Below are 57,671 nucleotides of genomic sequence, written 5' to 3' on the forward strand. Positions count from 1 at the left end.
GTCCCAAGCCTTGAACCATCAACCCCTCCTCATCCCAAACAGCGAGAGCGTTACCACGCTTCTTGTTGCTGCATCTGCGTTGTTCGCGTGGCGACTTGGCGCCGCTTTCCAGACGTAGAACATAGCATTGACGTGTTCAACAAGTGGAACTAAGTTTCAACATATCTCGCGAGACGTTAGCGCTATCGCTTACGACTTGGCAGCAGACGGGCCTACCGTCGCGCCGCGGGGCGACAGGCCGATCAACGGGTCGGCAGCAAAGGGAGGATGTTTGATGGGGACTCGGGCTCTAGTTCGCGCGCACCTGCTGGCCGGCTCAGCGGTACTGATGGCCGGAGCGTTGCCCGGCGGCCCGGCGTTCGCTCAGGCGGTGCCCGTCCAGGCCACGGAGCAGACGGCGCCTACCCCCATCGGCTCCAACGGCACTGCCCAGACCAGCACCGTCGCCGATCCCAACGGCCAGGCGGGCAGCCAAGTCAATGGGGAGGGTGAATCCGGCGCCGATGTCGTCGTCACCGGATCCCGCATCGCCCGCACCGGCTTCGACGCGCCGACCCCCGTCAACGTCGTCGACGCGCAGGAGGTGAAGCTCTCGGGCAACGTCAACATCGAACGCACCCTCCAGCAAATCCCGCAGACGGTCGCCTCCCAGCTGGGCGGCGCCACGTCGAACACCGTTCCCGGTGGCTACGCCGACGTCAATCTTCGCGGCTTCGGCTCGACCCGAAACCTGGTGCTGGTGAACGGCCGGCGCTTCGCGATCTTCGGGCCGGAACAAGTCGTCGATCTCAACACCATCCCCTCGACGTTGATCGCCCGGACCGAGATCGTCACCGGCGGTTCGTCCGCGGTCTATGGCTCGGACGCGATCACGGGCGTGGTGAACTTCATCATGCGCACCGATTTCGAGGGCGTGGAGGCGCGCGCGCAGCTCAACCTGGCGGGGCCGACGAGCACGCCCACCTATAATTATGATCTCACGGTTGGTGGCAACTTCGCCGAAGGGCGCGGAAACGCCGTGGTCTCGATGAACTATCTCGACCGCGGCTCCATCACTCGCGGGCAGCGGGGTAGCTTCGCCTATCTGTCGCTCGCCGATGGGTGCGTCGTGCCCGGATCGGGGAGCGCGAGCGGCCCGGGCACACCGTTCACGCCTGCCGGAGGACTTGGCTGCGTCGCCGGCGGCGGTGAGCTCGGCTTCGTCGCGAGCGGATCGGGCGACATCCCCGACGGCCGCTTCTCCGGCATTCCGGCCTTTGGTGGCACCAACGCCGCGCTGAACGCCGCCTATGCCGCAGCCGGCCTGAGCGGCCTCGGCGGCCGCGGCTTCACCTTCAACGACGAAGGCTCCTCGGCCCGGCCGGCGCTTACCCCGCAGGACGACTTCAACCTCGGCCCGGACAACTACCTCATCCAGCCGCAGAAGCGCTGGATGATCAACAGCTTCGCGCACTATGACTTCACGGACTCGATCACCGGCTACATGGAGCTCCACTATTCGCACAACGAGGTGGATGCCCGGCTCGCGCCGACCAACGTCGGCTCGCCGACGCTGTTCAACGTCGACAATCCCTATCTCACGCCCGCGTTGCAGGAGGTCTTCCGGCAGCTCGACCTCGCCGAGACCGGACCCACGACCGTCACCAGCGGCACCGCCACCCGGATCAACAACCCGGGCGATGGCCTTGCGCTCGTCACTGCTGGCCGCCGTTACGTCGAGGTCGGCGCGCGGGCCGCGACCGAGCGGCGCAACGTCTATCGCGGCGCCTGGGGCCTGCGCGGCGATCTCGGGAACGCGTCCGAGAACTTCCTGACCGACCTGAAGTGGGACGCCTACTACACCTACTCGCGCAGCGAGAACACGCTGCAGCTGCGCAACGCCCTGTCGCGCAGCCGGCTCCAGGAGTCGCTGCTTTCGGAGGGCGGCGCGGCCCCCTTGTGCAACATCTTTGGCGCGAACGTCAGCGCGGAATGCGCAAGCGCGATTCGCATCAACGCGACCAACACCACCGTCGCCACCCAGCAGGTCGCGCAAGCAAGCCTCACCGGCAATCTCGTCAACCTGCCTGCCGGCGGGGCGGGCTTCTCGGGCGGCTTCGAATGGCGCAAGGTGAGCGCGACCTTCTCGCCCGACTCCTTCCTCGCGTCCGGGGACGTCGCCGGCTTCAATCCGGGCCTCCCCACCCAGGGCTCGGTGTCGGTGAAGGAGGCCTTCGGCGAAGTCCGAATCCCGCTGATCCACAACACGCCGCTGATCGAGCATCTCGCGTTCAACGGCGCATTCCGCTACTCCGACTACAGCCTGAAAGGCGTCGGCGGGCAGTGGACCTATTCGGCCGGCTTCGACTGGCGCGTATCCCGCGACCTGACCCTGCGCGGCCAGTATCAGCGCGCGATCCGCGCACCCAACGTGGGCGAGCTCTACGGCGGCATCAATCGCGTCGTCGGCGCAGCGACCGATCCCTGCTCGAGCCGCGCGCCGGTGTCGCAGCAGACCGACGCGGTTCGCGCGGTGTGCATCGCGACCGGCGTGCCAGCGGCCGCCGTCTTCTCGCCCGAGGTGCAGCCGAACGCGATCATCCCCGCGGACTTCAGCGGCAACCCCAACCTCGATGCCGAAAAGTCCAACACCTACACGGCAGGCGCCGTCATCACGCCGCGCTTCGCGCCCGGCCTGTACCTCAGCGTCGATTACTTCAACATCGACCTTAAGGGGGCGGTTGCTGCACTCGGCGGGGGGCTGCAGAACACCTTCAATCTCTGCTATCTGACGCTGCAGGACGCAAACAGCGAATATTGCCGCGCACTCAACCGCGATCCCCGCACGGGCGAGATCAACGATCCCTATGTCGCGCGCATCCTGAACGCGAACACGGGCGCGCTCCAGACCGAGGGCATCGACTTCGCCGGCCGCTACCGCTTCGACATCGGCTCGGGCGATACCTCGGTCGAGCTCAGCTCCACCTTCACCTATCTGCTCGACTTCACCTCGACGCCGGTGGCAGCCTTCCCGGACATCAAGAACAAGTGCGTCGGCTCGTACGGTCCCACCTGCGGGCAGCCGCTGCCGGAATGGCGCGGCACCACGCGGGCGACGCTCAACATCGGCGATTTCTCGGCGAGCGTGCGGCATCGCTACATCGGCCCGGTCACCACCGACCGCTACATCGTGCCGCTGCGCCAGAATGCGGAGACGGCCCCGCCGATCACCAACTTCGCCTACCCGCGCCTTGCCGCGCAGAATTACGTCGACGTCTCGTTCAGCCTGGGCGTGACCGACAAGGTGGAGTTCTTCGGCGGCGTCAACAACGTGCTCAACAACAAGCCCCCGATCACCACCCAGGGCCCGAGCGCCAACACCTTCTCGGCCACCTACGACGTACTCGGGCCGGAGTTCTTCCTCGGCGCCACCGCGAAGTTCTGATCTGGCAGGGGTGGGCTCCCCCACCCCGGGTTTGCGGAGAAGAGACAGGATGCTGATCGATCGTCGTGCCGTGCTGCTGGGCGGAGCCGTTGCCGCCGGAGGCCTGCTCCTGTCCCCCGCATGGGCCGCCGGGCAGGTGGCAGGCGACGGCTGGGTCAGCGTGCGCCGCTTCGGGGCGAAGGGCGACGGCCGGGCGCTCGACACGTCTGCGATCAACCGCGCGATCGACCACGCGGCGGCGCGGGGCGGCGGCACGGTCGTGTTCCCCGCCGGCACCTATGCCGCCCACACCATCCGGCTGAAGAGCCGGGTGTCGCTCTACCTGGATCAGGGCGCGACGATCCTCGCCGCCGCCCCCACCCCCACCGCCGGCTATGACGTCGCCGAGCCGCAGGACCCGCGCGCCGTCGGCTTCCAGGATTTCGGCCACAGCCACTGGCGCAACAGCCTGATCTGGGGCGAGGGGCTGCACGACATCGCCATCCTCGGCCCCGGCCTCATCTGGGGCAAGGGGCTGGGCCGCGGCGACGGCAAGGACAATTGGCTGAAGGACCCCTCGGGGCCCGGCACCGGCAACAAGGCGATCGCGCTGAAGAACTGCCGCAACGTCCTGCTGCGCGACTTCAAAGTGCTGGAAGGCGGCTGGTTCGCGCTGCTCGCCACCGGCGTCGACAACATGACGATCGACAATGTCGTCGTAGATACCAACCGCGACGGCTTCGACATCGACTGCTGCCGCAACGTGCGCGTCACCAACTGCACGGTGAACTCGCCCTGGGACGACGGCATCTGCCCGAAGTCGAGCTATGCGCTGGGCGAGCCGCGCATCACCGAGAACCTGACGATCGCCAATTGCTTCGTGACCGGCAACTATCAGGTGGGGTCCGTCATCGACGGCAGCTTCCGCAAGATGCCGGCCAACTTCGCCCCGCAAATCCACGGTCGCATCAAGTTCGGGACCGAGACCAACGGCGGCTTCCGCAACGTCGCGATCAGCAACTGCGTGTTCGAGGACAGCCGCGGTCTCGCGATCGAGACGGTCGATGGCGGCGTGATCGAGGACTTCGCGATCAGCAACATCACGATGCGCGGGATCGTCGACGCGCCCCTGTTCCTGCGCCTGGGCAAGCGGATGCGCGGTCCCGCCCGGCGGCCGATCGGCACGCTCAAGCGGATCATGATCCAGAACGTGACCAGCAGCAATGCGACGCCCCTGCCCTCGGTCTTCGCCGGGCTCGCCGGCCGTCCGATCGAGGACGTGTCCCTCTCCGACGTCTACCTCCACCATGTCGGCGGCGCGCCGGCAGCGATGGCGCAGCTGCGCCCGCCCGAAAACGAGCTCGGCTATCCCGAGGCCACCATGTTCGGAGACCTTCCTGCGACAGGACTATTCGCGCGCCACCTGCGCAATCTCGAGATGCACCATGTCGAGATCGCGACCGCGGCGCCCGATCCGCGGCCCGCGATCTGGCTGGAGGATGTGGTCGATGCGGACATCACCAATTTGCGCGCGCCGCGGGGCGAAACCTTCACGCTCACCGACGTCACCGGATTTCGCAGCACCGGCGCCCGCTGGCTGAAGGACCGGCAGGTCGACGGCCGCATCACCGACCGCTTCTAGCGCGCCGCCGCCCGGGATGGGCGGCGGCGGCGGGGTTCAGAAGCGGGCGCCCAGTTCCACGCCATAGAAGCGTGGCTCGCCTGCGATATAGGTGGGGATGCCGAAGCCGCCGCCGGTGTTGCCGGCGTCGATCAGATACTGCTCGTCCGTCAGGTTCCGCGCAAAGCCCCCGATCCGGTAGCGGCCGTCCGCGGTTTCGATGCCGGCGCGCAGGTTGACCAGCGCATAGCCGTCCTGGCTGATCGCTTCGTTGTTCGGGACCTCAAAATAGACCTTCGATCGGTAGGTGACGGTCGGGGTCGCATAGAGCGTCCAGTTGCCGACCGGCACGCGCAGCGATGCACCGCCCGAGGCCGTCGTGTCGGGCTGCAGGCGGAAGCGGTTGCCGGCATAGACGCCGTTCGCCGCATCATCGGCGATGCCGCCGTCGAGGTAGGAGAAGCTGCCGAACAGGGTCAGCACGGGCGAGATCGCCAAGCTGGCTTCCAGCTCGACGCCCAGATTGTCGGCCGATCCAGCGCTTTGCGTCCGGGTGACGCCGTCTTCGCCGGTGACGGAGACCTGGAACCCCTTGTACCGCTGGTAGAAGACGGACGCAGCGCCGGTGAACGGGCCGACCCGGCCCTTGATGCCGCCTTCGTAGTTCCAGACCGTCTCCTCGGGCACCAACTGGAGGTTCGGCACCACGCCGGCGGCGCTGTTGGCGGCGCTCAGCTGCACGACCGGCGAGCGCCGGCCCTTGCTGACGGTGCCATAGAGATTGAGGCTGTCGTTCAGCCGGAACAGCGCATTGAACCGCGGCAGCAGCGCCGCGAAGCTGCGCTGCGCCGTCAGCTTCGCGCCCTGGGTGTTCGCGGTGCCGATCAGGCTGGTGCGAATGCCGAGCGCGGCCAGGATTACGGAGTTGGGCTGGATCGAGCTGTAGCCGGACTTGCGATCCTCGATCAGCACGCGGGCGCCCGCGGTCAGTTCCAGGCGCGGCGTCGGGATCCAGGTGGCGTCGGCGAACACCGAATAGGTGTCGTTGTTGCCGTAGTTGCTGAACTCGGACGCGTAGGGAAGCTCGCGAAGCGCCCCGCCGGTGACGATCGACGTCACCTGCGTCGCCGGGATGGTGCCGTTCGGCAGAACGCAGCCCGTACCTGTCGGAATACCGATCGCCTGCAATTGCGCGCGGACCGGCGCATAGGCTGCCGCCACCGAGCAGGCGAGATAGGTCCCTTCCTCCGTCGAGAAGGGCACGCGCTGGTAGCCGTTCTCGAAAAAGGCGTTCCAGCCGAAGGCGGCGCGATACTCGGCACCTTCGAACGAGAAGCGGCCCTCATGGCTCCACTGCTCCCCCTTCGCATCCTCGGCGAACTCGAGGTACCAGGCCGGGCCGCCATCGGCGTCGAACACCTCCAGCGCGTCGAAATGGCGGAAGCCGTTGACGGTCGTGAAGCGGATGCCGTCCGCGAGGTCGACGTTCACCGTCAGATTGGCGTCATAGACGTTGCGGTCCAGTCCCAGCTTGCGGGCGCCGAGCACTTCCTCGCTGTAGGGAGAGCCCGACAGCTCGGCATAGCCATAGTCGCCGGTCTGCCCGCCGGTGGGGGCATGCGCGCGCGACTTGAACGCGGTGCCGGGGTTGCGCTGCCCGTCATAGGTGAGGACCAGGTCCGCGGTGACCGCATCGCTCGGCTGCCAGCGAAGCGATCCGCGGATGCCGCGCTGGTCCTGCCCGTTGAGGTCGTCCTGATCGACCCGGCCCTGGTTCTGGTTCGGCACGTCCGGATCGCCAGCGATGTTGCGGACGTAGCCGCGGCGGTATTTGTAGGCAAAGGCGATACGCCCCGCCAGCACCTCGTCCCCCGCGTTCACGAAACCCGAAACCTGCGTGCGATCGAAATTGCCATAGGAGCCGGCGAGCTCGCCCGAGAAACCCGGCTCGGGTGCGGCGGGCACGATGCTGATCGCACCGACCGCAGCCGCGGTGCCGAACAGCGTCGCCTGCGGGCCCTTCACCACCTCGATGCGGGCCAAGTCGTACAGGTCCTGATAGGCGCCACGCGAACGGCTGATGTCGACGCCGTTGTAGTAGAGCGTGACGCGCGCGCCCTGTTGTGCGGAGCCCGAGTCCGACGTGATGCCGCGGATCACGAAGCCGGGATTGTTGGCGCTCTGCTCCTGCACCTGAAGGCCGGGGATGAACGCCGCCACCTCGTCGAGCTCGGACACACCGATGTCGGCCATGTGCTCGCCGGACAGCGCGGTGACCGTGACCGGCACGTCCTCGATCCGCTGCGCCCGCTTCTGTGCCGTGACGATGACGTCGCCTGCTTCGAACGCCGACTCGTCGCCCTCCGGCTGCGCACTTGCCTGCGCCAGCGCCCCCGAAGAAACCCCCGCGCCGAGCGTCGCCAGCACGAACCCCAAACCAAACTTCCGCATCTTTCTGTTTCCCCCAAACGGCGACGCGGCCCGACTAGGGAGGACAGGTGACAAAGCGGCGGCAGCCGCATGACGCGGCGGTGACGCGCGCTTCCCCAAAATGTCACGCCTCCGCAACCGAAGTGTCGCGCGCGCTGCTTAGTGGCCGCGGCAGATTTGGGGAGCATTTTCGATGACGATCAACCGCCGCGGCGCCCTGTCCCTGCTGGGGACGGGCCTTGCCCTGACGTTGCCCGCAGGCGCTGGCGCGGCACCGGCCACGGGCCGGTTCGACCATGGGGTCGCAAGCGGCGATCCCGCCGCAGACGGCGCGATCCTGTGGACGCGAGCCACCCCGCCCGCCGGGTCCAACGCCGACGTTCCGCTGCGCTGGCACGTAGCCCCAGCCGCAGACGCAGCGCCGATCGCCTCGGGCGAGGTCGTGGCCCGCGCGGCACGCGATTTCACGGCCAAGGTCGCGGCGAGCGGCCTTTCCGCCGGCTCCGAATATTGGTTCTGGTTCACGAGCGAAGACGGCACGCGCTCGCCCGTCGGCCGCTTCCGCACGCTCCCGACCGGTGCGACGGCGGAACTGGTGTTCGCGGTGGTCTCCTGCCAGCTCTATCCGGGCGGGCTCTACAACGCCTATGACGCGATCGCGCGCAGCGACCGGCTCGACGCGGTGCTCCACCTGGGCGACTATATCTATGAATATGGCGCGGAAGGATATGGCGCGGAAATGGGCGCCAAGCTCGGCCGCCTGCCAGAGCCCCGGCACGAGATCCTGACGCTCGCCGATTACCGCCTCCGCCACGCGCAGGTGAAGCGCGACCCCGACATGCAGGCAGCCCACGCCCGCGCCGCCTTTATCTGCGTGTGGGACGATCATGAGGTCGCCAACGACAGCTGGATGCATGGCGCCGAGAACCACGACGCCGGCACCGAGGGCGACTGGGAGAAGCGCAAGGCGGCAGCAATGCAGGCCTATTTCGAATGGATGCCGATCCGCGATCCGCGTCCGGGCGAGCCGTGGGACGCGATCAACCGCAGCTTCGAATTCGGCGATCTCGCGACCCTGGCGATGGTCGAGACCCGCCTGCTGGCCCGCGCACGCCAGGTCGCGGCCAAGGGCGCGGCTCCGACCCAAGCCGATTATGCGCCGATGATGGCAGAGCGTGCGCGCGCGGATCGGGAGCTGTTGGGCCCGCGTCAGCAGCGCTGGCTCGAGGGAACGCTTGCAGCCTCGGTGAAGGCGGGCAAGCCGTGGCAGGTGCTGGGCAATCAGGTGGTGATGGCGCGCGTTGCCGGCCCCGACGTCGAGCGCCAGCTCGGCGCGGAACGCTACGCGGCGATGATGGCGAAGATGCCCACCGCCTATCGCCAGCGGATGGCTGCGGCGCTCGCCTCCTATCGCGCCGGCCTGCCGTTCAACTTCGACAGCTGGGACGGCTATCCGGCCGCGCGCGAGCGGCTGTACGCCAGCTTCCGCCGGGCAGGGTCGCGGCCGATCGTGCTGTCCGGCGACAGCCACGCCGCCTGGGCCAACGACCTCCACGACCAGAAGGGCACGCTTGCCGCGGTCGAGTTCGGCACGACGGCGATCAGCAGCCCGTCCTACGGCTCGCTGCTGCCGGGCATCGGCCGGCTGATCGCGGACGCGAACGAGGAAGTGCAGTTCTGCGATCAGGACAACAAGGGCTTTCTTCGCCTGACGCTCACGCGGGAGGCCGCGGTCGCGGAGTTTGCGACCGTCTCCACCATCGTCGCCAAGCCCTACACGACCGCGGTGGCCGCCCGTTTCCGGGCGACCTCCCGCGGGCCGCTCCAGCGCCTGGCCTGAGCGGACCCGGCGGCGGGGACACTCCGCCGCCGGCCGCGATCAGATGCCGGTCGCGTACAGGCTGTGATGGGTGAGGATGTAGAGCGTCCGCCGGTCCGGCCCGCCCAATAGCAGTTGCAGCGGCCGCTCCGGCACGTCGATCCGCCGCTGCAGGCGCGAGTCCGGGCCGTAGACGAACACCTGCCCGTTCGCGACATAGAGGTTGCCGGAAGCATCCCGGGCCACGCTCTCGCCGCCGCGATCCGCCACGATCTTGAGGTCGGTCACCCGGCCGCTTTCGGCCACCCGGCCGCTGTAGGTCCGGTTCTCCGAAGCGTTGGTGACGACCACCCGGCCCTCGGCATCGGCCGCGACCAGCCCATAGGCGTCGAGGGTGTCCGACCAGCGCCACCCGCGATGATCGTCCGGCCCCTGGTTCCACACGCGGAAGGCCGGCAGCACCAGCGATCCGTCCGGGGAGACATATTCCTGCGCCTTCGCCTCCCCCAGCTTGTCGACGAAGAAGTGGGACAGCGGCGGGTAGGCGTAGGTCGCGGGATCGATGCGGTCGGCGAACTCTCCATTCGCCCAGACGTTGACCGGGAGCAGGGTCGAGGCGCCGTTGTGCGCGCGCGCCGGCGTCGGCGCGATCACCCGGACATCGACCGGCTTCTTCGGATCGATGCTGAACACCGTTCCGTCCCGACCGGCGGAGGAGAGCACCAGCAGGTCGCCGGAACGATCGACCGCCAGGTTGACCGCGTCGAGCGGCGCGTCGGCGACGATCGTCAGCCCCTCGGGCTTGGACCAGCCGTGGATGCGCTGGAAGAAGCGGTCGATGAAGAAGAGCTTGCCGTTGGCATCCACCGCCCCGCCCGCGATCGAGTAGAAGCCGTCGGCGAGCTTCTCCACGCCCGGCGACACCGGCACCCCGGACTGGGTTGCGGCCGCGGTGGGCGCGGCAGGCAGGTCGAGCCGCGCGAACTCCCGCTCGCGGACCTCCTGTTGCCGGGTCATGTCCTTGATCGCGTTCTCGAACGGGAATTTGCTGACGCGGGTGAAGGTGCCGCAGCCTTTCGCGTCGCAGCTCGCAAAGCCGCTCTCGGCGTTCACATGAACGTTGCGGAAGCGGATGTCGCCCGAGTTGTAGAGCTTCACCGCCGCATCCATCGGCTTGATCGACCGCGTCACGCGATAGCCGTGGTAGTTGGCGAACAGGATGTTGCGGGAGTTGTGGAATTCGGTCGAGACCGCGTTGACGCCGTCCTGCACCTCCTGCTCGGTCTGCGGCGCCAGGAACTCCCAGTTCTCGACGTTCTTGAGCACGATCTCGGCACGATAGTGGTGCTCGGCCGACAACTGGTAGACGTGCCCCGGCGTCTTGGTGTCCGAAACGTAGAAGCCGGCCGACGCCAGCGTGTTGGGCGACCATAGCGCCGCAAAGGTGCCGCCGCCGCCGTCGGTCACCCAGATGCTGGGATATTGCCCGTCGAAGCGCGCGCGCGGGTCGCCGAAGCCGATCGGGCTGCCCTTGGTCAGCACGGTGCCGCCGCCGCCCTGGATCTTGACGTCGTTGACCTCCGACGCCTCGCCCGCGCGCCACAGCAGCGCCGTCGCGCGCGGGTTCACGCCGCCGGTCCACAGGCCTAGGCCGTGGACGATGGCATTGCCACCCTTGGCGCTCTGGATCAGCGCCTTGGGCCCGCCGACGCCCATGAACGCGGGCGTCTCGTCCGGCAGGTAGAGGTGGGTAAGGCTCGGATGGAGCGCGATCAGCACGCTGTCCGGACGCAGCTTGAGCGTGTCGGTGACGCGGTACCGCCCCATCGGCAGATACAGAACGCGGTGGGTGTCGATGGCACGCTGCAACGCCGCCGTATCGTCGGTCGTATCGTCGCCCTTTACGCCGAGGTCGCGGACGTTGGTCCATTGCGACACCGGCGGCAGCGCGCGGATCTTTGCCGCCGGGCGCGCCGGCGCGCGGCTGAGCGGCGCCATCTCGACGTCGGTCGCATAGTCGCCGATCGTGCCCAATCCGGCGAGCTTCAGCCCGTAGGAGAAGTCCTTGACCTGGTAGCGGGCCCCCGACCCGGCCACCGTCTTCCCGCTGTCGCGGAAGCGGGCGAACGTCGGCGTTTTGACCGCCACCGCATCGGCGAAGCCGATCTGGGTGAAGACGTTGTTCTCTTCGGAGATCAGCACGCCCGCGTTCGAGACATTCTCGAACCGCACCTGCTTGCCGAACAGCGAGTCCGAATAGCCGCGGTCGATCTCGATCCCGACCGGCGTGTCGCGGATGGCGACGTTCACCAGCGTCAGGTCGACCTCATGCTCGCGGATCGCGGCATCGCGCTGGCCCTGGAACTCGGAATCGATCAGCGTGAACTGCCAGGCAGGCGAGGTCTTTTCCGACATGATGCCATAGCGGCCGCCGTAGAAGCGGAGGTTCTCGAACTCGTTGCCCGCCTGATAGACGCCCGCGAGCCCGGAGCCGATGTGGAAGTCGACGTGGCGCAGATAGCCGTGCTGCGCGACGCGGAAACGCACCGCGACCGCGCCCGCATTGCCCGAGCCGATGCGGAAATCCACGTTGGACAGCGCGGAATAAAAGGTACTCGACGTGGCGTCGAAGATGCTGGGATCGAACGGCACGCTGGTGCGCGGCGGCACCGGCGCCTTGCCGACACGATACTGGTCCTCGCCCGTGAAGGCCACCATCGCCGCAACGCCCGAGCCGAAGCCGGCGGTGTTGTCCCCAAGGATGATCTCGGGACGAGTCGGGCCGACGCCGAACACCCGCACGGCGGACTTCACGAAGATGGTGCGGCTGATGCGGTATCGGCCGGAGGGAAGGAAGACCACGCCGCCGTGGCCGCCTTCCGCAGCGGCATCGATCGCCTGCTGGATCGCGGCGCTATCGTCCGCGCGTCCGTCGCCGACGCCCCGGACGGTGATCGCACGCGGGTCGTCGGGAGCCTGGAGGTAGACCGATGATGACTTTGCCAGAACCGGGGCGGGCAGCATCAATGCCGCCGCGCCGAGCAGCCAGGTCGCCTTCATCCATCATCTCCCTCTGTTCTGGTATCGTTATCATTTTCGCACGGACGGAAGCGCCGAATGCAGCCGGGTTCCGGCCCGTGCGTAGCGGTGATCTCAGGAAAGGTGGTGGGCCAGCGCCTGTGCGGCGATCGCCACCTGGGTACGGTTGCGCACGTTCAGCTTGCGCATCAATGCGGTCATGTGCGCCTTCACTGTCGCCTCGGCGATGCCAAGGTCGAAGGCGATCTGCTTGTTGAGTAGCCCTGAGTGGACACCGCGCAGAACCTTGATCTGCGTAGGTGTCAGTTGCGCCAGACCGAACTCGGCCGCGTGGCTCGCGAGCGGTTCGGATCGGCGAGTCTGTTGGGCGGTCCCTCCCATCGACATCCTCCTCCTGGTCGGCTTCTTTGGCCTTGTCCGACCGGACGCGCGGTCCAGGCGGCCTCTTGGTCCAGCGCTCCACTCTTGTGGATTCGGTTGGACAGGTTTTGAGTATGATCCCTCTATTTGGGCCTGATCAAGCCTTTTTCATTGCTGATCCGCAAAAACCTGTCCTACAGCTATGGGCGGAAGGCAAAATGCCGCCAGACCCTTGGGAGGGATGTCGATGGCCGAAGCGCTGGTTTCTCGCGCGTATTTCCACGGGCTCGCAGGATGACCGGCGAAGACCTTCGCCTGATCGGCGCGGCGCTGGGCGGCATTCTGCTGGCGGTGCTGATGATCGTGCGCGGCCGCCTCCACCCCTTCATCGGTCTGCTCTGCGGCGCCTTCGCCGTGGGTCTGCTCGCAGGTCTTCCCCTGCCGGAAACCGCCAAGGCGGTGCAGAAGGGCGTCGGCGACATCATCGGCGGCACCGGCCTGGTCGTGGCCCTTGGCCTGTCGCTCGGCGCGATGCTGCATCTGTCGGGCGGCGCCGCCACGCTGGCGAAGGGGGCGCTACAACTCACGGGCGCCCGAGCCGCACCCTGGGCTACTCTGGGCATCGCGATCGTCATCGGCCTGCCGCTGTTCTTCGAGACGGGCCTGGTGCTGTTGCTGCCGATCGTGGTCGCGGCAGCCGAAACGATGGCGGGCGACGATCCTGCCGAACGGGATGCGGCCAAGCTGCGCCTGATCATGCCGGCGCTCGCAGGCCTGGGCGTCGTCCACGCGCTGGTGCCCCCGCATCCCGGTCCGCTGCTCGCCGTCGAAGCGCTGGGCGCCGACCTCGGCCGCACGATGCTCTACGGCATCGTGATCGCAATCCCGACGGCGATCGTGGCAGGGCCGATGCTGGCAAAGGTCACCGCACGCGGCGTGCGGCTGGAGGCGCCGGTCCTCACCGATCACCGGCTGGACATCGCGACACCCGGGCGCGGGAGCGCACTGCTCATCGTGCTTCTTCCCGTCGTTCTGATCGCCGCGGGCGAAATCGGGCAGATGCTGCCCGGGCTGCGCGGCAACACGGCGCTTGCCGCCGCGAGCAACCCGGTCGTGGCATTGCTGATCGCCAACCTGCTCGCGCTGCCGCTGCTGTTCGGAAGGCGCCTGCGCGAGGCGGCGATCCAGAACGCGGTCTGGTTCGAAACCATGGGTGCTGCCGGTGCGATCCTGCTCGCGATCGGTGCGGGCGGCGCGCTCAAGCAGGTGCTGGTGACGGCCGGTCTGTCGGACCTGCTCGCGCGGGTCGTGCTGATGTACGCCATCTCGCCGCTGCTGCTCGGCTGGCTGATCGCGGTCGGCATCCGCCTGGCCGCCGGCTCGGCGACCGTGGCGACGATCACTGCGGTGGGCATCATGCCGGGTGTGGTCGCCGGTTCCGGCGTCTCCCCCGAACTGGTAGTGCTGGCGGTGGGCGCCGGATCGGTGTTCTTCAGCCATGTGAACGATCCCGGCTTCTGGCTGGTCAAAAGCTATGTCGGCACCAGCACCGCCGACACGTTCCGCACCTGGTCGCTGCTGGAGACGGCCATTTCGGTCGTCGGCCTCATGCTGGTGCTCGCGCTCAGCTATGTCGTCTGACCGCGGGCGAAGCCGGGCCGCGGAGCCGGTCGGGGACCTCCCATGAGCGAGGGACGTCTCGCGGATCGCGCCTATACGGAGATCGTCCGGATCATCAACGATCAGGGGATGGTGAGCGGGGATCGCCTACCCTCCGAGGCCCGGCTGGCCGATCTGTTCGGCATGTCGCGCACCATCGTGCGCGAGGCGCTCGCCCGCCTCGCCTCCGACGGCATCACCGAGGCACGTCGAGGCGCGGGCTCCTATGTGAAGCGGCGGCCGTCCGATCGGCTCGGCTCGCACATGCCGATGGACGCGCTGGCGGCAACGCTGGGCACCTATGAAGTACGCTTCGTGCTGGAGGCGGAGGCGGCACGGCTGGCGGCCCAGCGGCGTTCGCACCAGCAACTCGAGGCGATCGAGCGGGCGTTAAGCGCGTTGCGCGCCGCGCTCCTCTCGAACGCGCCCGCGCATGACGAGGACTGGAACCTCCACCGCAGCATCGCGGAGGCCACCGGCAACGCGGCGTTCCCGCCGGTCTTCGATCACCTGCAGGACGCGGTGATGCAGATCCTGCGTGCAGGCGTCGAGATCTCGCGCGCGCGCCCGCCCGAGGTGATCGGCGCGATGATGGACGAGCATGACGCGATCGTGGACGCGATCCGCGCCCGGGATGCCGATGGTGCGGCGCTGGCGATGCGGTGGCATCTGTCGCAGGGACGCAAGCGGCTGATGCCGTGATTGCCGCTCCCCTCAGCGGGACGCGGGCACGAGGTCGAGCCAGGCACGGACCTCCGCACAAAGACTTTCCGGCGTCCGCGCCGCATCCAACGTCAGTGCGCGCTCGTCCGGCATGGGACGCTCCAGCGTCGCCAACTGGCTGTCGAGGAGGCTGGGCGGCATGTAATGGCCGTCGCGGCTCGCCATCCGCCGCGCGATCTCCTCGCGCGCAGTGTCGAGCAGAACAAAGTACATTGGCACGGCCGATGCAGCGGCCAGCCTCTCGCGATAGGCACGCTTGAGGGCGGAGCAGGCCGCGACGGCGATGCCCCGCGTCGAGCTTGCCTCGCCGATCGCGCGCCCCAGCCGGTCGAGCCAGGGCCAGCGATCCGCATCGGTCAGGGGGTGGCCGGCCCGCATCTTGGCGACACTTGCCGCCGAATGAAAGGCATCACCCTCCAAGACGGGGCAGCCGAGCTCTGCACCGAGCCTTACCGACAGCGTCGTCTTGCCCGTGCCGCTCACCCCCATCACCACGATCGCGCGCGGTCGGTCGATCCCTTGCCGTTGTGCCTGCACGCCTGTGCCCTCAGCTTTGGCCGGCCGGCCGTGTTGCCCCGGCGGTATTGGGTCTGGCGAGTTGCTTGGCCATTGCGACCTTGGTCGAGGTCGCCACTCTGGGGAGGCCGAACTATCCAGGCGGGCACACTCGCGCAGCGATCAAGGGACGCATCGCCATGACAGCCAGCACCGCCCTCCGTCTGCTCCCAGCGCTGCTGCTCGCCGGCACCGCCCTGCCGGCACTGGCGGCGCCCGGCTCGACCTCGGTCTACGCAACCGCGCCGAACGACCCACGCGCCATCACCGTGTCGGCGCAGGGCGACGGCACCACCGACGATAGCGCCGCGATCCAGCAGGCGATCGATGCGGCCGCGGGCCATGGCGGCGGCGGTCTCGTCTTCCTTCCCTCCGGTCGGTACCGGATCACCCGCACGCTGTATGTCTGGCCCGGCGTGCGCCTGTTCGGGGTCGGCAAGAAGCGCCCGGTCTTGGTGCTGGCACCCAACACGCCCGGCTTCCAGAGCGGCGTCGGCAACATGATCTTCTTCACGGGCAACCGCCCTCAGCCGGACGGGGCAGGCCCGCGCGTGCCCGTGCCGCCGCCCACCAGCGTTCCGTTCAACCCGGGCATTGCCGACGCCAATTCGGGCACCTTCTACTCGGCCATGGCGAACGTCGACTTCGAGATCGGCAGCGGCAATCCGGCGGCGACCGCGGTCCGGTTCCACACCGCCCAGCATACCTATCTCAGCCACATCGACTTCCACCTCGGCTCCGCCCTCGCCGGCATCTACCAGGTCGGGAACCTGGGCCAGAACCTGCGCTTCTTCGGCGGCCGCTATGGCATCCTAACGGAGAAACCGTCGCCGGCCTGGCAATACACGCTGCTGGATTCGACCTTCGAAGGGCAGCGCGACGCCGCGATCCGCGAGCACGAGGCCGGCCTCACGCTGGTCAACACCAGCTTCCGCAACGTGCCCGTCGGGATCGAGATCGACCGCGGCTATGGCGATTGGTTGTGGGGCAAGGACGTCCGCTTCGAGAATGTCTCGCAGGCCGGCGTCATCATCAGCAACGAGGGCAACGCGTATACGCAGATCGGCTTCTGCAATGCGGTGGCGACCGGGACGCCCGTCTTCGCGCGCTTTCGCGACAGCGGCCAGACGGTCGCGGGCAAGGGGAGCCGCTACCGCGTGCGCGAGTTCACCTATGGGCTGACCGTGCCGGCGCTGGGCGCCACCGGCAGCTACGCGACGCGCATGGATGCCGCACCGCTCTCGGGCACCCCGCGCCGCCGCGATCGCGCGATCCGCCTGCTGCCGCCCGTCGCCGACTGGGTGAACGTGCGAGACCTGGGGGTGCGCGGGGACAATGCGACCGACGACACCGCCGCGATCCAGCGCGCGATCGACAGCCGCCGGGTACTCTACTTCCCGGCCGGATTCTACCGCGTCTCCGACACGCTGAAGCTGCGCCCCGACAGCGTCCTGGTCGGGCTGCATCCCAGCATGACGCAGATCGTCCTGACCGAGGACAGCGCGCCCTTCCGCGGGGTCGGCAGTCCGCGCGCGCTGATCGAGAGCGCAAAGGGCGGGGATGCGATCGTCTCCGGCCTGGGCCTCTTCACGGGCGGTACCAATCCGCGTGCAACCGCGCTCTTGTGGCGTGCAGGCGAACGATCGCTGGTGGACGACGTCAAGTTCCAGGGTGGTCACGGCACCTTCCTTGCCGACGGCAGCCGCTTCGATCCGTACAATGCCAACCACACGGCCGATCCGGACCCCAAGAAGCGCTGGGACGGCCAATATGCGAGCCTGTGGGTCACCGACGGCGGCGGTGGCACCTTCAACGGGCTGTGGACGCCCAACACCTATGCGCAGGCGGGGCTCTACGTCTCGGACACCAGCACGCCCGGCTATGTCTACCAGATGTCGGCCGAGCATCACCGCCGCGCCGAGATCGTGCTCGACCGCGTCCGCAACTGGCAATTCCTGGCGCCGCAGACGGAGGAGGAGGCGGGCGAGAGCCGGGACGCGGTGGCGCTGGAGGTCCGCAACTCGCGCGACATCCTCTTTGCCAATCTGCACGCCTATCGCGTCACCCGCTCGCTCCAGCCTGCGCCCGCAGCCGTGACGCTGGATGGTTCGAGCGGCATCCGCTTCCGCAACGTGCACGTGAATGCCGAGAGCGGCTTTGCCACCTGCGACGGCAACGGATGCGGGACCTACCTGCGCGCCAGCAAATATCCGTATGAGAACGCGATCGTCGACGTGACTCGCCGCGCCGCAGTGCGCGAACGCGAGTTTGCGGTACTCGACGTGACGGACGCGCCGGCACCGGCAGCCAGCCCCTCCCTCGCCCCGGTCCGCATGCTGGCGGAGGGCTTCTACTCGCTCGGCGGTGGCGCCGTGGACCCGACGGGCAAGCTCTATTTCGTCGACCGCTATTTCCAGCGCATCCATGGCTGGTCGGAGAGGGAGGGACTGTCGATCGTCGCCGACGCGCCGCTCGATCCCGTCAACCTCGCGGTCGACCGCTCCGGCAAGCTGATGGTGCTGTCGTCCGCCGGCGCCGCGGCGACGGTGTACAGCATCGATCCCGCGGCTCCCCAGGCGCCGCGGATCATCGCGCCCACTCCCGCCTCCGCCGCCACGGGCGGGCGTATCGCCCTGCCAGCGAGCTTCTGGAACAACGGCGAGTTCCGCGACCAATATGATCCCGCCACCGATCGCTTCACGACGCTGGCAGAGATGTTCGCGCGCGACATGGCACTGCCCAAGCCGCTGGAATATCGCTCGCCCGACGGAAGCATCGCGCTTCCTGCCTACCGGGTTTGGCAGCAGGGTCCGGCCGATCACCTGGGCTGGCGGTTCTCGGACACGCTCGACACCTATGGCTTCGTCCACGGCACCGTGGGTTCCCGCGTCTATGTCGCGAACGGCTCCGAGGATCGTACCTACAGTGGCCTCCTGGGCGCTGGCGGCGCGGTGACCGACCTCAAGCCCTTTGCGCCGCGCGGCGGCGAAAGCGTGGCCGTGGGCCCGGACGGGCGCGTCTATGTCGCGAACGGCGAGATCTTCGTCTACGGCGTCGACGGGCGCGAGCAGGGGCGCATCGACGTGCCGCAGCGTCCGCTCCAATTGCTGTTCGGCGGCCCGGACGGCGCCACGCTGTTCATCCTCGCCCATCATGCGCTGTTCGCGGCGCGGCCCTGACCGGCCCCTTCGACTTTGGTCGTAGATGCTGCGCCTGCCGGCATCGGATAGAATGCACGCACACGGACACGACGCCACGCCGGACCACCGGCACGCGCCGGCACCAAGGAGGGGATGGATGATGGGCAAGGTCCTTCGCGATCGTCGTCGCAAGACACGTGCGTATGATAACGTTACCAGCTTTGCGGTGCTTGCGGCCTTGCTCGCAGGCGCACCTGCCCTGGCGCAGCAGCAGACGCCCCCCAACGAGCCTCAGGACCAGACCGACACCACCGCGACACCCGCCGACCCGGGCATCACCGGCTCGACCGCGGCCCAGCCGGAGGCATCGCCCACCGAGGTCGTCGTGACCGGCACCCGTATCACTACCGGCTTCAACGCGCCGACCCCCACGACCGTGATCGGCGAGGACCAGCTCCAGAAGAACGCGCAGCCCAACATCTTCAACGCGATCGCGCAGCTGCCGTCGCTGCAGGGCTCGACCGGCGCTTCCACGGGCACGTTCAGCACGTCGAGCGGCACCCAGGGCCTCAGCTCCTTCTCGCTGCGCGGCCTCGGCCCCATCCGCACGCTGACTCTGCTCGACGGCCAGCGCGTCGTCGGCGCGAACGTGACGGGCGTTCCCGACATCAGCATGTTCCCGCAGCTGCTGGTCAAGCGCGTGGACGTCGTGACCGGAGGCGCCTCCGCCTCCTATGGCTCGGACGCGGTTGGCGGCGTGGTCAACTTCATCACCGACACCCGGTTCGAGGGCTTCAAGGCCAACGTCCAGGGCGGCATCACCAACTATGGCGATGACGAACAGGTGCTCGTGCAGGGAGCCTATGGCACCGCCCTGCTCGACGATCGCCTGCACCTGATCGTCAGCGGCGAGTTCGACCATGAGGGCGGCGTCGGCGCGGGCAACTTCGGCACGGACCTGGCGGGCGGCCGCAATTGGTACCGGGCGACGACGCTGCTCAACACGGGGGTTACCGACAACGGGCTCCCGCAGTTCAACTATCGCGACTTTGCGCAGCCTTATCAGTACGCGCTCTACGGCCTCATCAACAACGGGCCGCTGCAGGGGATCGCGTTCGACCAGAACGGTACGCCCTACAACTTCAACTATGGATCGGGCGGCACGCCCACGGGCACCGGCCGCGTCACCAACTGCTATCCGGGCAACAGCTTCTGCGTCGGCGGCGACCTGTCCGGTGCACCGGGATCGGGCGCGTCGCTGAAATCCGAACTCGAACGCCTGAACGGCTTCGGCCGCATCGGCTTCGACTTCGCCGAGGACAACGAGGTCTACCTGACCGTGAACGTGGCGCAGGTGAAGACCTCAAACCAGCCCAGCCCCGGCTACAATCGACCCAACCTGACCGTGCAGTGCGCCAACGCATTCCTGCCGCAGCTGGTACGCGATCGTTGCGCGGCCGCCGGAATCACCCAGTTCAACTTCGGCACCAGCAACGGCAGCTTCCCCGACCCCCAAGTCCGCACCGATCGCCGGCAATATCGCTTCGTCGGCGGGCTGAAGGGCAAGTTCGACATCGGCGGCAGCGACTGGACCTATGATGCCTATTACGAACACGGCATCACCATGTCGGACATCGATGTCGACGACATCGTGCTGCAGAACCGCTATGTCGCCGCGACCAACGCGATCACGCTGAACGGGGCGGTCGTCTGCGCCGATCCTGCGGCACGGGCCGCAGGATGCCAGCCGATCAACATCTTCGGCGGCTTCGCCCCGTCCGCCGCAGCGCTTGCCTATATCACGCCCGAAAACGGTCCGTTCCAGCACACCAAGCTGACCCAGGATGTCGCGAGCCTCAACTTCTCCGGCGCGCCCGTCGAGCTGTGGGCCGGTCCATTGTCGGTCGCCTTCGGTGCCGAGTACCGGCGCGAATATTATCGCGTACGCGCCGACCCCTATGGCGCCGGCGTCATGGACGTGAGCCCGAACAGCCCGGAATATCCGGCCGATCCGCTGCTCAACGCGGACCAGGGAAGCAACTGGGCGGCCGGCAACTACAAGAACGGCAGCGGCAAGTACGACGTCTATGAAGGTTTCCTGGAGGTCAACCTGCCCCTGTTCGACAGCCCCTCGATCGGGCGTGCGAACCTGAATGCCGCCGGCCGCGGCACCCATTACAGCACGTCCGGCACCGTATGGGCATGGAAGGTCGGCGGCACCTGGGACACGCCGCTGGAGGGCCTGCGGCTCCGCGCCGTCACCTCGCGCGACGTTCGCGCTCCCAACCTGTCGGAGCTGTTCGCCGCACCGACGGTCACCACGGTGCCGAACTTCACCGACCCGTTCCGCAACCGCGCGGTCCAGATCTTCCAGAACACCATCGGCAATCCCGACCTGAAACCGGAGATCGCCCGCAATACCGAAGTCGGCATCGTGCTCTCGCGCCCGTCGTGGCTGCCCGGCTTCAGCCTCTCGCTCGACTATTACAACATCAAGCTCGACGGGGTCGTCTCTACCCTCAGCCCGGACCAGATCGTCCGCTTCTGCTTCGAGGGGAACCAGGCCTTTTGCGGCGGCTTCGAGCTCAACAGCCCCGTTCAGGGCGGCAACTTCGTCAACGTCCAGCCCTTCAACCTCGCCTCCTGGAAGACGAGCGGCTTCGACATCGAGGCGAGCTACCAATGGACCCAGCCGCTCGGCCTGCCCGGCAGCTTCACCGTCCGGGCGCTCGGCACCCACGTGCGGGAATTCCTGGTCAGCGCGGGCATCGCTGGCGTCGCGACGGTCGATCAGGCCGGCGCCAACACCGGCGCCACGCCGGACTGGAAGTGGCTCGCGGTCCAGACGTACGAAAACGACCGCTTCAGCCTCACCCTCCAGGAGCGCTGGTTCTCGGACGGGGTATTCGGCAACCAATATGTGGTCTGCATCTCGGACTGCCCGGTTTCCACCGGAAACAACCCGACCATCGACTACAACCGGATGAAGGGCGCCTTCTACCTGGACATCGGCGGCTCGTACAACGTGACCAAGGAGGTCACGACCTTCTTCAAGGTCGACAATGTGTTCGACCATGATCCGGCACCGTCGCCGCAGACCAACACCGGCCTCGACGTCAATCCCGCGCTCTATGACACGCTCGGCCGCATCTATCGTCTGGGCGTGCGGATGCGCTTCTGACCGCTTCCCCGGGGTTCCCCCGACCCCGCCACTGCAGACGGCAGCCTCAAGCGCTTCGGCCCTTGAAGCTGCCGTTTTTGTCAGTTCGCCAGGTAGCTGATCGTGGTGATGCGGTGCAGCACCGCGACGGGGCCTGCGGGGGTCGTGTACGCGCCCTCGTCCTTGAGCGCCGCCGTCAGCAGATACCGCCCCTTCGCGCCGGCCGGCGCCGTCACTTCGCCCTTGGCATCGGTGACCAGCTTCTGCGTCGACTTGTCCGGCGCGATCAGCGTGACTTCGGTTCCGGCAACGGGCTTGCCGTCCCGCACCAGGCGGAAGCGGTCGGCGCCCGCCGTGGCAGGCACGAACTCGAACGGAAGGGCAGCCCGCGTCTCGGTTCGTCCCGCGCGGGCGTAATAGACCACCGACTCCTGCTTACCCGGCTCGCCCCAGGGCGCGAACACCGTGTCGTCCCACGCGCGCACGTCCCCTGCGGGGACGGCCGCTTCCAGATAGCCCGTCTTGCGCTCCAGCCGGGCATTCGGCGCCTTCAGCAGCTTGGGCGCCTTGAGCTTGGCGAACTCGGGATCGCCGCCCGCGGGCATCGGCTCGGCGGGTTCCCCCAGGTAGATCCGCGCGGGACCGTCGCTGTCGCGCTCGATCCAGACTTCATGCGCCTGAGCCGCCGTCGAGAGGCCCAGCAGCAGGGCGGCGAACAGCATCTTTTTCATGGCAGAGGGTCCTTTCGAGAAAGCGAGGGCGCTCACGGGTAGGTGAGCCGGATGGTCGCGAACACCGTGCGCGGGCTGCCGTAGTAGTTGCCGCGCCCGGTGGAGGAGATGCGCGAATAATAGCTGCGGTCGAGCAGGTTGTTCGCGTTGATCGAGAAGGAAAGCTGGTCGTTGACCTTGTAGCCGGCACGCAGGTCGACCACCGCATAGGCGCCCTGGCGCACGACGGTGGAGATCGTCGGCTGTCCGTTCGCGCCGATGATCGACGGCGTGCCGCCGGAAGTCTCGCTGAACCACGTCAGCCCGCCGCCCACGCTGGCGCCCGCCAGCACCCCGTCTTGCGGGGCGTAGTTGGTGAAAACCTTGATCATGTGCTTCGGAATGATCGGCGTCAGCGACAGCCCCTCGAACTGCGGCTGGGTGTCCTCCAGATACTCGGTCTTGGTATAGGTATAGCCGCCGTTGATCCGCCAGCCGGGCAGAATTTCGCCAGTCGCCTCCGCCTCGATCCCGCGTGCGCGGACCTTGCCGATCTGCAGCACGATCGTCGGCTCGTCGGCGGGGTTGAACAGCCGGTTGCTCTGCGTGAGCTGATAGACCGCCGCCGAGAGCAGCAGGCGATTGTCCATCAGCGCCAGCTTGGTGCCGAGCTCATACTGGTCGCCGATCAGTGGCTTGACGGGTTCGCGATCCGGACGCGTGCGGCCGGCGGGCGCCGACTGCGGCGTGAAGCTGTCCGCATAGCTGCCGTAGATGTTGAGGTTCGGGGTGACGTCCCACACGATGCCCGCATAGGGCGTGAGCTGCGCATCCACACCCGTGGAGCGCGGCGCGGCCGGAGTGGGCAGCAGGGTCTCCGTCGTCTGCTCCCACCAGGTGAGGCGGCCGCCGCCGACCAGCGTCAGCCCCTCTACCGGCTGTAGCCGCATCTGGCCGTAGAGGCCGTATTGCTCGACGAGCGTGCTGGTGCCGCCATAGGATTGCAGGACGCAATTGACCGGCGCGGGCGTGATCGGCGTGCTGGTGGCCGGGCAGGTCGCATTGCTCCCCTGCACCGGGTAATAGGGCAGCGGGCCATAGGGGTTGAGCGGCGGTTCGGTCGGCGAGACCGGATCGAACACGTTGATGCGCGCATAGTTCGAAAGCCGCGTGAAATAGCTGTCATAATCTGACGCCTGATAATCGGCGCCCAGGATCAGCGTCTGCTCGCGCCCGAACAGGGGGAAGCTGCCGACGCCGTTCATGTCGAACGACCGCGTCTTGGCGAAATTGTCGCCGCGATAGGCGATGTGGCTGGTGTTGCCGCCGTTGGCAGGCGTCACAGCTTGGTTGCCGATGTAGCTGTAGACGTCGATCCGGTCGACGTCGGTCATCAGGCCGGTCGCGCGCAGCGTCCAGCGGTCGCTCACCCGGTGCGTCAGCTCGGCATAGGCGGTCCAGGTCTCCGAGCGGAAGCGGTTCCAGTCGGCGCCCAGATAGGTCGAGCGGTCGACATCGAGCAGGCGGCCCTCGCTGCCGTCGGCACCGCCGGCATAGCCCGGAAGCCCGGACTGGATCGCGGGTTTGAACCGGTCATAGCTCCCCCCGATCGTCAGGGTCGTCCGGTCGCCGATCTCGATCGCGGTGATGCCATAGAAGCCGAGCCGGTTGCGGTGCGCAACGTCGAAGAACTGGTCCTGGTCCTGCAGCATACCGCCGACGCGCACCCCGGCGCGGTCGCCGAGCGGGGCGGAAACGTCGAGCTCGAGCCGCAGATTGTCGTAGCTGCCGTAGCCGGCCGAGGCCTGGACCTTGAACGCTTCCAGCGGCCGCTTGCGCACCAGATTGATGCTGCCGGCCGGATTGCCCGATCCGCTGAACAGGCCGGCAGGCCCGCGCAGCACTTCCAGCCGGTCATAGGCGAACAGGTCCGGCACCACCCCCGGGAAGCCGAACGACAGCGTCGGCACGCCGTCGATCAGGTAGTTGGTGATCGCAAAGCCGCGCGACATGAAGGACGGGTCCTCGCTGCCGATGCCGGTGACGGTGATGCCGTTGGTCGCGGTCATCGCGTCCTCCAGCGTGAACAGGTTCTGCGCCTCGATCTGTTCCCGGTCGATGATCGTGACCGTGTTGGGCATGTCCTTCAGCGGAGTGACGGTCTTGCCGACCTCGCGGCCGTAGCTCTTGCCGACGACGACCACCTCGTCGCTGCTAGCGTCCTCCGACCGCACCTGCGAGCCGTCGGAAACGGGCGCCGCATGTGCAGTGGCTACGCCCAGGCAGGCGACGGCGACGCTCGACAACAGGCTCTTCGGCAAACGCATTCGGATCCCCCTTTGATGTTGCGGGGCCTCTAGCCGAAGGCAAGTTGCGAGTCACTAGCAGTATCAACAGAACGAGCGCTATTTCCCTTCGAGCAGCGCTGCGGCCAACCCGGCGGCGGCGCACAAAGCTCCGTTCCCGATCAGTAGCGGTAGCGGAGTTCCGCCTCCGAACCCGCCGCCACCGTCGGCGACCAGGTGCGGAGCCCGTCCGCTGCCACGGGAACGTCCCCCTCGATCTTCAGATCCACGTCGGCAGTGCCGACCTGTATCGGTATTTCCAGCGCCACGGGAAACGGATTGGCATTGGTCACGCGGATCCGCGCCTCGCCGGGCTTCTCTGCCAGCTGTTCGACCAGCACCTGCGTGCTGACGCCGGCTCCGATCCGGAAAGTTTCGCCCTCCGCCCGGTCGTCGAGCGCGCCCAGCCCCAGCAGCAAGGTTTCGCCCCCCTGCCGCTCGGCATAGGCCGCCGTGCTCCCGGACGGCAGGGCCAGGCCGAGGCCGGCTTCCTTACGGTTGCGCATCACCAGCACCACGGCAGTGGGCATGGGCGAGAGCGCCGTACCGATGGGGATCGGGCGCCGGTAGCGCCGTTCGAAGGGCACGCCCGTGCGCCCCAGCAGCGCGACCTGTTTCTGGGCACGGCCCTGAACCGTCACCGGTTCGGGCACGCGATAGAGTTTCAGGTCCCCCAAATCCTCGGGCGGTGGCGGCGGCGGCGGGGGTGGCGGCGGAGGAGGCGGGGCCGCCACAGGCAGCGGGGCATACACTCTGGCCAGCGCGGCCGTGACCACGATCTCCTCCGCCGGCTCGAACGCCTCGCTCCGTAAGTCCGACGTGGTGGTGCCGAGCGGATAGCAGGTCAGCGACAAGGCTCCCGCTTCTTCGGGGAGCGCGCGCACGGCCACCCGGTTCAGCCGACCGGCGACGGCGTTTACTTCGGCTTCGGCGAGCGATCCGGGGTTGCCGTTCGCCAGGGTAAGCCACGCAAAGAGATCAAGCGTGCGGCCATCCGCCGCGACCGTGGCGACATAGCTCGCGCGCCAGTCGAAGCCGGAGGCGAGGTAACTCAGCCGGACCGTCACCGTACGGGCCACAGGGGACACCGCGGCCACGCTCAGCACCGGCTTGTCCGTCAGCCCCGCGGGCGTACCGTCGAAGGAGAGCGCCTCCGGAAGCCCGGAGCAGCGTAGCGCCTCGATGCCTCCCGCGGTCTGGAGCACGACGCCCGGACGCGGCCCGGCAATCAGGGTTGCCTCCTCGCTTACGGTCCGCCCGGTAGCCCGGTTCGTGCGGGTGAGCGTCACCTGCCGACCGAGCGTGCCGTCGACCAGCGAGGCGGGGGACAGCAGGCCGGCATCGCGGTTTTTCTCCACGACACCTCCCGGAAGCCCCTCCACCACCGCGCTCACCGGGATGATGCCTTCGGCCACGCCTTCGAAACGGAGCGTTGCCGGCCCGCGCGGCAGCTTCACCCGCCGCGTCTCCGTCACCAGCGCGGAGCCCCCCAGATAGCGCAGGTTGATGCCGCCCCGGCCGAGGGGTGCGCGATAGACGGTCAGCCCGACATGGTCGGGCGCGCGCGAGGTCACGACGCGCTCCTGCGCCGCTGCCGGTCGCAGCAGCGCAAGCGCCACGATCATCGCGGCCAGAAATGTCGATGCGCGCATCAGTAGCGCGTGTCGAACGTCGCGGTGACCACCGCCTCCCCATTGGCGGGCACGGGCACCTGCCACACGGCCGCGCCGGCATCTTGCCGCTCGCTTGGCCGGCTCTCCTCGAGGATGCGGGTATCGGCCCAGCCCAGTCCAGCCTGAACCAGCTCCACCGTCACGGCGCGGGCGCGCGCATTGGTGAGGCGATAGCGCAGCTGGGTGCGCCAGCGATCCCCACTCAGGCGCGTGCGCGAAACCGTCGTCGGCTGCACCTTCACGTCGAACGCGTCGCCGGTGGGCAGCGCGATGGTCGAGCCCTGCGGGGTATGGTCGATCCGGTTTTCGCCCGTGAACTGCGGCTGGCCCCGTGCATCGCGGACATAGACGCGAACCGTTCCTGCCGGCAGCGCATCGCCGAGTCCGGCAGCCCCGGAGTTGGCGAAGTAGAGAACGCTCTGCGCGCTGCGCGGCTCGTTCGCGGTTCCGAGCCAGGGATTCTCGAAGCGATAGCCGGAGCGTGCGGCGACCCCCTTGCTGTCGAGGAAGCTGACCTGCTTGGTCTGCTTGTCCGCGATCGTCGTCCTTGCAGCCAGGGGATAGAGATAGAAGTCCCCAAGTTGCTCGCGCGCCGCCGATTCCGTGCCGGGCCGCACCTGTGTCCCGCGTCGCGGCCTAGGGGCATAGGCGTCCGGATTCTCCGCACTTCCGACATCGCCTGCCACCAGCAGCGTCTTCGCATTGTTGAAGGTCGTGCCGCTGGTGTTGCGCAGCGTCACCCAGCCCTGGACATCGACGGTGGGGCTCTTGTCGTCGAAGAGCGCGACATAGTCGGCGCTCCAGCCGAGGCCACGGCTGAGATAGGACAGTCGCGCCGGGCGGCTGCCCGCACGTTCGCTCGCCAGCGTGACGGAAAGCGTGGGCCGTGCGCGCAGGGACTCGGGCACCCGATCGAACACCGCGCGCACCGGCAGGCCGTCGTCGCGCAACACCTCCACGCGACCGCCGATCTCCAGCACGACGCCGCCGTTCACCGCCAGCACGCGCGCCCGCTCGCGCGTCTCCACTCCGGTGGCAGGGTTGGTGCGGACCAGGGTGATCGTCTCGCCGACCGCCTTTTCCATCAGGCTCGACGGGCTCAGCAGATCATAGTCGAAATTCTGCTCCACGATGGCTGCATCGGCGACGGAAAGCGAAACGGTCTCCGGCCGGATCTGCGCACTGACGTCGGGGAAGTCCTGCCGCACGCGCCGGCCCGGGAGATCGAGGACGCGCACGTCCTGCACCAGCGCCACGTCGTTGTTGTAGATAGTGACGGAAAGGTCGCCCTGCGCGCTTGCCGCACCAGGAGCGGCGGCGGGCGGCGGCAGGGCCTCCTGCGCCGCCAGGCCTGCCGGCCACGCCGTCATCAAAAGCAATATCCCGAGTGCCCGCATGTCGCCCCTCCCGTTGTTCGGGCAACATGCTCGGCCGCGGCTTCACAGGCAATGCGCCTTTGTGATTGCGCGTCAGCATCCGGGTTGATCGGTCACCTCGACGCTGGCGACGTCGACGAGCGCGCGCAGCTTCTCCAGGCTCGCCTCGGCGGGCGGCGCCGCACCTGCCAGCTCCAGACGGATCGCCATGCCGTCGTCCTCCATCGCCGCCGCCAGCGCCACGAACGGCAGTTCGTGGAGCGCAACGAGATTGACGACGCGCAGCAGCAGCGAGGTGGAGGCGGCGCCGGTGACCGTCACGCGCATCGCCCTTTCCCCTCAGGCCGCGAGCCTCGCCTTGTCGCAAGGCTGCCGCCCCTGGACGATCACCTCGCGCGCGAGCAATGCGGCCGCACGCGCGGGAGAAACCCGCTCCGCCTCCGCCAGGTCCAGCACCTCGCCCAGCCGCGTGGCGACGCCGTCGACGCGGGACGGCACCACCGCTTCGCTCCAGCCGAGATATTCGGCCGCCACGTTGATGATGCCGCCGGCGTTGACGACATAGTCGGGTGCGTAGAGCACGCCGCGCTTCGCCAGCAGCTCCCCCACCTCCGCCGAAGCCAGCTGGTTGTTGGCAGCACCGCACACCACCTTCGCCTGCAAGCTGGTTGCGGTCGCAACGTTCAGCACACCGCCCAGCGCACAGGGTGCAAAGACATCCGCCCGAACACCGGAGATCGCGCGGGAGGACACCAGGACCGCTCCGAAGCGGGTCGCCGCCCGCGCCGCCAGCTCCGATCGAGATTCCGCGATCACCAGCCGCGCACCGGCGGCGTGGAGCAGTTCGCACAGCGCCATGCCGACATGGCCGACGCCCTGCACCGCCACCGTCACCTCCGCCAGCGACTTGCCCAGCCGTCGCGCGACCGCCACCTCCATCGCCCGGAACACGCCGCGCGCGGTCCAGGGGGAAGGATCGCCGCCGGGCCGCTCGCCCTGCCGGGGCAGGCCGGCGACGTGGGCCGTCTGCCCTGCGACAACCGCCATGTCCTCGACGCTGGTGCCGGCATCCTCGGCCGTCACATAGCGCCCGTCGAGCGCTGCGACCGCGCGACCGAACGCCTCGAACAGCTGCGAGCGGCTGAACGGCGCCTCGGGGAGCATCAGCACGGCCTTGCCGCCTCCCAGCGGCAACCCGGCCAACGCGTTCTTCATCGTCATGCCGGCGGCGAGCCGAAGTGCATCCTCGCTCGCGGCCGCCTCGTCGGCATAGTGCCACAACCGGCAGCCGCCTGCTGCAGGCCCCAGCGCGGTGGAATGCAGGACGATGAAGCCCCGCAAGCCCGTCTGCGGGTCGTCGAGCCGGACTACGGCTTCCGGGGGCAGCAATTCATTCATGGCGGGACCTCATCTGTGATGCAGCGAAGCAATAGCTCCAACTGTCAGGGCGAACTGATCTTTGTTGACCGCAGCCTTTGCTGTACTCGCAAAGACTGACCGCTGTTTTCAGTTCTGGAGGATAGTTTGACCCAGCCGCTCGACGATGCCGAACGTCGTATCCTGCGCGTCCTTCAGGAGGACGCGAGCCTGCCCACCGCCGCAGTTGCAGAACGCGTGGGCCTCTCCCCCTCGCCGTGCTGGCGCCGGATCGACCGGCTGGAGCGGGATGGCATCATCCGCAAGCGCGTGGCGCTGCTCGACCGGCGCGCCATCGGGCTCAACGCGCACGTCTTTGCGCAAGTGAAGCTCAACGCCCATGGCCGCGCCCATCTCGACGAGTTCGCCGAGGCGATCCGCGCCTTTCCGGAGGTGCTGGAATGCTATGTCCTGATGGGCCCGGTCGATTTCCTGATGCGCGTCGTCGCCGAGGACATCGAGGCGTATGAACGCTTCTTCTTCGACAAGCTGTCGCGCGTACCCGGCGTGCAGGAGGTCGTCTCCACCGTCGCCCTGTCGGAGATCAAGTCGACGACCGTCCTGCCGGTGTGATGCCTCAATAGTTCAGGTTGTAGCTCATCAGCTTGCCCACCCAGGCGAGCCACAGCACCCCGATCAGGGCGGCGGCGATCAGGATCGCGCGCAGCCGCTCGCCCCAGCCACGTCCCGGCTGCCAGGTCACTACCGCGTTCCACACGCCCAGCATGGCTCCCAGGACGGGAACGATCCCCGCGATCTGGAGCGCGCGAATGGTCGCGTCCATGCCGTTGTTATAGACCTCGACCTGCAGCTTCAGGATCGGCGCAAGCACCGTGTACCAGCCGACGAGGTACATGAGGTCGGCCAGCGCCGCGAGCTGCACCAGCCGGTGGGCGAGCCTCGCCCGGCCCGCCAGCAGATTGGCTGCACCACAGCGGCGGCGGATCCAGGCCGACGCCGGCCAGGCGAGCACCGTCGCCAGCAGCACCAGCAGCGAGAACGCCGCGATCACCATGTTGAACACCGGGTTGCGCGATAACGGTGTCGCCTGCAGGATTTCGACCGGGTTGTGGCTATCAAGGATTGCGCGACGCCCGTTCACCTCCGACACCTGCAGCATCCGGGTGCCGTCCACCTCCCGCCACCGGCCCTGCGCGATTTCCCGGAACTTCTGCTCCGGCGCGGACGTCAGGCTGATCGTGCCATCCGGATTCGCGATCACCTGGGTCTGCTGGACGAGGTAGAAGAGACCGATAAAGCCGCTCTCGACCCGTCGAGAGCCCTCGTAATAGCCCGCAAGCGCTGCAGCATCGGCCGCCGCGCCAGCAATGGCCGGAGGATTGGTGACGCGGGGCGCCGGGAAATAGCGGTCCAGGAACAGCTGGAACAAGCGCTCCCGCGCGCCATACACCGCCTCATTCTCTCCACGGCTGTTGAAGCTGGCATAGAAGCCGACCCCTCGCTGCGGCAGCAGGTTGAAATCGGTGTGGAACACGATGGTGTCGCCGCCGTGGCCGATCACCAGCCGCCCGTTGCGCTGACCCCAGAAAAAGCCGTACGCGAGGGTATCGAACCCGGGCTGCGGCGGGACTGCTGGCGTGTGCATCAGCCGCGCCGTCTCCGGTCGCAGGATCTGGGTGTCGCCGAACCGCCCGTCCTGCAGATGCGCGATCATGAAATTGCCCATGTCCGCGCCCGTGGTGCTCGCGGAACCCGCTGGCGCAGTTCCTACCAGCTCGAACGGCACCGGCGGCATGTCGCTTTGGGGATAGCCCTTGGACATCAGCGGGGCGAACGCCCGGGGCAGCGGCTGGCGGAAGGTCGTGTGGCCCATGCGCAGCGGCGCCAGGATATGCTGCTCGACATAGGCGTCATAGGATTGGCCCGAGACCCGCTGGACGATGTAGCCGGCAAGCGCGGTGCCATAGTTGGAATAGGCCGGTGCCTCACCCGCGACGAACAGCTGCGGGCGCAGGTTTTCCTTGAGGTAGCGTTCCGTCGTCTTCCACTTGGCGGGATCGGTCGCCATCAGGTCCTTCAGCCCCTCTTCGAACCCGCCGCGGTGACGCATCAGGTCGTTCAGGGTGATCGCCCGGCCGCCCTTGGGCTCGATCCGGAAATCCAGGTAGCGGTTGACGTCGGCGTTCAGGTCGAGCTTGCCCGATTCCACCAGCTGCATCACCGCGGTCCAGGTGAACAGCTTGGAGGTGGAGCCGATCCGCATCAGCGTGCGGTCGACGTCCATCGGCTTCTTGGCCGCCACGTCGGCATAGCCATAACCCTTCTTGAAGAGCACCTGGCCGTCCTTGACCACCACCACTTGCGCACCGGCGATCTTGCCTCCCTCCAGCGTGGTCGGAAGGAAGCCGTCCAGCCACGTGCCCACGTCGTTCGCGGTCAGCGCGGCGGCGGCAGCCCCGGCCGGCTGGGCCGAGGCGGTCGCGGCGGCTGGCACAGCCGGCGCCGCCGGCTGCGGCGCGACGACCATTTCGTTCTGGGCAACCGCCGCCGTTGCGGCAAGCGCGCAGGCAATGCCCACCAACCAACGTCGCATCATGGCCGCTCTCCCTCGGGCACGAAGTCCAGGTCCTTGTAATCGAAGCTGAAGTCGGCGATCGGCGACACGGGCTTGGCGGTTACCCGCGCCACCTTGCCGTCCGCGTCCAGTGCAAAGGTCAGATAGGCCGGCTCGATCGCCGGATCGTCGAAGCGCGCTACGAAGCTGTCGTACTGGTAATGCTCCAGTCGGCCCGTCATCCCGGGCGTCGTCGTGAAGTCGACCGTCAGCCCCTTTGCATCCGATCGCACCGCCAGCGCGCCGTACCAGGGATCGACATAGCGCCCGGCATAGCGCGCTACCGGCAGCGACGGGCCGACCTTGGCGGGCGTCGCCGCCTGCTCGCGCACCACCGCCTCGGCCCCTGCGATCCGGTTGCGCTTGAACGCGGCGAACCGGGCGGGCCAATCCTGCTTTGGCAGCCCCAGATAATGGTCGAGGAGTTCGTACATGAGGCCATAGCGGGGCTCGATCTCCTCGCTGTTGATGGCGATGGCAAAGCCGACCTTCTTCTCCGGGATCAACACGACGACGGTCGTGAAGCCGAAGAGGCCGCCCGCATGCCAGATCACCTTGGCGCCATGGTAGTCGCGAACATCCCATCCCAGCGCGTAGGATTGGTAGCTGGGGGTGATGCCGGCGACCGGCTCCGGATAGGGCTCGATCGGCATTGGCGTGACCGGCGTCCACATCTCCTTGGCCGCCGCTTCGCTGAACAGTCGCCCCTTGCCTCCGGGCAGCGCGCCCCCCGCCAGCTGGATCTGCAACCAGCGCGCCATGTCGTTGGCGCCCGCCGCCATCAGCCCCGCGGGGGCGCCCGCCTGTCCCAGCCGGTCGCGCTCGTCTAGCACGCGGACCGGACCGGTGCCGCGCACCGAGCCGCCAAAGCGCGCGTGCGGCTGCGCCCGGTCCGGCACGGACAACTGCCGCGCCATCTCGGCGGTCGCATTCGGAAAGCCGCCGGGCCGGAACACATGCTCGCGCATATAGTCCTCCCAGCTTTGCCCGCTGACAGCCTCGATCACCGCACCCGCAACGATGTAGAGGATGTTGTCATAGGCATAGCCGGAGCGGAAACTGGTCGCCGGCTTCAGATAGCGCAGCCGCCGCACCACCTCGGCCCGCGACAGCTTGCCCCGCGGCACCAGCAACAGGTCGCCCGCGCCCAGGCCCAGGCCGCTGCGATGGACCAGCAGGTCGCGCACCGTCATCTCGCGCGTGACCCCGGGGATCGTACATCTGGAAGCCCGGCAGGTGGTCGATGACCTTGTCGTCCCAACCGACCTTACCGGCATCGACCAGGGTCGCCAGCGCGGCCACCGTAAACGCCTTGCCGGTCGAGCCGATCATGAACAGCGTGTCGGCGTCGACCTTTGGCGCCGCCCCTTGCCTGCGCACGCCATAGCCCCTGGCGAGCACGACCTTCCCGTCCTCGACGATCGCGATCGAGATGCCGGGCGTCTCACTGGCGATGCGGATGGATTCTACGCGTGCGTCGAACCCGGCGGGCGGGTCGGCCAGCGCCGGCGCCCCGGCCAGCAGCAGCGGCAGGGCGAGGAGGCAGCGCTTCATCATGGCGTCTCCGGCTGAATCGCCGGGCCCGCGACGCGGCGCAGCGCCACCATCACGAGCAGCGGCAGGACGTAGAGGAGGATCAGGATCCAGGCGAGCGCGCGATAGCCCGAGGCGATCAGCGCCACGAGGCCGATGCGCTCGGCGATCAGCATGCACGGCACCAGCAGCGCCAGCGCCGCAAGCGCGCGGACGGCGGGGCGCAGCACTATCCGCCCCGCGCTTGCATGGGCGATCCGTTCGTTGACGGCGTGCACCGCGCCGCTGCCGCTTTCCAGCAGCGCCGCAAAGATCATGCCCTGAAACAGCAGATGGAAGGCGGGGTGGCCGAGCCGGACCAGCATGTGGTCGGACGGCAGCACCGCGCTTGCGATGTCGGGCAGGAATGCTGTCATGCTGACGAAGAACAACAGCGCCGGCAGCATCGCCAGCGGGGCTGCGATCATCCCGGCGACCACCGCGTCGCGGCCTGACCGGAAATGCCGCGTCACTGGCAGCACGATCACCGCACCTACGACGTTGTAGCCGGCGTAGGTGATACCCCCCAGCGCCCAGTCGCCCGATGGTGCGGGCGCGCTCGCAAAAGCCGCGACGATGCGGTCGCCGACACCGGTCAGCGCCAGCAGCAGGAAGGCTGCATAGGTTGCGTAGAGCAGCACCGAGACCCAGACGAACACCCGCTCGACCCCGGCATTGCCCCAGGCGACGCAGGCGACGATCCCGACCATCAGCGCAAGCGTTCCCGCAAACGGCGGCGCCCCCAGCGTGGCGTCGGCGATCGCCCCCGCCGCGGCCCCGAAAACGGCGAGGATCAGGACGATGAACACCAGGTACGCCGCCTCGAACGCCACCCATCCGCGCCCGAGCAGCGCCTGGAAGAAGGTACGATAATCGCGCGCGCCGATCTTGTGGGCGAGGTGAAAGGTCGCGGCCGCCACCGCCGCCCAGATGAGCGTCGCCAGCAGCATTGCCGCGAGGCCGCCCCAAGGGCCCGCCGGCAGGAAGAACTCGGCGATCTCGCGGCCGGTCGCATAGCCGCCGCCGATCACCACCGCCTTGAATGCGAGCCCCGGCAGCACGAACCGGTGAAACCGGTCGGCCGCGACAGGGCTCAGCCCTGGCATGCGTCGAGCAGCCGTTCGAAGGCGTCACCGCCCCGGATCGGATCCGCCGCCGGCAGCCCCAGCCGCGCGCCCGTATCGGCGATGACATCGACCGCCTCTTGCTCGGTCATGCCGCCGGTGTTGAGGCTGATCCCGACGCAGCGGATTGCGGGGTTGGTCAGCCGCCCCACCAGCACCGTCTGTTCGATCACCGCCTCGATCGGCGGCACTGAATAGCCTGGCGTTCCCAGGATGCCCTGCCGGCCGGGCTGATGGCAGACCACGAACTCGTCAGGCTGGCTGCCGTGGAGCAGGGCCAACGACACCGCGGCATAGGCGGGATGGAACAGTGATCCCTGCCCCTCGATCACGTCGAGATGATCGGGCGCGGCATCCGGGCTCAGCAGCTCGGCAGCACCTGCGGCGAAATCCGCGATCACCGCGTCGATCGCGATCCCTCGGCCGGCAATCATGATTCCGGTCTGTCCGCTCGCGCGAAAGGTCGCATCGATACCGCGCGCGGTCAGCCCACGTGCGATCGCCAGGGCGGTGTATTTCTTGCCCAGCGCACAATCGGTGCCGACCGTCAGCAAGCGCCGGCCCGAACGCTTGCGCCCGGTCGCGATCGGCAGATTTGCCGGTGGCACGCGCAGGTCGTGCAGGCGCACGCCGTGCTTGATCGCCGCTTCACGCAACGCATCGATCTCGCTCAGCCGACGATGCATGCCGGCCACCAGGTCGAGCCCAGCCTCGATCGCCCCCAGCAGCTCCGGCATCCAGCCCGGCGGGATCACCCCGCCCTGGTTGGCCACCCCAATCACCATTGCCCGCGCGCCGCGCGCCGCCGCCTCTGCCGGCGTCAGCCGCTCCAGCCCCGTGGTGACGGTCGCGGTCGGCAGCGCATGTTCGCCGATGCAGCGATCGCCGGCCCAGTCCCGCAGGCCGAAGGCGGTCTTGGCAAAGCCCGGTTCGGTGACATCGCCCAGGAACAGCAGATAGGGCGCTGGCAGCGCATGCACCCCGCTGACGGTCGGGGAAACGGCAGGCCCGGCGTCCGTCACGACCTCAGAACCCTGCGCCGAGCGTCACGCCCACGCTTCGCGGCCGGATCACCCCGGTGCCCACCGCGCCGAAGGGATAGTTGCCCTGCCCCGTCACGCTGGTCTTGCCCTCGGAGTCGGTCACGTTCTTGGCATAAGCTTCGACCGAGAAGCGGTCGAACTCGATGCCGGCGCGCAGGTCGACCACGGCATAGGAGGGGATCCGGAATTGCCGACCCGTCGCCGCCACGAACTCGGGGCTGTAGGGGCCGGACTGGTCTCCCAGGAAACGCAACGAAGCGCCGACATAGGGCTTGGCGCCGCTCCCCATGTCCCAGTCGTAATCGACGTTGGCGGACACGGCGACCTTGGGTGTGTAGGGTAGCTGGTCCCCCTTTCGCCCGCCGACGATCGCAAGATCCGTATCCTCCTGCAGCTTGGCATCAGTGTAGGCGCCGTTCAGCGACACCACGAAGCCGCGGGTCGGCCGCAGGATCGTGGTGAACTCGACACCGTCACTCTTCGCCTTGCCGCCATTGGCGTTGATGCCGAAGTCTTCCACCTGTGCAAACAGCTGGATGTCCTTCCAGTCGATGTGGAAGGCCGCGACATCGATGCTGAAGCTGCGGTCGGCCGTCTCCGCCTTGAACCCGACTTCGTAGCTGATGAGCGAATCGGAGTCATAGGTGTTAATCCCGGTCGGCGCGTTGGGCGGTACGATGTTCGGGCCGCCCGGGCGGAAGCCCTTGGCCACGCGGGCGTAGAGGGAGGCGCTCTGACCGAGCTTGAACTTGGGTGCGACCGACCAGGTGAACACATCCTCCTTGGACGCGGATTCGAGTGCCGGCGGCGCGAGCAACCCGGTACCGCCCTGGTCCGCGTCCTGGTCGTTGTGGCTGTACCGACCGCCCAGCGTCAGGTCGAAGCGGGGTCCGAAGTGGATCGTGCCGTTCGCAAAGCCGGCGAACTCCTCATAGCGCGACCGCGTCCCGCCATCGAACAGCTGCGGCACGCCGTCGAAGATCGTGAAGGTGCCCTGCTCGTACACATCGATCCGCTGGAGGATCTCACCCTTTTCATGGTTGTAGTACCCGCCGACCAGCCACTCGAAGGTGTCGCTCGCGGGCGAGGACAAGCGCACTTCCTGGGTGAAGCGTTCGGTGTTCGTCTGCTGAACCAGGCCGATATCCGCGAGCGGCCCCGTGGCATCGTCATACAGGCCCAGCTGGCTACCGTAGGAGACGGTGAGGTCGTCGCGCAGCGATTGCTTGAGCGTGCTATAGCTCGTGGACGATGTGAGCGTCGCGAAGCCCAGGTCGACATCGAAGGCGCCATTGTAGAGGCGATAGGCGATGTCGGTGTACTCCGGCACATATTGCGACTGGCTCTGGCGGCCATAGAGGGTGCGGAGCGTCGCCGGATCGCTCTCCACCAGGTTGCCGGCATCGGTGTTTAGGTTCTGGAGGATTGCCGTCAGGCGGATCTGGAAGCTCTCGTTCGGCTTGAACAGAGCCGACACGCGCCCGCCGTAGCTCTTCGAGTCATTGATGTTCTTTTGAACGTCCGACCCGCCCGTGCCGATCGAATCCACATAACCGCCATAGTCGCGATAGAAGCCGGAGGCGCGCACCGCCATCTTGTCCGAGAGCGGCACATTGACCACTGCGGATCCCATGTAGGAGAGATCGCCGCCCTCCACCGTCTCGACAGAGGCGCGGCCGCGGGCCTCGACGGCGTCCAGGTGCGGCGGGGTGGTAACGAACTTCAGAACGCCGCCCAGCGAGCTCGCCCCGTACAGTGTCCCCTGGGGGCCACGCAGCACCTCCACCCGCTCGACATCGAAGGTGTCGAACTCGCCCGCCAAGATTGCGGCGTTCACTTGACCGCTGGACGATCCGAACGGCGTTTCGTCGACATAGGTGGCGACCGTTGCGGCCACGCCGCCGGTGTTGATGCCCCGCAGCACGATCCGCGACTCGCCGGGATTGCTCTGCTCCAGCTGCAGTCCCGGCACCAGCTTCGCATAGTCTTGGAAACTGAACGCCTGCTGCCGCTCCAACGTCTCGCCGCCGACGACCGAGACGGACTGGGGCACGTCGATCAGTACCTGCGGGCGCTTCTGCGCGGTGACGACGACGTCCTCAATCGGCACATTGTCCTGGGCGCGAGGGGTCGCGCCAGATTGCTCCGCCGCCGTCGCACCCGGAGTGTTCGCCATCGACTGGGCCGATGCGCCGCTTGCGAGGAACAGCGCGGCCAGTGCGCTGGAGATCGAGCAGGCCAAGACCGTCTTCTTCATCGCCACCCCCGCGCAGCATTCATGCTATAGCAGAAACTATTGTCCTAATCAGAGAATAGTCAACCTGATTATACGTTCTGATCTTCGCGCGTGCGCCGCTGCTCCATTAGATCGAGCGCGCACAACATCAGCGCCGCGAGCCCTGCCAGCCCTGCCAGCAGGAGGAAGAAGGCCGCGTGGCTCGTCCGGCTCCAAAGCGTCCCTACCAGGCCGGCTGCAAGGCTTCCGGCGAAGGTTGCGAGGTACCAGGCCGCTACCGTCGTTGCGCCGAGTCCAGCCGGCGCCAGCCGCGCGAACAGCCCGAGGCCGGTCGGCAGGATGTAGAGTTCGCCGAGCGTCAGCAGGACAAAGAACAGCACCAGCCAAGCCCAATGGGTCTGTCCGCCGATGCCCTCCAGTGCGGCGAGCAGCAGATAGGCGCCACCCACTACCAGTGCCCCGGTCGCCATCTTGCGCGCCGGCCGCGCTACGCGCCCGCGCTCTGCACGCTGCCGCCAGAAGACGAGCAGCGGAGGCGTCATCACCATCACCAGCAGCGGGTTGAGCGCCTGGAACCAGGTCATCGGAATGACACTGCCGCCCGCGCGGCGATCGACGCCGACATCGGCCCACAGCGCGACCGTGTTGCCGACCTGCTCATAGGCGCTGCGGAACACCGTCACCGACAGGCCGATCGCCAGCAGCAGCACCGCTGTCTCACGCGGGAAGCGCACCCGCGGCGCTGCACTGCGCTCGACCGCTGGGCGGCGCGCCTGCTCGGGGAGGTAGCGCTGTCCCCATAGATAGATCGCCAGCCCTCCGACCATGCCGATCCCGGCTGCGCCGAACCCCCAGTGCCAGCCATAGAGCTCCCCCAGCGTCCCGCAGATCAGCGGCGCCAGAAAGCCGCCGATGTTCACGCCGACATAATAGACGTTGTAGGCCCAGCTCACGCGCGGATCGCCGGGCTTGTAGAGGTCGTCGATCTGGCTGGGCAGGCTCGGCAGGAACAGCCCGTTGCCGATCGCAATGGTGGCGAGCGCCGGGTAGAACAGCGGTTCGAACGCCATCATGAAATGTCCGGCGGCCATGATCGAGCCGCCCAGAATGATCGCGCGCCGCTTGCCCAGGAGGCGGTCGGCGATCACTCCGCCCACGATCGGCGTGAAATAGGCGCAGGCGGTGTAGGTGCCATAGACGATCGACGCGGTGCCCTGCGCCATCATCAGCTGCTTGGTCATGTAGTAGACCAGCAGCGCGCGCATGCCGTAGTAGGAGAATTGCTCCCACATGTTCGTCAGGAACAGGATTGTCAGCCCGCGCGGCTGGCCGAACCAGGCGCGGGGCTCGCTCATGCCGTGACCGTCCTGGGCGCGCCCCAAACCTCGGGCCCGGCGTAGAGCGTGCCGTCGCGGTAGGTGACTGCCGGTGCGCGGTCCGCCGCCAGGAAAGTGGGGCCATCCAGGTCGACCAGGTCCGCAAGCTGCCCCAGTATGAACCCGGGCGCCGTCGCAAGGCTGGTACCGATCATGGTACCCACCATTACGCCCAGCCCCAGCCGCCGTGCCTCGGCCACCATCAGCAGGCCTTCGGTAAGGCCTCCGCACTTGTCGAGCTTGATGTTGACCACGTCGAAGCGGCCCTTGGCGGGGCCGACGTCTTCGAGCGACAACAGGCTCTCGTCTCCGGCGATTGGGATCGGCGAGCGAAACCCCTCCAGTTCTGCCTCCCGGCCCCGCGCGAGCGGCTGTTCGAGCAGGGAGACGCGATAGGCGCCCAGACCCGCGACCAGCGCCTCGAGATCGGCCGCGACGAACCCCTGGTTGCCGTCGACACCCAGCCACACGTCGGGCCGCGCGGCCCGGATCGCGGCGACGCGGGTGAGATCCAGGTCGAGGTCGCCGGTCAGCTTGACCTTGATCGAGACGGCCTGCGCATAGCCTCTCGCCACCGCCGCCATCGCCTCGGGCGTGTCGGCACTGATCGTAAAGGTGGTGACGATCGGCTTGGGCTCCGACCCGAGCCCCGCGAGCGCCCACACCGGCCGGCCGGTACGCTGCGCCTCCAGCTCCCAAAGCGCTGAGTCGATCGCGTTGCGCGCGCCGCCCGGCGGCAGGATCGCGCGCAGTTCCTCGCGCGTCGGCCCCACTTCGATCGCCGTCCGCGCTTCCTCGATCGCCGCCCGCATATGGGCGAGATCGTCGCCGAGGTAATAGACGCCCGCTGCCTCTCCGCGCCCCTGGTAGACTCCATCATCGAGCGTCACCACCAGCACGTCCGCGGTGTCGAACACATAGCCCGCGATCCGGAAGGGCTGAGCCAGCCGCAACGTGTCGGTTGCCACGGAGAGGCGAAGCGCACCCATCAGTAGTTCACCGTCATCGCCAGCAGCCCGAACGCCCAGGCGACGTAGAGCACCACCACGGTCGCGAGCAGCACCAGCAGGCTCCAGAGCTTGCGTGCCCAGCCGCGCCCGTCGCGCCAGGTGAGCCAGGCATTCCAGCCGGCAATGCCGACGGCGCCGACGAACACGATCGCCCCGGCGATCTGCAGCAGCCACAGCACGCCGTTCGTGCGGTCGGAAAGCAGCGAGATCCTGCTGAACGCCTGGATTACGAAGATCGTCCAGCCAGCAAGCACCAGCAGGTCGGCCAGCGCCATGATCCGCGTCGCGCGATAGGCCTTCAGCGCCGCCCCATGCACTCCGATCGGCGTTTTGTAGCGGCGCCGCAGGAACCAGGTTGCCGGCCAGTAGAGCGCGGTCAGCAGCAGGATGACGAGGCTCGCATACAGGACCGGCTTCAGCCATGCCGCCGACAGGGAAGCCGGCACGCGGTCGAACACCATGAAGGGCGCGACCAGGTCGAAGCTCCAGCGCACGACCTTGCCGTCCACCACCTTGGCGGCGAGCCGGTCATGCCCGTTGACGTCGCGCCAGACGAACGGCGCGATCTCCTCCCAGCGCTGCACTGCGCCGCCGGGCCCGGTGAGAGCAGGCACCACCAGCCGCCCCTCGCCGTCGACGGTGACCTCGCTCTGTCCGAACAGGTTCAGGATTGCAGGGAAGGCGGATTCCGAGTGGCGACTGTTCTGCCAATGGCCAACCATCATCCGCGCATGCTCGGCTGCAGTCCGGGCATCCACCCGTCCGTCGCGGCCGCTTGCGGGAAAGTAGCGGTCGGCGAAATCCTGGAACAACTGGCCGCGGATGACGTGCGCCGCTCCCTCCCGTCCGGCGCTGTTGAACGAGACGTAGAAGCCGACATGCTCCGCCCGGAACAGGTGCAGCGAGGTGTGGAAGTTGTTGGTGTCGCCCAGGTGCGCGATCACGTCGCGCCCGTTGATGTTGGTTTCGAAGAAACCGAGCTCCATGCGGTTGAGCGGCGGGATCAGCGAGGCTGGATCGACGCGATCGAGCGGACTGTCGTGCATCGTCGCCGCGGTCGCCGGGCCCAGGATGCCGCGGCCGCTTTCCAGATGCGCGATCATGAACTTGGCCATGTCTAGGCCGGACGCGGACAGCGAGCCCGCCGGACCTGGCACCACGATCTCGAACGGCTGTGCAGGTTCCGAGGCGCGCGGATAGCCGACCGCCATCAGCGGCGCGAGCTTGCCCGGCAGCGGCTGGCGGAAGGTCGCGGTGCGCATGTCGAGCGGCGCGAAGATGCGCTGCTCGACATAGGTGTCGAACGGCACGCCCGACACCCGCTCGACGATGTAGCCCGCCAGCGCCGTCGCCCAATTGGAATAGGCAGGCGTCGTGCCCGCATCGAAGATGCGGCGCGGCGTCCAGCGCTTGAGGTACCCACCCAGCGACTGCACGTCCTTGGGATCCTCAAGGATCAGGTCCTTCATCGCCTCTTCGAAGCCGGCGGTGTGGGTCATGATCTGGCGCAGCGTCACGGGCTTGCCGTTGCGCGCGGGGATGCGGAAATCGAGATAGGCGTTGACGTCGCGGTCGAGCTCGAGCCTCCCCGCCTCCACCTGCTGCATCACCGCCGTCCAGGTCACCAGCTTCGACACCGATCCCGGGCGGAACAGCGTGCGCGCGGGGTCCACCGGCTGGCGTTTCGCGATATCGGCATAGCCATAACCGCGCGCTGCGATCACCTGCCCGTCCTTTACCACCGTCACCACCGCCCCGGCGATGTCGCCGCTGTGCAGGGCGTAGGGCAGATAGCCGTCGAGCCAGCCGTCGAGGTCAGCGGCGGTCAGCGCGCGGGCTCCATTCCCCCCCGGAGCCACCGTCGGCAGTTCGGGCGCGGCGATCGCTGGCGCGGGTGTAAGCGGCGGCGCATCCGGCGCCTGGGCAAGCGAAACACCTCCGACCAGCGCGGCCATCGCCGCAACCATAGCCACCAGTCTGTTGATGCGCATCGCTGCCTCCCCGTTGCCGCGCCTCGCCGGTGCCGATAAGCTGCTGGCGTGTCGGTTCAGGATAGTGATGTCCTGATCGGAGAATTGTCAATGGGTTTGCGCCCGAGGAGAAACGCGTGTCGGTACCACCCGCCCAGTCCCCGCCGACGCTCGGCGCCCTGCTGCGCGGGCTTCGCTCCCGCGAGGGCTGGACGTTGAAGGAGATGAGCGCGAGGATCGGCATCCCGGTCTCCACTCTTTCCAAGATCGAGCACGACCGGCTGACGCTCACCTATGACAAGCTGCAGCAGCTCGGCCAGCGGCTGGGCATGCGCATGTCGGAGCTTTTCGCGGAAGGCGAAGAGGACACCGCTCAGCCGGTGACAGCCCGCCGCAGCTTAGGCGACATCACCCGTTCCGTGCGGGTCGAGACGCCCAACTACGACTATCACTACCTCTGCACGGAGCTCCGCCGAAAGCGGATGGTGCCCGTCCTCACCACGATCCGCGCGCACTCGTCCGAACAATTTGGCGAACTGGTGCGGCACAGCGGAGAAGAGTTCCTCTACGTCCTGAGCGGCAGGGTGGTGGTGCACACGGAATTCTACGATCCGGTCACGCTCGAGCCGGGGCAGGCGCTCTACATCGATTCGAGCATGGGGCACGCCTACCTGGCCGCCGAGGATTGCGAACAAGCGGAGGTATTGGCGGTCATGTCCAGCCAGGAGGAAGAGTTGATGCAGTCGCTGCTAACCATTCACGAGGAACAGCGACTTGGCACGGGGGCAGTGAACGAGAACGGCCCTACGGATGCCAAGCCCCGCCGCGGCAAGGCCGGCCGATGAAGCGCGCACTCCCGCTGCTCGCCGCAATGCTGGCGATGCCGATCTCCGCCGCACATGCTCAGGACTATGACGCGCGTGTCGCCCGCGTGCTGAAGTCGACGCCGCTGATCGACGGCCATAACGACTGGCCGGAGGCGCTGCGCGAACGCGAGGGCGATGCGCGCTGGACGATGGACCTCAACGACCTCTCGGGCAGTCCGGAACGCTACAACACGGACATCATCCGGCTGCGCCGCGGCAAGGTGGGCGCGCAATTCTGGTCCGTGTGGGTGTCCCCCGACCTTCCGCCCAAGGAGCAGGTCGAGCAGACGCTGGAACAGATCGATCTCGTGAAGTCGATCTGCACGCGCTACCCCCAGACCTTCACCATGGTGCGCACCGCCGAGCAGGTGCGCCGCGCCCACCGCGCGGGGCGGATCGGCTGCCTGATCGGAGTCGAGGGCGGCGGCCAGATCGACGGCAATCTGTCGGTCCTGCGCAGCTATGCGGAGCTTGGCGCGGGCTACCTCACGCTTACCCATTCGCGGACGATCGAATGGGCGGATTCAGCGACCGACAACCCCAAGCACGACGGGCTTACCGACTTCGGCCGGCGGATCGTGGCCGAGCTCAATCGGCTGGGTATGCTGGTCGATCTCAGCCATGTCAGCGAGGCGACGATGCGGGACGCGCTTGCCGTCACCAAGGCCCCGGTTATCTTCTCCCATTCCGGCGCCCGAGCGCTCAACGACCATCCGCGCAACGTCTCCGACGCGGTGCTCGCGCTGGTCCGCGCAAACGGCGGCGTGGTGATGGTGGACTATGCACCCCCCTACGTCTCGGATGCCTACCGCCGCTGGTCGGCGGACGCGGCAGCCGAGAAGACGCGGCTGAACGCACCACCCTATGGCGGTCTCGCGATCGGCCACCCGGAGAAGGCTGCCGCGGCGTATGCGACGTGGCTTGCCGCGCACCCAGCGCCCCGCGTCACGCTGGCGCAAGTCGCCGACCATATCGACCACGTCGCGCGGGTCGCCGGGGTCGACCATGTCGGCCTCGGCTCCGACTTCGACGGCGTCGGCGACACGCTGCCCGACGGACTGGAGGACGTTGCGACCTACCCGGCGCTCCTCGCCGAACTCATGCGCAGGGGCTGGAGCGACGCGGACATCGCGAAGCTCGCGGGCGGCAATGTCCTGCGGGTGATGGAGGCGGCAGCGCGGGTAAAAGGGGAACTCGCCTCCTAAGGAGCGGCCCCGAAGCAGTCACACTGGCAAGGCGGTCGTGTATTTGGTGGTGGCCAGCACGAAGTGCGACGATCCGCCGGCGACGGAGGGGTGGCCCAGCATCGTCTGCATCAGGAACTGGTTGTAGTCGACGACGTCCGCCACGACGACCCGGAGCAGATAGTCCCATTCGCCGGACATGGAGAAGCACTCCACCACCTCCGGCCGGCCCTGGACGAACTCCTCGAAGCTCTGCCGCGCCTCGGCCGCGTGGCTGCGCATGCGGATGTTGCACATCACGTTGACGCCGCGGCCCACGGCTTCCGGGTCGACGAGCCGGACGGTGCGACCGAGGATGCCGGCCGCCTCCAGCGCCTTTACCCGCCGCCAGCAGGAAGCCGGAGACGCTCCGACCTCCTCCGCAAGCTGGGCGTGGCTGAGCGTCGCATCCTCCTGCAACAGCCGGACGATTCGGCGATCGACCGCATCCATCGTGCGATCCTGTTTCATGTTCTTGCCGATCCTCGCGAAACCGTTTCAGCGGAGTCGATAAAGCCGCTTCGAATGATGAGCAATCATCGGCGTTGGGTGAGATCGTGTCGGCATGAGCGAGGATCCGGGCACACCACCGGCGGGCGCCGCCAAGGACTGGACCATCCCCCAGCGGTGGGAATCCTACACGCCGGAAGACCACGCCACCTGGGACAGGTTGTTCGAGCGCCAGGCCCAGCTTCTTCCCGGGCGCGTGACTCCGCTGTTCCTGCAGGGCCTGGACATCCTGCGCCTCTCCAAGCCCGGCATTCCAGATTTCGAGGAACTGTCGGAGCGGCTGATGAAAGCGACCGGCTGGCAGGTCGTGGCGGTGCCCGGGCTCGTCCCCGACAGCGTGTTCTTCGATCATCTCGCGAACCGGCGGTTCGTTGCCGGCAACTTCATCCGGCGTCCCGACCAGCTCGATTATCTCCAGGAGCCCGACGTCTTCCACGACGTGTTCGGCCACGTCCCGCTGCTCACCCAGCCGGTTTTTGCCGATTACATGCAGGCCTATGGCCAGGGCGGCCAGCGCGCGGCGGCGGCGGGCACGATCGCAAAGCTCGCGCGGCTCTACTGGTACACGGTCGAGTTCGGACTGGTCCGGTCGGGTGATGCGCTCCAGCTCTATGGCGCCGGCATCGTCTCCTCCTACGGCGAGTCGCAGTTCGCGCTCGACGATCCCTCGCCCCACCGCATCCGGTTCGATCTCAAGCGGGTGATGCAGACCCGCTATCGCATCGACGACTACCAGCAGAGCTACTTCGTCATCGACAGCTTCGAGGACCTGCTCGACCAGACGCTGAACACCGACTTCGGCCCGATCTATGCCGAACTGGCGGACGCCGCCGACATCGAGACTGACGCGGTCCTGCCGTCCGACCACCTCTACACCCGGGGCACCCAGGCCTACGCGCAAGGGAAGCGCTCCGCATGAGCTGCCTTCCGCGGCGATGCCGCCCCTCCCCATCTTCCAACGCTTCGAAAGGCTTTGCATGACCACGCAGAACAATCCGCTCGGCCTCGATGGCTTCGAATTCTGCGAGTTCACCTCGCCCGATCCGGAACAGCTCGGCCACCACTTCGAGCAGATGGGCTTCGTGCCGACGCACCGCCATCCGGCCAAGCAGGTCACCCGCTACAAGCAGGGGCGCATCAACCTCCTGCTCAACGCCGAGCCGGAGGGGCAGGCCGCCGAGTTCCGCGCCGCCCACGGCCCGTCGGCAAGCGGCATGGCCTTCCGCGTCGCCGATCCCCGTGCTGCCCGGGACCATGCCGTGGCCGAGGGCGCAGTGGCGGTCGACGCCGGGCGCGGCACGCTGGGCACCGACGCCTGTGCGATCGAGGGGATCGGCGGATCCTACCTCTACCTCGTGAAGAGCGGCGAGGATCTCTACGCCGGGTGGCAGGAAGTGCCGGGCTGGCAGGAGGCGGAGGCGCGCAACTCCGTCGGCCTCGACCTGCTCGACCACCTCACCCACAATGTCCGCCGCGGCGAGATGCGGACCTGGTCGAGCTTCTACGGCCGGCTGTTCGGGTTCGAAGAGCAGAAGTATTTCGACATCAAGGGGAAGGCGACCGGCCTGTTCAGCCAGGCGATGATCGCCCCCGACGGCGCCATCCGCATCCCGCTCAACGAGAGTCAGGACGAAAACAGCCAGATCGAGGAGTTCATCCGCGAGTATCAGGGCGAAGGCATCCAGCACCTCGCCCTCACCACCGAGAACATCTACGAGACGGTCGAGAAGCTGCGTGCGCGCGGCGTGCGGCTCCAGGACACGATCGAGACCTATTACGAGCTGGTCGACAAGCGCGTGCCCGGCCATGGCGAGGACCTGGAGCGGCTGCGCCGCAACCGCATCCTGATCGACGGATCGGTCGAGAACGGCGAAGGCATCCTGCTCCAGATCTTCACCGAGAACATGGTCGGACCGATCTTTTTCGAGATCATCCAGCGCAAGGGCAACCAGGGCTTCGGCAACGGCAATTTCCAGGCATTGTTCGAATCGATCGAGCTCGACCAGATCCGCCGCGGGGTCATCAAGGTCGATGCCTGATTCCGGAACGGTAGGCTTGCGGAGCAACGCGGCATGACGATGCACACGCCCGCCGGGGCGCATACGGGCGCCGCCTATGTGCCCGGCTTCGGCAACCATGTCGCGACGGAGGCGGTTGCGGGTGCGCTGCCGATCGGCCGCAACAGTCCGCAGCACGTGCCCTTCGGCCTCTATGCGGAGCAATTGTCCGGCACCGCCTTCACCGCCCCGCGCGCGGAGAACCGGCGCTCCTGGCTGTACCGGCTTCGCCCCGCCGCCCAGCACCCGGCGTTCGTGCGGTCGGCCGCGGCCCCGCGCCTGCGCTCGGGCCCGTTCGCGGAGGTGCCGCCGTCGCCCAACCGCATGCGCTGGGATCCCCTTCCCTGGCCGGAGGTCGCGACCGACTGGCTCGACGGCCTCGTGACCTATGGCGGCAACGGCAGCCCCGATGCGCAGACCGGGGTCGGCATCCATCTCTATGCCGCGACCGCCGACATGGCGCGCGCCTTCTTCTCGGCCGACGGCGAGCTGCTGATCGTGCCGCAAGAGGGCCGGCTGTCGATCACCACCGAGTTGGGCCAGATCGACATCGCGCCGCTCCAGGTGGCGCTGATCCCGCGCGGCATACGCTTCCGGATCACGCTGCCGGATGGGCGGGCGCGCGGCTATGTGCTGGAGAACTATGGCGCGCTGTTCCGCCTGCCCGATCTCGGTCCGATCGGCGCCAATGGCCTTGCCAATCCGCGGGACTTCGAGACGCCGGTCGCCTGGTTCGAGGATGTCGATACGCTCTGCACCGTCGTCCAGAAGTTCCAAGGTGGGCTCTGGGAGACCACGCTCGATCACTCACCGTTCGACGTGGTCGCCTGGCACGGCAATCTCGCGCCCTGCCGCTACGACCTGACCCGCTTCAACACGATCAACACGGTCAGCTTCGACCATCCCGATCCGTCGATCTTCACCGTGCTGACCAGCCCCAGCGACACGCCGGGAACGGCCAATTGCGACTTCGTGATCTTTCCGCCGCGCTGGATGGTGGCCGAAGGCACGTTCCGCCCGCCCTGGTTCCACCGCAACGTGATGAGCGAGTTCATGGGGCTGGTGACCGGCGCCTATGATGCCAAGCAGGGCGGGTTCTCGCCGGGGGGCGCCAGCCTGCACAACCAGATGAACGGGCACGGGCCCGACCGCGCGAGCTATGACAAGGCAGTCGCCGCGGAGCTCGCGCCCCACCGTATCGAGGACACCATGGCCTTCATGTTCGAGACCCGGCACGTGGTCGCGCCGACCCGCTGGGCCACCGAGACCCCGACGATGCAGTTCGACTATGATGAGGTTTGGTCCGGTTTTGCCAAGGCGGAGTTGCCGCGTTGAGCTGGACCATCGACGAGACCCACGACCCCGCCCGGACGAGCTGGGTGCCCGGCGCGGATGACCACCCCGAGTTCCCGATCCAGAACCTGCCCCTCGGCATCTTCTCGACCGGCGGGGCGCCGCGCGGCGGCATCGCCATCGGCGACCGCATCCTCGATCTCGCCGCACTTGCGGAGAGCGGGCTGCTAGAGCGCGAAGCGCAACACGCTGCCGTCGCGGCCTCCGGCCCGACGCTGAATGCGTTGCTGGCGCTCGGTGCGGCGCCCCGGCGCGCACTCCGCCGGACGGTGTCGGCGCTGCTCAGCGACCCGGCGCAGCAGGACGCCGTCTCGCGCTGCCTGTACCAAGCCGCGGCATGCACGCTGCACCTTCCGGCGGCAGTGGGCGACTACACCGACTTCTACGTCGGCATCCATCACGCGAACAACGTGGGTAAGGTATTCCGCCCCGACAATCCGCTGCTGCCCAACTACAAATATGTGCCGATCGGCTATCACGGCCGCGCCTCCTCGGTGCGCGTGTCCGGCACGCCGCTGGTGCGCCCATGTGGCCAGCTCAAGGCGCCGGACGCCGACGTTCCCGTGCGCGCACCCACCCGCCGGCTCGACTTCGAGCTGGAGATGGGCGTTTGGATCGGCACCGGCAACGCGCTCGGCGAAACCATCCCGATCGGAAGCGCCGGGGAGCATGTCGCGGGTTTGTCGCTGCTCAACGACTGGTCGGCACGCGACATCCAGGCATGGGAATATCAGCCGCTCGGGCCCTTCCTGGCCAAGAACTTCCTGACCACGGTCTCGCCCTGGATCGTCACCGCCGAGGCGCTCGCCCCCTTCCGCACGGCGCAGCCCGCGCGGCCGGCGGACGACCCCGCTCCCCTGCCCTATCTGCTCGACGCCGGGGATCAGGCGGAGGGCGCGCTTGCCATCACGCTCGAAGTGACCTTGGCCACCCAGGCGACGCGCGCGGCGGGCATGGCGCCGGTCCGGCTGAGCCGCAGTGCCGCTACCCACATGTACTGGACGATCGCCCAGATGGTCGCGCACCATGCCTCCAACGGCTGCGATCTTCGCCCGGGCGACCTGCTCGGCACCGGCACCATCTCCGCGCCGACGCGCGAGGGCCTCGGCAGCCTGCTCGAACTCACCCGCGCCGGTGCGGAGCCGATTGCGCTGCCGACGGGGGAGGTCCGCAGCTTCCTGGAGGACGGCGACGAACTCACGCTCGTCGGACGTGCCGAGGCGCCGGGCTTTCGCGCGATCGGCTTCGGCCCGTGCACCGGCATCGTGCTGCCTGCGATCTCGGCGTGATCCGCCTGCACGGCTACTGGCGGTCGAGCGCCGCCTATCGCGTCCGCATCGCGCTCAATCTGAAGGGCCTCGCCTACCACCAGGTGCCCCATGACCTGCGCACCGGCGCCCATCGCCACCAGAGCTATACCATGCTCAACCCGCAGGGACTGGTCCCCGCCCTGGAGACCAACCAGGGGGTCGTGACCCAAAGCCTCGCCATCCTCGAGTGGCTGGAGGAGACGCACCCGGCGCCTGCCCTGCTCCCCGCGTCCGCGCGGGGCCGCGCAACCGTGCGCGCCATGGCGGGGCTGATCGCCTGCGACATCCACCCGCTCAACAACCTGCGGGTGCTGACCACCCTGCGCAGCGAGTTCGGCGCCGACGAAGCGCAGGTCTCCGCCTGGATCGGGGGCTGGATCAAGGAAGGGTTTGGCGCGCTGGAGACGCTGGTGGCGCGGCACGGTGGCCGGTACGCCTTTGGCGACACGCCCACGCTCGCCGACTGCTGCCTCGTACCCCAGGTCTATTCGGCGGAGCGCTTCGGCGTCGATCTCTCCCCCTTTCCCAGGATCCGCGACTGCTCAGCCGCAGCCCTGGCGCTCGAGCCGGTCGCCGAAGCCCGTCCCGATCGCCAGCCGGATGCCGACCCCGCATGAGCGATCTTGCGCGCCTTTCCGCCACTCCGGCCGGCATTGCCCTCTGCGCCCTGGATCTCCTTGCGGAGGGCACGGCCCGCAACATCGTGATCGAGACCCGGACCGGCCGCTTTCACGGCTTCCTGGTGCGGATCGGCGACCAGGTCCGCGGCTACGTCGATCGCTGCCCGCACGCAGGGCTTCCGCTCGCCCAGACGCTGGACGCCTACCTGACCCCCGACGGCCGCTTCATCAGCTGCAGCTGGCATGGCGCGCTGTTCGAGCCGGAGACGGGCGCCTGCGTCGGCGGACCGTGCGCCGGACAGCGCCTCACCTCTTGGCCAGTCACGGTACGTGATGGGCGGATCGTCACCTGCTGACCGGAACCGCAGAGGCCGTTTGACCAGGAGCCCGGCTACCGCGGGTTGGCGCTCACCCCGCATCGGGCGTGGTCACCCGCCTTGCAGGCGGCGACATCGGCCTGCCAGCGCCGGCGAGCGGCCTCGGCAGCGGCAACCTGATTCGCATAGTTGGTGAGCGCCTCGTCATGGAGGCGCTGTTGCTCGCGATACTGCGCCAGCCGCGCCTCCTGCGCCTGCCGGTCCGCGGCGATCCGCTGCGAGTCGGCCTCGGCCAGGACGCGCTGCGCTGCATTGGCTTCCCGCACCCGCGCCGCCTCGGCCTCCGCAGCCGCGCGCGCCTCCGCATCGTCGGCGATGACCATTTCCGTTTGGCCAGAGCGAGAGGCATCGGCGCGCTGCGCCTCCTCCACCGTCGGCAGGTCGAGCCTCAGCCCGCCGCTTGCGCGATCCTGTTGCGGAAGGGCGCTCGCCGCCGTCGACACCATCCATAGCGCTGCAACCGCAAGCGTGACCCTGTGCTTGGGGACCATCACCCCTCCTGATCGAAGTTCAACATCGCCTTAGAGGGCTGGTCCTGTGAAGGGCGGTGACAAACCAGGCCACAGGACCGCCGGCGCAGTGCCGTCGGGGGCGGAGTAAAATCCGGCCAGTTGGTAAGCTGCTCCCTTTGCGGAGCGGCGGGGATGTTTGTCGTGGAGAGCTACGCAGCGGTCAGACGGTTTGTATTTGTCGAGGGGCATAGTCGCCGGGAAGCGGCGGAGGTGTTCGGGCTGAACCGGGATACGGTACGCAAGATGTGCCTGTATTCGGCGCCTCCTGGATACCGCCGGACGAAACCTCCGACCAAGCCGAAGCTCGGGACGCTGCTACCGGTTATCGACGCAATCCTGGCAGCCGACCGCGAGGCGCCGGGCAAGCAGCAGCACACGGCCAAGCGGATCTTTGAGCGGCTGCGCGACGAGCATGGCTATACGGGCGGCTACACGATGGTGAAGGACCATGTGCGGCTGTGCAGGGCCCGCGGGCGCGAGACCTTCGTGCCGCTGGCGCACCCGCCGGGGCATGCACAGGTCGACTTTGGCGAGGCGGTCGCGGTCGTCGGCGGGGAGCGGATGAAGATCCACTATTTCTGCATGTCGCTGCCGCAGTCGGATGCCTGCTTCTTCAAGGCGTATCCGCGCGAGACGACCGAGGCGTTTCTTGACGGGCACGTGTCGGCATTCGCGTTCTTCGGGGGCGTGCCGCTGTCCATCCTCTACGACAACACAACCATCGCCGTGGCAAAGATCTGCGGCGATGGAACGCGCGAGCGCACACGCGCCTTCACCGAGTTGGTCAGCCACTACCTGTTTCAGGACCGTTTTGCGCGTCCAGCGCGAGGCAACGACAAAGGCAAGGTCGAGGGGCTGGTGAAGTTTGCGCGCAACAACTTCATGGTGCCCGTGCCGGTCGCTGCCAATTTCGATGTCCTGAACGCCAGGTTCGAGGAGTCCTGCCGTACGCGCCAGGGCGAGCATGCCGGTCAGCACGCGCAGACCATTGCCGAGCGGCTGGCGGCAGACGTATCGGCATTGCGCACGCTGCCGTCCGTACCACTGGAGCCATGCGAGAAACGCGCGGCGCGCGTGTCGTCGACCGCGATGGTGCGCTACCGGACCAACGACTATTCGGTGCCGACCGCGTACGGCTACCGCGACGTGATGGTGAAGGGGTTCGTCGACGAGGTCGTCATCATATGCGCGGGCGAAGAGATTGCCCGGCACGCGCGTTGCTACGACGAAGGCGTATTCGTCTCCAACCCACTGCACTATCTCGCGCTCATCGAGACCAAGCCCGGTGCGCTCGACCAGGCGGCAGCCCTTCAGGACTGGAACCTGCCGGACATCTTCCAGCATCTGCGCCACCTGCTCGAGGCCCGGATGGGCAACAAGGGTAAACGCGAGTTCATCCAGGTGCTGCGGCTGCTCGAGGCGATGCCGCTTCCCATCGTCACGGATGCCGTGACCGAGGCAGTCCAGTTGGGCGCACCTGGTTTTGACGCGGTAAAACTCATCGCGCTGGCGCGTATCGAGCGCCGTCCGCCGCGCCTGGATTTAGCGGCGTATCCGCACGTGCCCAAGATGGACGTCAAAACGACGTGCGCGGCCGACTATGCGGTGCTGGCAGCATGACGGACAAGGACGCCATGCCGGTGGGCACGACCGCAGGTACGCCACAGGTGCTGCTCGCCCATCATCTCAAACAACTCAAACTGCCAACCGTTCTGCGCGAGTACGAAAAGGTCGCGCGCGAATGCGCGCAAGGCGGGGTCGACCACACGCGCTACCTGTTGCGGCTTATCGAGTTGGAGCTCATCGACCGCGAGCGCCGGACCATCGAGCGACGGATCCGCGCAGCCCGTTTCCCGGCTGTGAAGAGCTTCGACACCTTCGAGTTCACCGCCATCCCCAGCCTGAACAAGATGATGGTGGTCGAGCTCGCACGGTGCGAATATATCCTGCGCCGCGAGAACGTCATTGCGCTCGGCAACAGCGGGACAGGCAAGACGCATGTAGCCCTCGCGCTCGGCCTGGCGGCTTGCCAGAAGGGCTTCACAGTCGCCTTCACTACCGCGGCCTCGCTGGTGAACCAGTTGATGGAGGCGCGAGACGAGCGACGGCTGCTCAAGCTCCAACGCGAGATGGCGGCCGTGAAGCTGCTCGTCGTCGATGAACTCGGCTACGTCCCGTTGTCCCCGACCGGCGCCGAACTGCTCTTCGAGGTGCTGTCGCAGCGCTACGAGCGCGGCTCGACCATCATCACCTCCAACCTGCCGTTCGAGGACTGGACGCAGGTGCTCGCCTCCGAGCGGCTGACCGGCGCACTGCTCGACCGGCTCACCCACCATGCCACCATCCTGACCATGAACGGCGACAGCTATCGCCTCAAGCAGTCCACCGGACGCAAACGTCGCGGGGCGGAGCAAAACCAGGCCAGTGCCCTGTCCGACCCGGACACCGGTGAGATATTATCTTCCTGACCATCAGGCCGAGGACGGCAACGATATGAAAAGGGCCCCGATCGGGGCCCTTTTCATATCGTCAGCGCGCGCCTCAAGTGGCCTGCTTTTACTCCGCCCCGCTGGCCTGGTTTTGCTCCGCCGTTGACATGGTCCGCTTCCTGTCCACGAAGGGAAGTGATCTGGACGCCCATGGGCGCGAGCGAGATTGTCCTCGGCCACGCCGCCTGATCTAGTGCCTGCGGGCTTCCCCCCGACCGGATTCCCGGAGTGTGCCAATGACCATCCGAAGCAGCGACGTCGAAGGCGTCGAGCAGATCATCCTGCCACCGGTGCGCGATCTGGGGGATGGCTTCACCGTGCGTCGCGCGCTGCCGTCGGCGCATCGCCGCATGGTTGGCCCCTTCATCTTCTTCGACCAGATGGGGCCGGCGGCGTTTCGCGGCGGCGAAGGCCTGGACGTACGCCCGCACCCGCACATCGGCCTCGCCACCGTCACCTATCTGCTGGACGGGGAGATCCTGCACCGCGACAGCGTGGGCTCGGTGCAGCCGATCCGGCCGGGCGAGGTCAACTGGATGACGGCAGGCTCCGGCATCGTGCATTCGGAGCGGACCGGACCCGAGCAGCGTGCAGCCGAGAGCAGCCTGTTCGGTCTCCAGACCTGGCTGGCGCTGCCGACCCATGTGGAAGAGGCCGCCCCGGACTTCGCGCACTACAAGGCGCAGGAGATCCCCGTCGCCGAAGCCGAGGGCACGCGGCTGACGCTGATCGCCGGCACGTCGGACGGCATGGCGTCGCCGGTGAAGACCTTCTCCGACCTGGTCTATGCCGACATCCAGCTGGCGCCCGGTGCACGCTATCAGGTGAAGGCCGAGCATATCGAGCGCGCGATCTATGTCGTCGAAGGAGAGCTGGCGGTCGTGCGACAGACCGGCACCTTCGCCACCGGCGAGCTCGTCCTGTTCAAGCCGGGTGCGGAGATCGTCGTGCAGGCACCCCAGGGTGCGCGCCTGATGCTGATCGGTGGCGAGCCCTTCCCCGAACGCCGCTACATCTTCTGGAACTTCGTCTCGTCGCGCGAGGAGCGGATCGAGCAGGCCAAGGCCGATTGGAAGGCGCAGCGGTTCGCGCCGGTGCCCGACGAGGACGAGTTCATCCCGCTCCCGGAGACGCCGGCCTCGGTGCGCTACCCATGATCGTCGTATCCAGGCCGCGCACTTAGGATTACGCCGCGTCTTCCGCCGGGCAATAGTCCTGCAGGAAGGTGGCGTGCGGGGGCAGCAGCAAAACCTGCTGGGCTACCCGCGCCTTCATGTCCGCGAGCACTTGGCGCAGGCGCGGCGCACCCATGATCTCGCCCATGCGGTGATGATGATGCGGCAGCGATCGCTGGCCGATCATCACCTGTGCCCAGGAATCGACGCGGAACAGGTCAGCGCCATCCTGGTATGCGATGCCGCCATCGCGGAACAGCGCGATCCGATCGCGCAGCGACTCCGGAATCTCCATCGCCCGCATATCGCGCCAGAACGGCGTGTCGTCGCGTTCGGTGAGCACATAGTGGAGGATGATGAAGTCGCGGATCCCGTCCAGCTCCGCCGCCGCCTGCGCGTTGAAGCGCCGTGCCGCCGCCGCGCAGTCGCCGGCGAAAGGGAAGAGCTGAAGCAGCCGCGTGATCGCGATCATCACGAGGTGGATGGCAGTGGACTCGAGCGGTTCGACGAAGCCGCCGGCGAGCCCGAGTGCGACGCAATTGCCTCGCCATGCCTCGGCCCGCCGCCCGGCACGGAAGCGGATCAGCCGCGGCTCGGCGACGATCTCGCCCTCGATGTCGCGGAGCAGTTGCGCACGCGCTTCATCGTCCGAGAGGTGGCGGTTGTCGTAGACGAAGCCGTTGCCGACGCGATGCTGGAGCGGGATGCGCCACCGCCACCCCGCGCGATGGGCGATGGCGCGCGTATAGGGGCGGGCGGGCTCGACGGCGCGCGTCTGCACGGCGACGGCACGGTCGGTCGGCAGCCAGTGCCCCCAATCCTCGAACGGCGAGCCCAGCGCCTGCCCGATCAGCAGCGCGCGGAAGCCGGTGCAGTCCAGGAACAGGTCGCCTTCGATCCGCTGACCCGAACGCAGCACCAGGGCAGTGATGTCCGCGCCATCGCCCTGCTGCTCGACCCGCTCGATCATCCCTTCGACACGGCGGACGCCGGCCTGCTCGGCGATGCCGCGCAGGTGGCGCGCGTAGCGCCCCGCGTCGAGATGATAGGCGTAACTGAGCTCCGGCACCTTGGCGCCGATCCCGAAGCGCCCAGCATCCGCCGCCTGGAGCTCCAGGCAATATTCGCCGAAGTCTCCGCCGAAGCCCTGGTCGCGCGCCTGCAGCCAGAAATGGTGGAATGCGCCCATCCAGGTCGACTGGCCGGTCTCGCCGAACGCGTGGATGTAGCGATCGCCCTTCTGCGCCCAGTCCTCGAACGCGATGCCGAGCTTGAAGGTGGCACCGGTCTCCGACATGAACCGCTGCTCGTCCAATCCGATCAGCCGGTGGAAAGCCCGCGCGGTGGGGATGGTCGATTCGCCGACGCCGATCGTCCCGATCTCCTCGGATTCGACCAGGGTGATGTCGAGCAGCGCACCCAACTGCTGGGCAAGCGCGGCGGCGGCAAGCCAGCCGGAGGTGCCCCCGCCTGCGATCACCACCCGGCGGCGCTGCGGGACATCGGTTGGGGTCATGGTGTTCACCTGTTCAGACGCTGCATCACTTGCGCGCGCAGCCGGCGCGCGGTGCGGTCGTCGAGAGGCGCGAGCGGGCCGCGGGCGTGCGGGGGCAGGTGCTCGCCTGCGCGGCCTCCGGGCCCGAAGACATAATAGTCGAACAAGGCGCGCCAGCTCTGCTTCTCGTGCTCCGGGCGGTCGCGCAGGCTGAGCAGCGCATGCAGCAGCGTCGTCATGGGCGTATCGGCGAACGCGGGTGCCTCGTTCCACCAATAGTTCACCATGACGTTGAAGGGGTCGAGCGCCTCCACCTGGTGCCACCACAGCGCCGGATAGACGAGCACGTCCCCGGGTTCGAGCTCCGCCACCTGCGCCGTCGCCAGCGCCTGCCGGAATCCCGGGTAGCGGGCGTGATCGGGTGCGCGGAAATCCACCATGCTGACGACCTGCCCACCCGGGGTCGGCTCCAGAGGCCCGGGATAGAGGTTCGCGACCTGGTCCGGCGGGAACAGGGTGAAGCGCCGTCGGCCGACCAAGGGACAAGCAACGTTGTTCGACATGTCCCAGTGCGCCGCGGCCGTGGTCCGGTTCCCGATCCAGATGCTCGCAAGCGGCGCTTGTGCGCCCGGCAGCGCACCATCGGGCACCACGGGATTTTCTTCGCGGAACCCGGGAAGGTAGATGTCCAGGTCTGTCGAGCCGACATAGATGGAAGGCGCGTCCGCCTGTCCCATGCCGTCGCGGATCCGCTCCAGATAGTGGGCCAGAGGTGCGCGTCCGCCCGCGAAGTTCATCGCGCTCAGGTCTTCGTTGTAGAAGAAGCGGCCGCCGATGGCAGGATCGCCGACGAAGCCGACCACGCCGCGGCCCGCGTCGAAGCGCAGGAGATAGGCCATCGCCGCCTCGACGCCCTCACGTCCCGCGGCGAGCAGCGGCAGATGCTGAGCGGCACCCTTGAGCACGACCGGCTCCCCCGCATCGACCAGCGCCTGGTAGTTCACGTTCCCATGCGGTCCTTCGATCACGCGGACCGGGGACAGGACGCCAAGGGCGGTCACGGCAGGGGCGACCGACGGTTCTTGCTATTGATCAGCCGGGCGACATTCGCAAGCGAGGACACCGCCCAGAACGCCGCCTGCAGGAAGCCGCGTTGGTGCAGGCTATGCAGCGCCGGTCCCTCCAGCGCGCTCAGACGCTCCGCATCGATCGTGAGGAAGCCGTCGAGCGTATAGCGCTTGGTCTCGCTCAGCGTCACTTCCAGGGCGATCGGCTGGATCAGGCCGTGCGCCTCGAACGCCTCGAACATCGGATCGGCGACCAGGACTCCGGCGTGGATCCGCCTGAGC

At 67.8% G+C, this 57,671-nt stretch carries 43 protein-coding genes (1 of these 43 only partly in view); 19 read left to right on the forward strand and 24 right to left on the reverse strand.

All coding sequences use genetic code 11. From position 1 onward, the window contains the following. The first annotated feature begins 274 nt into the window (after nt 1-274). Together EDF69_RS01190 and EDF69_RS01195 are read left to right on the forward strand one after the other, a co-directional pair. Nucleotides 275-3,424, forward strand: a complete 3,150-nt coding sequence (locus tag EDF69_RS01190; RefSeq protein WP_239555227.1) for a TonB-dependent receptor domain-containing protein — start codon at nt 275-277, stop codon at nt 3,422-3,424. A gap of 49 nt (nt 3,425-3,473) precedes the next feature. Then, on the forward strand, nt 3,474-5,045 hold the full coding sequence (locus EDF69_RS01195) for a rhamnogalacturonidase (protein ID WP_132883364.1): 1,572 nt from the start codon (nt 3,474-3,476) through the stop codon (nt 5,043-5,045). Nucleotides 5,046-5,081: 36 nt separating this feature from the next. Here the strand turns inward: EDF69_RS01195 and EDF69_RS01200 are convergent, their stop codons facing one another. Continuing rightward, nucleotides 5,082-7,475 (reverse strand): TonB-dependent receptor, encoded by a 2,394-nt coding sequence (locus tag EDF69_RS01200; protein ID WP_132883365.1) that lies wholly within the window; start codon nt 7,473-7,475, stop codon nt 5,082-5,084. A gap of 172 nt (nt 7,476-7,647) precedes the next feature. On the opposite strand from EDF69_RS01200, the gene EDF69_RS01205 reads away from it, so the two are divergent. Beyond that, complete coding sequence (locus tag EDF69_RS01205; RefSeq protein ID WP_132883366.1) at nt 7,648-9,294, forward strand: alkaline phosphatase D family protein; 1,647 nt, start codon at nt 7,648-7,650, stop codon at nt 9,292-9,294. A 39-nt stretch (nt 9,295-9,333) separates the two neighbouring features. On the opposite strand, the gene EDF69_RS01210 is transcribed toward EDF69_RS01205, so the two are convergent. Both EDF69_RS01210 and EDF69_RS01215 read right to left on the reverse strand, forming a co-directional pair. Next, nucleotides 9,334-12,333, reverse strand: a complete 3,000-nt coding sequence (locus tag EDF69_RS01210) for a glycosyl hydrolase family 28-related protein (protein WP_132883367.1) — start codon at nt 12,331-12,333, stop codon at nt 9,334-9,336. A 93-nt stretch (nt 12,334-12,426) separates the two neighbouring features. Continuing rightward, nucleotides 12,427-12,693, reverse strand: coding sequence for a helix-turn-helix domain-containing protein (locus EDF69_RS01215; RefSeq protein WP_239555229.1), 267 nt, complete (start codon nt 12,691-12,693; stop codon nt 12,427-12,429). A gap of 273 nt (nt 12,694-12,966) precedes the next feature. On the opposite strand from EDF69_RS01215, the gene EDF69_RS01220 reads away from it, so the two are divergent. Beyond that, nucleotides 12,967-14,313 (forward strand): GntT/GntP/DsdX family permease, encoded by a 1,347-nt coding sequence (locus EDF69_RS01220; RefSeq protein WP_132883368.1) that lies wholly within the window; start codon nt 12,967-12,969, stop codon nt 14,311-14,313. Nucleotides 14,314-14,355: 42 nt separating this feature from the next. After that, nucleotides 14,356-15,033 carry a FadR/GntR family transcriptional regulator gene (locus EDF69_RS01225; protein WP_132883369.1) on the forward strand — a complete coding sequence of 226 codons (678 nt, stop codon included), beginning with the start codon at nt 14,356-14,358 and terminating at the stop codon, nt 15,031-15,033. Between the two features lie 12 nt (nt 15,034-15,045). On the opposite strand, the gene EDF69_RS01230 is transcribed toward EDF69_RS01225, so the two are convergent. After that, the gene (locus EDF69_RS01230; RefSeq protein WP_132883407.1) at nt 15,046-15,543 is read right to left on the reverse strand and encodes a gluconokinase; all 498 of its coding nucleotides are present in this window, start codon (nt 15,541-15,543) and stop codon (nt 15,046-15,048) included. A gap of 206 nt (nt 15,544-15,749) precedes the next feature. Here EDF69_RS01230 and EDF69_RS01235 point away from each other — a divergent pair, with 206 nt between their 5' ends. Both EDF69_RS01235 and EDF69_RS01240 read left to right on the forward strand, forming a co-directional pair. Beyond that, complete coding sequence (locus EDF69_RS01235; protein WP_132883370.1) at nt 15,750-18,788, forward strand: glycosyl hydrolase family 28-related protein; 3,039 nt, start codon at nt 15,750-15,752, stop codon at nt 18,786-18,788. Between the two features lie 118 nt (nt 18,789-18,906). After that, nucleotides 18,907-21,930: a TonB-dependent receptor plug domain-containing protein gene (locus tag EDF69_RS01240; RefSeq protein WP_239555231.1), complete on the forward strand. Its 3,024-nt coding sequence runs from the start codon at nt 18,907-18,909 to the stop codon at nt 21,928-21,930. Between the two features lie 80 nt (nt 21,931-22,010). On the opposite strand, the gene EDF69_RS01245 is transcribed toward EDF69_RS01240, so the two are convergent. From EDF69_RS01245 to EDF69_RS01270, 6 genes are all read right to left on the reverse strand, one after another. Then, nucleotides 22,011-22,640, reverse strand: a complete 630-nt coding sequence (locus EDF69_RS01245) for a DUF4198 domain-containing protein (protein ID WP_132883371.1) — start codon at nt 22,638-22,640, stop codon at nt 22,011-22,013. Between the two features lie 32 nt (nt 22,641-22,672). Further along, the gene (locus EDF69_RS01250) at nt 22,673-24,946 is read right to left on the reverse strand and encodes a TonB-dependent siderophore receptor (protein ID WP_132883372.1); all 2,274 of its coding nucleotides are present in this window, start codon (nt 24,944-24,946) and stop codon (nt 22,673-22,675) included. A 140-nt stretch (nt 24,947-25,086) separates the two neighbouring features. Further along, the gene (locus EDF69_RS01255; RefSeq protein ID WP_132883373.1) at nt 25,087-26,616 is read right to left on the reverse strand and encodes a DUF4139 domain-containing protein; all 1,530 of its coding nucleotides are present in this window, start codon (nt 26,614-26,616) and stop codon (nt 25,087-25,089) included. Next, nucleotides 26,616-28,034, reverse strand: a complete 1,419-nt coding sequence (locus EDF69_RS01260; RefSeq protein WP_132883374.1) for a DUF4139 domain-containing protein — start codon at nt 28,032-28,034, stop codon at nt 26,616-26,618. Before EDF69_RS01260 ends, EDF69_RS01255 begins: the two co-directional genes overlap by 1 nt. 72 nt (nt 28,035-28,106) lie before the next feature. Next, nucleotides 28,107-28,340, reverse strand: a complete 234-nt coding sequence (locus EDF69_RS01265) for a hypothetical protein (RefSeq protein ID WP_132883375.1) — start codon at nt 28,338-28,340, stop codon at nt 28,107-28,109. A 12-nt stretch (nt 28,341-28,352) separates the two neighbouring features. Then, on the reverse strand, nt 28,353-29,411 hold the full coding sequence (locus tag EDF69_RS01270) for a Glu/Leu/Phe/Val family dehydrogenase (RefSeq protein WP_132883376.1): 1,059 nt from the start codon (nt 29,409-29,411) through the stop codon (nt 28,353-28,355). A gap of 126 nt (nt 29,412-29,537) precedes the next feature. On the opposite strand from EDF69_RS01270, the gene EDF69_RS01275 reads away from it, so the two are divergent. Then, complete coding sequence (locus EDF69_RS01275; protein WP_132883377.1) at nt 29,538-30,002, forward strand: Lrp/AsnC family transcriptional regulator; 465 nt, start codon at nt 29,538-29,540, stop codon at nt 30,000-30,002. A 4-nt stretch (nt 30,003-30,006) separates the two neighbouring features. Here the strand turns inward: EDF69_RS01275 and EDF69_RS01280 are convergent, their stop codons facing one another. The 9 genes from EDF69_RS01280 to EDF69_RS01315 form a co-directional block, all read right to left on the reverse strand. Continuing rightward, on the reverse strand, nt 30,007-31,986 hold the full coding sequence (locus EDF69_RS01280; protein WP_132883378.1) for a serine hydrolase domain-containing protein: 1,980 nt from the start codon (nt 31,984-31,986) through the stop codon (nt 30,007-30,009). Then, nucleotides 31,983-33,155 carry a serine hydrolase gene (locus EDF69_RS01285; protein WP_339538690.1) on the reverse strand — a complete coding sequence of 391 codons (1,173 nt, stop codon included), beginning with the start codon at nt 33,153-33,155 and terminating at the stop codon, nt 31,983-31,985. Before EDF69_RS01285 ends, EDF69_RS01280 begins: the two co-directional genes overlap by 4 nt. Further along, on the reverse strand, nt 33,040-33,561 hold the full coding sequence (locus EDF69_RS19855) for a serine hydrolase domain-containing protein (RefSeq protein ID WP_339537566.1): 522 nt from the start codon (nt 33,559-33,561) through the stop codon (nt 33,040-33,042). The genes EDF69_RS01285 and EDF69_RS19855 overlap by 116 nt, the downstream gene beginning before the upstream one ends. Beyond that, nucleotides 33,558-34,682: a hypothetical protein gene (locus tag EDF69_RS01290; RefSeq protein ID WP_132883379.1), complete on the reverse strand. Its 1,125-nt coding sequence runs from the start codon at nt 34,680-34,682 to the stop codon at nt 33,558-33,560. Before EDF69_RS01290 ends, EDF69_RS19855 begins: the two co-directional genes overlap by 4 nt. Beyond that, the gene (locus EDF69_RS01295) at nt 34,670-35,722 is read right to left on the reverse strand and encodes a DUF1611 domain-containing protein (protein ID WP_204991285.1); all 1,053 of its coding nucleotides are present in this window, start codon (nt 35,720-35,722) and stop codon (nt 34,670-34,672) included. The genes EDF69_RS01290 and EDF69_RS01295 overlap by 13 nt, the downstream gene beginning before the upstream one ends. A gap of 4 nt (nt 35,723-35,726) precedes the next feature. Further along, complete coding sequence (locus EDF69_RS01300) at nt 35,727-38,000, reverse strand: TonB-dependent receptor (protein WP_132883380.1); 2,274 nt, start codon at nt 37,998-38,000, stop codon at nt 35,727-35,729. A gap of 68 nt (nt 38,001-38,068) precedes the next feature. Next, entirely contained in the window at nt 38,069-39,334 is a 1,266-nt protein-coding gene (locus EDF69_RS01305; protein WP_132883381.1) for a peptide MFS transporter, read from the reverse strand. Then, nucleotides 39,331-40,344 carry a dipeptide epimerase gene (locus EDF69_RS01310; protein WP_132883382.1) on the reverse strand — a complete coding sequence of 338 codons (1,014 nt, stop codon included), beginning with the start codon at nt 40,342-40,344 and terminating at the stop codon, nt 39,331-39,333. Before EDF69_RS01310 ends, EDF69_RS01305 begins: the two co-directional genes overlap by 4 nt. Continuing rightward, nucleotides 40,344-42,356: a serine hydrolase domain-containing protein gene (locus EDF69_RS01315; protein ID WP_132883383.1), complete on the reverse strand. Its 2,013-nt coding sequence runs from the start codon at nt 42,354-42,356 to the stop codon at nt 40,344-40,346. The genes EDF69_RS01310 and EDF69_RS01315 overlap by 1 nt, the downstream gene beginning before the upstream one ends. A gap of 116 nt (nt 42,357-42,472) precedes the next feature. Here EDF69_RS01315 and EDF69_RS01320 point away from each other — a divergent pair, with 116 nt between their 5' ends. Both EDF69_RS01320 and EDF69_RS01325 read left to right on the forward strand, forming a co-directional pair. Continuing rightward, nucleotides 42,473-43,180 (forward strand): cupin domain-containing protein, encoded by a 708-nt coding sequence (locus EDF69_RS01320; protein WP_132883384.1) that lies wholly within the window; start codon nt 42,473-42,475, stop codon nt 43,178-43,180. Then, entirely contained in the window at nt 43,177-44,406 is a 1,230-nt protein-coding gene (locus EDF69_RS01325) for a dipeptidase (RefSeq protein ID WP_132883385.1), read from the forward strand. Before EDF69_RS01320 ends, EDF69_RS01325 begins: the two co-directional genes overlap by 4 nt. Before the next feature lie 18 nt (nt 44,407-44,424). Here EDF69_RS01325 and EDF69_RS01330 read toward each other — a convergent pair whose 3' ends face one another. Continuing rightward, nucleotides 44,425-44,895: an Lrp/AsnC family transcriptional regulator gene (locus EDF69_RS01330; protein WP_132883386.1), complete on the reverse strand. Its 471-nt coding sequence runs from the start codon at nt 44,893-44,895 to the stop codon at nt 44,425-44,427. A 94-nt stretch (nt 44,896-44,989) separates the two neighbouring features. On the opposite strand from EDF69_RS01330, the gene phhA reads away from it, so the two are divergent. Genes phhA through EDF69_RS01355 form a run of 6 tightly spaced genes read left to right on the forward strand, consistent with a single transcriptional unit; the run spans nt 44,990 to nt 50,630 of the window. Further along, nucleotides 44,990-45,853 (forward strand): phenylalanine 4-monooxygenase, encoded by an 864-nt coding sequence (phhA, locus tag EDF69_RS01335; RefSeq protein WP_132883387.1) that lies wholly within the window; start codon nt 44,990-44,992, stop codon nt 45,851-45,853. A 58-nt stretch (nt 45,854-45,911) separates the two neighbouring features. Beyond that, nucleotides 45,912-46,973 (forward strand): 4-hydroxyphenylpyruvate dioxygenase, encoded by a 1,062-nt coding sequence (hppD, locus tag EDF69_RS01340; RefSeq protein ID WP_132883388.1) that lies wholly within the window; start codon nt 45,912-45,914, stop codon nt 46,971-46,973. Nucleotides 46,974-47,006: 33 nt separating this feature from the next. Beyond that, nucleotides 47,007-48,326 (forward strand): homogentisate 1,2-dioxygenase, encoded by a 1,320-nt coding sequence (hmgA, locus tag EDF69_RS01345; RefSeq protein ID WP_132883389.1) that lies wholly within the window; start codon nt 47,007-47,009, stop codon nt 48,324-48,326. Then, on the forward strand, nt 48,323-49,633 hold the full coding sequence (fahA, locus tag EDF69_RS19490) for a fumarylacetoacetase (protein WP_239555233.1): 1,311 nt from the start codon (nt 48,323-48,325) through the stop codon (nt 49,631-49,633). The genes hmgA and fahA overlap by 4 nt, the downstream gene beginning before the upstream one ends. Continuing rightward, nucleotides 49,597-50,271, forward strand: a complete 675-nt coding sequence (gene maiA, locus EDF69_RS19495) for a maleylacetoacetate isomerase (protein WP_339537574.1) — start codon at nt 49,597-49,599, stop codon at nt 50,269-50,271. Before fahA ends, maiA begins: the two co-directional genes overlap by 37 nt. Next, nucleotides 50,268-50,630, forward strand: coding sequence for a Rieske (2Fe-2S) protein (locus tag EDF69_RS01355; RefSeq protein WP_132883391.1), 363 nt, complete (start codon nt 50,268-50,270; stop codon nt 50,628-50,630). The genes maiA and EDF69_RS01355 overlap by 4 nt, the downstream gene beginning before the upstream one ends. 35 nt (nt 50,631-50,665) lie before the next feature. On the opposite strand, the gene EDF69_RS01360 is transcribed toward EDF69_RS01355, so the two are convergent. Continuing rightward, nucleotides 50,666-51,142 (reverse strand): hypothetical protein, encoded by a 477-nt coding sequence (locus tag EDF69_RS01360; protein ID WP_132883392.1) that lies wholly within the window; start codon nt 51,140-51,142, stop codon nt 50,666-50,668. A 153-nt stretch (nt 51,143-51,295) separates the two neighbouring features. Between EDF69_RS01360 and istA the strand changes: the two genes are divergently transcribed. The 3 genes from istA (at nt 51,296) to EDF69_RS01375 (ending at nt 54,809) form a co-directional block, all read left to right on the forward strand. Further along, the gene (gene istA / locus EDF69_RS01365) at nt 51,296-52,783 is read left to right on the forward strand and encodes an IS21 family transposase (protein WP_132884630.1); all 1,488 of its coding nucleotides are present in this window, start codon (nt 51,296-51,298) and stop codon (nt 52,781-52,783) included. 14 nt (nt 52,784-52,797) lie between these two features. Beyond that, entirely contained in the window at nt 52,798-53,631 is an 834-nt protein-coding gene (gene istB, locus EDF69_RS01370) for an IS21-like element helper ATPase IstB (RefSeq protein ID WP_204991410.1), read from the forward strand. 257 nt (nt 53,632-53,888) lie between these two features. Beyond that, entirely contained in the window at nt 53,889-54,809 is a 921-nt protein-coding gene (locus EDF69_RS01375; protein WP_132884154.1) for a pirin family protein, read from the forward strand. A gap of 28 nt (nt 54,810-54,837) precedes the next feature. On the opposite strand, the gene EDF69_RS01380 is transcribed toward EDF69_RS01375, so the two are convergent. The 3 genes in view from EDF69_RS01380 to EDF69_RS01390 are tightly spaced (at most 29 nt apart) and all read right to left on the reverse strand, a layout consistent with a single transcriptional unit that may run on beyond the window. Next, nucleotides 54,838-56,343 carry a tryptophan halogenase family protein gene (locus tag EDF69_RS01380; protein WP_132884155.1) on the reverse strand — a complete coding sequence of 502 codons (1,506 nt, stop codon included), beginning with the start codon at nt 56,341-56,343 and terminating at the stop codon, nt 54,838-54,840. 5 nt (nt 56,344-56,348) lie between these two features. Then, the gene (locus tag EDF69_RS01385; protein ID WP_425336663.1) at nt 56,349-57,350 is read right to left on the reverse strand and encodes a cupin-like domain-containing protein; all 1,002 of its coding nucleotides are present in this window, start codon (nt 57,348-57,350) and stop codon (nt 56,349-56,351) included. Between the two features lie 29 nt (nt 57,351-57,379). Next, nucleotides 57,380-57,671, reverse strand: the 3' portion of a protein-coding gene (locus EDF69_RS01390) for a SapC family protein (RefSeq protein WP_132884156.1). The gene runs 431 nt beyond the window's last position; the window shows 292 of its 723 coding nt (coding positions 432-723); the start codon falls outside the window, past its right edge — the gene reads right to left on this strand; its stop codon occupies nt 57,380-57,382.

The organism is Sphingomonas sp. JUb134 (genome assembly GCF_004341505.2).
In the GTDB taxonomy this organism is placed as follows: domain Bacteria; phylum Pseudomonadota; class Alphaproteobacteria; order Sphingomonadales; family Sphingomonadaceae; genus Sphingomonas.

What these genes read in the sequence shown, in the direction of transcription:
- EDF69_RS01190 (WP_239555227.1), top strand. Translation starts at nt 275, where the DNA reads ATGGGGACTCGGGCTCTAGTTCGCGCGCACCTGCTGGCCGGCTCAGCG.
- EDF69_RS01195 (WP_132883364.1), top strand. Translation starts at nt 3,474, where the DNA reads ATGCTGATCGATCGTCGTGCCGTGCTGCTGGGCGGAGCCGTTGCCGCC.
- EDF69_RS01200 (WP_132883365.1), bottom strand. Translation starts at nt 7,475, where the DNA reads ATGCGGAAGTTTGGTTTGGGGTTCGTGCTGGCGACGCTCGGCGCGGGG.
- EDF69_RS01205 (WP_132883366.1), top strand. Translation starts at nt 7,648, where the DNA reads ATGACGATCAACCGCCGCGGCGCCCTGTCCCTGCTGGGGACGGGCCTT.
- EDF69_RS01210 (WP_132883367.1), bottom strand. Translation starts at nt 12,333, where the DNA reads ATGAAGGCGACCTGGCTGCTCGGCGCGGCGGCATTGATGCTGCCCGCC.
- EDF69_RS01215 (WP_239555229.1), bottom strand. Translation starts at nt 12,693, where the DNA reads ATGGGAGGGACCGCCCAACAGACTCGCCGATCCGAACCGCTCGCGAGC.
- EDF69_RS01220 (WP_132883368.1), top strand. Translation starts at nt 12,967, where the DNA reads ATGACCGGCGAAGACCTTCGCCTGATCGGCGCGGCGCTGGGCGGCATT.
- EDF69_RS01225 (WP_132883369.1), top strand. Translation starts at nt 14,356, where the DNA reads ATGAGCGAGGGACGTCTCGCGGATCGCGCCTATACGGAGATCGTCCGG.
- EDF69_RS01230 (WP_132883407.1), bottom strand. Translation starts at nt 15,543, where the DNA reads ATGGGGGTGAGCGGCACGGGCAAGACGACGCTGTCGGTAAGGCTCGGT.
- EDF69_RS01235 (WP_132883370.1), top strand. Translation starts at nt 15,750, where the DNA reads ATGACAGCCAGCACCGCCCTCCGTCTGCTCCCAGCGCTGCTGCTCGCC.
- EDF69_RS01240 (WP_239555231.1), top strand. Translation starts at nt 18,907, where the DNA reads ATGATGGGCAAGGTCCTTCGCGATCGTCGTCGCAAGACACGTGCGTAT.
- EDF69_RS01245 (WP_132883371.1), bottom strand. Translation starts at nt 22,640, where the DNA reads ATGAAAAAGATGCTGTTCGCCGCCCTGCTGCTGGGCCTCTCGACGGCG.
- EDF69_RS01250 (WP_132883372.1), bottom strand. Translation starts at nt 24,946, where the DNA reads ATGCGTTTGCCGAAGAGCCTGTTGTCGAGCGTCGCCGTCGCCTGCCTG.
- EDF69_RS01255 (WP_132883373.1), bottom strand. Translation starts at nt 26,616, where the DNA reads ATGCGCGCATCGACATTTCTGGCCGCGATGATCGTGGCGCTTGCGCTG.
- EDF69_RS01260 (WP_132883374.1), bottom strand. Translation starts at nt 28,034, where the DNA reads ATGCGGGCACTCGGGATATTGCTTTTGATGACGGCGTGGCCGGCAGGC.
- EDF69_RS01265 (WP_132883375.1), bottom strand. Translation starts at nt 28,340, where the DNA reads ATGCGCGTGACGGTCACCGGCGCCGCCTCCACCTCGCTGCTGCTGCGC.
- EDF69_RS01270 (WP_132883376.1), bottom strand. Translation starts at nt 29,411, where the DNA reads ATGAATGAATTGCTGCCCCCGGAAGCCGTAGTCCGGCTCGACGACCCG.
- EDF69_RS01280 (WP_132883378.1), bottom strand. Translation starts at nt 31,986, where the DNA reads ATGATGCGACGTTGGTTGGTGGGCATTGCCTGCGCGCTTGCCGCAACG.
- EDF69_RS19855 (WP_339537566.1), bottom strand. Translation starts at nt 33,561, where the DNA reads ATGATGAAGCGCTGCCTCCTCGCCCTGCCGCTGCTGCTGGCCGGGGCG.
- EDF69_RS01290 (WP_132883379.1), bottom strand. Translation starts at nt 34,682, where the DNA reads ATGCCAGGGCTGAGCCCTGTCGCGGCCGACCGGTTTCACCGGTTCGTG.
- EDF69_RS01300 (WP_132883380.1), bottom strand. Translation starts at nt 38,000, where the DNA reads ATGAAGAAGACGGTCTTGGCCTGCTCGATCTCCAGCGCACTGGCCGCG.
- EDF69_RS01305 (WP_132883381.1), bottom strand. Translation starts at nt 39,334, where the DNA reads ATGAGCGAGCCCCGCGCCTGGTTCGGCCAGCCGCGCGGGCTGACAATC.
- EDF69_RS01310 (WP_132883382.1), bottom strand. Translation starts at nt 40,344, where the DNA reads ATGGGTGCGCTTCGCCTCTCCGTGGCAACCGACACGTTGCGGCTGGCT.
- EDF69_RS01315 (WP_132883383.1), bottom strand. Translation starts at nt 42,356, where the DNA reads ATGCGCATCAACAGACTGGTGGCTATGGTTGCGGCGATGGCCGCGCTG.
- EDF69_RS01325 (WP_132883385.1), top strand. Translation starts at nt 43,177, where the DNA reads ATGAAGCGCGCACTCCCGCTGCTCGCCGCAATGCTGGCGATGCCGATC.
- EDF69_RS01330 (WP_132883386.1), bottom strand. Translation starts at nt 44,895, where the DNA reads ATGAAACAGGATCGCACGATGGATGCGGTCGATCGCCGAATCGTCCGG.
- phhA (WP_132883387.1), top strand. Translation starts at nt 44,990, where the DNA reads ATGAGCGAGGATCCGGGCACACCACCGGCGGGCGCCGCCAAGGACTGG.
- hppD (WP_132883388.1), top strand. Translation starts at nt 45,912, where the DNA reads ATGACCACGCAGAACAATCCGCTCGGCCTCGATGGCTTCGAATTCTGC.
- hmgA (WP_132883389.1), top strand. Translation starts at nt 47,007, where the DNA reads ATGACGATGCACACGCCCGCCGGGGCGCATACGGGCGCCGCCTATGTG.
- EDF69_RS01355 (WP_132883391.1), top strand. Translation starts at nt 50,268, where the DNA reads ATGAGCGATCTTGCGCGCCTTTCCGCCACTCCGGCCGGCATTGCCCTC.
- EDF69_RS01360 (WP_132883392.1), bottom strand. Translation starts at nt 51,142, where the DNA reads ATGGTCCCCAAGCACAGGGTCACGCTTGCGGTTGCAGCGCTATGGATG.
- istA (WP_132884630.1), top strand. Translation starts at nt 51,296, where the DNA reads ATGTTTGTCGTGGAGAGCTACGCAGCGGTCAGACGGTTTGTATTTGTC.
- istB (WP_204991410.1), top strand. Translation starts at nt 52,798, where the DNA reads ATGCCGGTGGGCACGACCGCAGGTACGCCACAGGTGCTGCTCGCCCAT.
- EDF69_RS01375 (WP_132884154.1), top strand. Translation starts at nt 53,889, where the DNA reads ATGACCATCCGAAGCAGCGACGTCGAAGGCGTCGAGCAGATCATCCTG.
- EDF69_RS01380 (WP_132884155.1), bottom strand. Translation starts at nt 56,343, where the DNA reads ATGACCCCAACCGATGTCCCGCAGCGCCGCCGGGTGGTGATCGCAGGC.